Raw genomic sequence first — 57199 nt, 5'->3', positions numbered from 1 at the left:
CGTCGCGCGACGAGGTGTGCTCCAGGTTGCGCATGATCTCGGCGAAGCCGAACACGCCCATGGCCACCGTGACGAAGCCGATGCCGTCCGCCATCTCGGGGATGTCGAACGACATGCGCGACTGGCCGGTCTCGATGTCGGAGCCGATCATCGACAGCATCAGGCCGAGCAGGATCATGGCGAGCGCCTTGACCACCGAGCCCTTGGCGAGCACCACCGCGAAGATCAGGCCGAGCACCATCAGCGAGAAGTACTCGGCCGGGCCGAACAGCAGCGCGACCGAGGTGAGCGGGGCTCCGAGCGCCGCCACCAGCACGGTCGCGACGCAGCCGGCGAAGAACGAGCCGATGGCCGCGATGGCGAGGGCCGGGCCGGCACGGCCCTGCAGGGCCATCTGGTGGCCGTCGAGCGTGGTCACCACCGAGGCCGCCTCGCCCGGGATGTTGACCAGGATCGACGTGGTGGAGCCGCCGTACTGCGAGCCGTAGTAGATGCCGGCGAGCATGATCAGGGCGCCGACCGGCGGCAGGCCGAAGGTTATCGGCAGCAGCATGGCGATGGTGGCGAGCGGGCCCACCCCCGGCAGAACGCCGATGAGGGTTCCGACCAGCGTGCCGAGCATGCAGAAGGCCAGGTTGGCGGGCGAGAACGCCACGCCGAACCCCAGTGCGAGATTTGCGAGCAGATCCGTCATGTCTGGGACTTTCGAGTCGGCGCTCGCGCGCTCAGCGGAAGTTCAGGAAGGTCGAGAACGACAGATTGGGCGACGGCCACAACTGCAACGGCAGGCTGAGCGCGATCGGGAAGACGAGCACGGCGAAGCCGGTGAGCACCGCTGCCCAGATCAAGGTCTCGATCCAGCGCGATTCGGAGCTGCCCGCCGCCACGGTGATGATGCTGACGAACGTCGCGATCACGAGCCCGAACTGACGGATGGTCACGGCGAACACGAGCGTGCCGAGGGTGATGAAGAACGGGCCACGCCATGCGTAGCGCTCGAGGCCCGGCCCCTGGGCGAACATGCCGACGACCATCACGATCAGGCTGAGCACGGCGAGGACGGAGGCGAAGATGCGCGGGCCGGTTCCCGGACCGAAGGCGAAGCCGCGCGTGCCGGGCAGGTCGCTGCCGGCCCACAGCATGAAGAAGGCGACTCCCAGGAGGGCGAGGCCGCCGTAGTAGTCGCGGGGATCGCGGATCGGCCAGCGCAGCACCACGAGGGCGATGGCGAAGGCGACGAGAGCGATGCCGGCGAACAGCAGGACGTCGGCGATCAGAGGCGAACTGGGAGGTGTCCTGAAATAGCCTCCTATGGAGAGAAGGCCGACCAGCAACGGCGCCAGCACGGACATGACCGTGCGTTTGTGATCCGCGGCTCCATCGGAAGACGCCTGTACGCCCTCGGACATCAAATCCTCCATGCTCTCTCAGAAGCGAACTCAGAGCCGAATTTTGAAGTCTCCTACCATAAGGTCGGCTGCGGCAGGAAGCACACGATGGCCTTTTTGTGAATTGCAGACCCACGAATCGCATGACCGGACCGCGTTGCGTCGCGGCCGTTTCGACGGCGCGGCGTGTCACTTCCACCGTGGCGATCAGAGCTTCGCGACCGCCTGCCGTCGGTCGTCCCGAGGCCGGAGCCGGCGCCGCAGTGATTTCTGCATGTCCGCACGGCGCTCCCCGCATTGCACCGCGGCTGTTCCCGCAGCGCAGCAGGCGGCTCCCCGCCGCGCCCGCACGGCAACCGTCGGATACGGGGTTCGCGCGACACGCGAGCCCCCCGGACGGCAGGGTGGTTTCGCACGCCGGAACCCGGCCGGCCGACGCGACGCCGGACCTCGGCGCCGCCCCCGCTCCCGCTCGCGGCCGGCCCCGCTCCCGGCATCGCCGGCGCGCCCGGCCGCAGGGCTCACTTTATATACTAACTGGCCGGAACGGAACGCACGTCCGGCCGTCCGGCGGGGCCGGCCGGTGCCGACGCGCCGAAGTGCCGGCGCCCCCTGTCCGCGCGCCAGGGTGCCGGGCGATTCGTCCGCCGCCCGACCCCCCGGACGCGGCATCCGGGGGGCGTCCGCCCCGCATTCCGCCGGGCTCGGCGGCCCGCCGGTGAAGACCGCGGCCGGGCGGGCTTCCGTCCCGCCTCCATTGTCCCTATATTGGGCGGGCCGGCTTGCCGGCTATGGCGATAAATGGCCGTCGTAATAAACCTTTCGGACCCGGGGGCGGTACCCGGCGCCTCCACCCGAGCCCAGTGCGGCGCGTCAGCGCCGGCCCGCTGGGCTCCGGCGGGGGCGAAACAGGATCGACGAGGGCGTAAAGGACGCGCTTTTGCCCGGCATGGTTCCGCCGTTATCGGGCCACTGCAATAGTTGCCAACGACAACTATGCTCCGGTTGCTCAGGCCGCGTAAGCGGTTTGAAAGACCGATCTTCAAGCCCTGACGGGTAGCACCGGCAGGCGGGGTTCGGAGGCACCTGGCAACAGAAGCCTCCACTTCTCTTTTCGCTCGGGCGGGTCTCTCTTTCGGGCGGGACGATGCCGCGGATCGTCTGGCCGGTGCCGGCCGGCGTCTTCGGCTCGCCCGGCGGGCGCCGGCTTCGGCAGGGTGGTATTCGTCCCACCCGGCGCCTACGATGAGGACGAATCGAAGGGCGCCGAAGATCCGTCATGCCGACCGACTACATCCGCTACGACATCCTCACCCAGAACGCCCTGCGCGGGGTCGTGCGCACCGTGCTGTCGGATGCGGCCGCCAAGGGCCTGCCGGGCGAGCACCACTTCTATGTGAGCTTCGACACACGGGCGCCGGGCGTGAAGCTGTCGCCGCGCCTGCTCGCGCAGTATCCGACCGAGATGACGATCGTCCTCCAGCACCAGTTCTGGGACCTGACCGTCACCGAGGACGGCTTCGAGGTCGGGCTCTCGTTCAACGGAATTCCCGAACGCCTCGTCGTGCCGCTGACCGCCATCAAGGGCTTCTTCGATCCGTCGGTTCAGTTCGGGCTGGAGTTCGCGGTCCAGTCGGATCTGGACGCCGAGGCGCCCGAGGACGAGCCGGCCCAGGCGGCCGGGCCGCCCGGCGCCAAGCCGGCGGGCACGCCCCGCCCCGCCGCTCTTCACAAGCGGACCCCGCCGCCCGCTCCCGAGCCGCTGCCGACCGCCGCCAATCCGACCGCCGAAGCCGGCGATCCGCCGCCCGACAAGCCGGCCGGCGGCGGCGAGGTGGTCCGGCTGGATCGCTTCCGCAAGAAATAGTCCTCGGCCGATCGCGCCGCACGGCCTGCCGCGCCGCGCGGCCGCCGTCACGGTCCGTGCCGGGGCTTTCGCCCGGTCGGACAGGAGAGCGTCATGTCCGCCACGCGCACCGAGACCGACACGTTCGGCCCGATCGAGGTTTCGGCCGACCGCTACTGGGGGGCCCAGACCGAGCGGTCGCGGCGCAACTTCCGGATCGGCGACGAGCGCATGCCGCTGCCCCTCGTCCGGGCGCTCGCCCGGGTGAAGCGGGTCGCCGCCGAGGTCAACGCCGGGCTCGGCCTGCTCGCGCCGGAGCTGGCGCGGGCGATCGCGACGGCCGCCGACGAGATCGTGGCGGGGCACTTCGACGATCACTTCCCGCTGGTGGTCTGGCAGACCGGGTCCGGCACCCAGACCAACATGAACGTCAACGAGGTGATCGCCAACCGGGCGAACGAGCTGCTGGGCTCCGGCCTCGGCGCCAAGGCGCCCGTGCATCCGAACGATCACGTCAACATGAGCCAGTCGTCCAACGACAGCGTGCCGACCGCCATCCACGTCGCCGCGGTCGCCGAGATCGTCGACCGGCTGCTGCCGGCCCTCGCCCATCTGGAGGCGGCGCTCGACGAGAAGGCGGCGGCGTTCGAGTCGATCGTCAAGATCGGACGCACCCACCTGCAGGACGCCGTCCCGCTCACCCTCGGCCAGGAGTTCTCCGGCTACGCCGCCCAGGTCGGATCGGCGGTGGCGCGCATCGAGACGGCGCTGCGCGAGCTCTACCCGCTCGCCCAGGGCGGCACCGCGGTCGGCACCGGGCTGAACGCCCCGGCGGCCTTCCCGGAGCTCTTCGCGGCCCGGATGGCGGCCCTGACCGGCCAGCCCTTCACCAGCGCGGCCAACAAGTTCGAGGCGCTCGCCGCGCACGATGCGGTGGTCTATGTGCACGGCGCCATCACGGCGGCCGCCACCGCGCTGTTCAAGATCGCCAACGACATCCGCCTGCTCGGCAGCGGCCCGCGCTCGGGCCTGGGCGAGCTGCTGCTGCCGGAGAACGAGCCGGGCTCGTCGATCATGCCGGGCAAGGTCAATCCGACCCAGAGCGAGGCCCTGACCATGGTCTGCTGCCAGGTGTTCGGCAACGAGACCACGATCACCACGGCGGCGAGCCAGGGCCATTTCGAGCTCAACGTGTTCAAGCCGGTGATCGCGCAGGCGCTCCTGCAGTCGATCCGCCTGCTCACCGACGCGGCCCGCTCCTTCGCCGACAACTGCGTCGTCGGCATCCGGGCGAACGAGGCGCGGATCGCCGACCTGACCGGACGCTCGCTGATGCTGGTGACGGCGCTGGCGCCGTCGATCGGCTACGAGAAGGCGGCCGCCATCGCCAAGACGGCCCACAAGAACGGCACCACGCTGCGCGAGGAGGCCGTCCGGCTCGGCCATGTCACGGCCGAGGATTTCGACCGGCTCGTCGAGCCGCGCTCCATGACCCGGCCGGACTGAGACCCGGCCGGCCCGAGACCGACGGACCGAAACGACCAGAAACAATTGGTCCGGAATGCCGTATAATCGCCGAACCGTCGCGAGTCTCGCGCGGTCCGCCCCTCCTTTCGGTCGCCGCCGTCCGCCGCCGTCGCGCCGGACCGGACGACCCGATGAGCCCCCGAAGGAGACCGCCATGGCCGAAATCGTCAATCTGCGCAGGGTGCGAAAACGCATCGACCGTGAAAAAGCGGCGGAACGCGCGGGGCAGAACCGTGTTCTTCATGGGATGCCGAAGGCGGAACGGACCTTGCTGGCGGCCGAGAAGAACAAGTCGGACCGCACGCTCGACCAGCATCGCCTCGAGACGGGAGAGGGTGAATGAAGTCCCCAGTCGTGAAACGCTCGATCGTGATCGCCGGCCACAAGACGAGCGTCAGCCTCGAAGACGCCTTCTGGAAAGCCCTGAAGGAGATCGCGAGTGCCCGCCACGTCACGCTCTCCGACCTGGTGTCGACGATCGATTCCGAACGGCGCCACGGCAACCTGTCGTCGGCGATCCGCTTGTTCGTGCTCGATCATTACCGGACCGGCGGAGCCGGCAGCGGCGCCGGCAGCACCGGCCACGAGTCGAGCGAGCGCCCGCCCCAGTCGGCGATGCGCGCGAGCTGAGCGGGTCGCCATCGGAGCCGCGATCGCCGGCTCCTGATCCGCCGGCCCGACCACCGCGGCCCTGGGGCCAGTCCCCGGGGCGATGGGACCTGAGGGCGATCGGTCGTCACCGCCGCCCCGCGGGTTCCCCGGTCCCCGGCGGCCGATCCGACGCCTGTGCGACGCCGGTCCGGCCGCTCACTGCAAATTGAACAGCTGAAGCAGTGATCGCACCGGCGACGGCGCCTCCTGCGGCGGTGGGGTGGTGGCCGGCCTCGCCGGCCGCGGCGCCACTTGGCCGGGCGCCGCCTGCGCCTGCCCCGCCCCGCTCCCCTGCCCGGCCACCGCGGCCGCCGCGGCCGACGCCTGCCCGGCCGGTCGCACCGGCTGCGGCCGGATCTCGATCGGCGGCGGCAGGGCGGGGGCCGGATCGGCACCGCGGGGCGGACCGGCCGAAGCGGCCGGGCCGGCGGGCGTGCTCGCGGTCGGCACCGGATCGGGCTCGGGCCGGACGACCGGCCGGGCCGCCGCTTCGCGGGCCGCCGCCTCGCGGGCGGCCGTCTCCCGGGCCGCAGCCTCGCGGGCCGCGGCCTCCCGGGCCGCCGTCTCGCGCGCCGCCGCCTCGCGGGCGAGGCGCTCGCGCTCGGCCCGCTCCTGCCGCTCCTTGTCCAGACGGGCCCGTTCGGCCGCCGCGACCGCCTCGCGGCGCTTCGCCTCGCGCTCGGCCATCTCGACCCGTTTCGCCTCCTGCTCGACGCTGCGCAGCGTCACCCAGGTGACCAGCGCCGTGGTGTCGACGCTGCGCTTCGGCGCCGCCCACGGCCCGCGCAGCGCGACGCCGAGCTCCGGCCGGCGGCCGCCGGGCGCGTCATCGCGAGCCGGGCCGGTCAGGGTGAAGCGGGCGTCGAGCGCATCGGCGGCGAGGTCGAAGCCCGCCGTCAGCGCCACGTCGGTGCCGTCCGCGGCGGTCTCCATCGGGCCGAGCCGGACCCGCCCGTCGACCACCGACAGGGCGCCGCCGGCCTTGCCGACCGACAACCGCCCGCCCTCCAGGGCCGGGCCGAGCCAGCCGGCGAGCCGCTCCAGCGGCAGGCCGCGCTCCACCGCCTTGATGCCGGCGTCGACCGCCTTGGGATCGAGGCCGGAGAGCCGCACGTCCTCGACCGTCACGGCGCCGGTGCCGTGCAGGGCGCCGACCAGCGCGGCCGGGCTGAGGCCGGTGCCGTCCAGCTCGGCCGAAAGCGACAGCCGGCCGTCGGCCGGCGGCGCCTTGCCGGTCGCCGGCAGCAGCGCCGCGATCTCGGCGCCGGCGAGGGCGAGGCGGGTGCGCAGCGACAGCCCCATCGGCACCTGGCGGATCTCGGCGTCGAGCGACAGCGTGCCGTCGGCGAGCTGCGCCTGCGCGCCCTCGATGGCGAGCGAGAAGCCGTCGAGCCGCAGCACCGTCTTCAGGTCGCGCGCCGAGAGCCCGGGCAGCAGCGTCGCCCGCCCGGCCGCGATCTCCACCCGGCCGAACAGGTCGGCGAAGCCGGGACGGCCGAACGGCTCGGCCGACCAGGCGACCGCCGCGGCAGCGTCGCGCCCGGCCGCGGCCGGACGGCGGGTCGCGCCGGTCAGCGCGGCGAGCACCGGCGGCAGGTCGAGGTCGGTCGTCTCGATGCGGCCGGTGACGGCCCGCGGCTCGGCCAGCCGCACGGCGAGATGGCCCTTCACGGCCGCCCCGGCGAGCCGGCCGGCGAGGTCGTCGAACCGCACGTCCGGCCCGGAGACCGCGACGCGCGAATGCAGCGACAGCGGCAGCGGGCCGCTGCCGGGCGGCGCGAGCAGCCGCGCATCGGTGGCGGTCAGGGTCACGTCGGCGCGGCCGGAGACGCCGTCGGGATCGCGCCGGCCCTGGCCGGCCGCCGTGATCCACAGGCCGCCCGAGGCGGCGTCGAGCTTGCCCTCCAGGGCGCCGTCGAGGCGGCCGCCGCCGGCGAACGACACGGTCGCCGGGCGTCCGTCGAGCGCCACCAGCCGGTCGAGCCCGGTGAGGGCGGCGAGCGCGGCGCTCTCCCGCGCCTCGACGGTGCCGTCGGCGCGGACCTGCGCCTTGAGCGGATCCGCCGGATCGCCGGTCGCGGTCGCCGACAGGGCGAGCCGGATCGTGCCGATGCGGCCGTCGACCGTCAGGTTCGCGGTCGAGCGCGTCGCCCGCGGGGCGGCGGGATCGTGCAGGGCGGGGGCGACGTCGAAGCGGGCGCGCAGTTCGGCGGCGCCGAGCGCGGCGGCGTAGCGCTTCAGGCCCGCCGCCTGCTCGGGCGCGACCTCGCCGATCAGCGCGACCAGGGCGTCGCTGCGCGGCGCCTTCAGCTCGAGCGTCACGGCGCCCTGCGGACTCACGATCGAGGTGTCGATGCGGCCGGAGCCGGCGATCGTCGCGCCGCGGAGATCGCCGACCGCGAGGCGCTCGATGGTCAGGCCGTCCTTGCCGTAGCCGACCCGCGCCTCGACCCGGTCGGCGGCGAGCGGCCCCCAGACGACCTTGCCGGCGGCGAGCGCCACCGTGGCGCCGCCCGGCCATTCGACCCGGGTGCCGCCGAGCAGGCTGCCGATCAGCGCGGCCGTGCTCTCCAGATCGACCTCGCCGGCCCTCAGGTCGGCCTCGACCTGCGACGGCCGGCCGGGCGCCGCCCGGGTGTAGGCGAAGCGCCCCTCGACCGCCTTGCGGTCCAGCTCGAGCGACAGCGCCGCGACCGCGACGCGGTCGCGCTCGAGCGACACGTCGCCCTTCGCCCGAAGGAGGCCGAGCGGCTTCGCTGCGTCGGTGTGGGCGTCGGCGCGCGGGTCGATCCAGGCGAGCAGCGCCCGCGGATCGCTGGAATCGAGGCTCACCGGGCCGGCGAAGGCGAGGTCCGGGCCGGCCGCCTTCAGGCTGCCGCCGAGCCGGACATGGGTGAGGCCGGGAAGACGCAGCTCGACGCCGTCGAGGGTGACGCCCTCGGCCGCGGCGGTGACCGTGCCCTTGAGGTTCTGCAGCGTGGTGCCCCCGGCGACGAGCGAGTCGATCTCCACCGCCGCCTTGACCGGCACGGGCGGCTTCAGGGCGGCGACGAGGTCGTGAACCGCGCTCTGCAGGGCGTCGAGCGGCGCGCGGGCGGCCGCCGGCGCGCCGGCGCCGCGGTCGAGATCGACGTGCCGGCCGGTGACGACGAGATCGGCGCGCGGAAAGCGGCCGAGCACGAGGTCCGCGGCGCCGCCGAGCCGCACGGCCCGGTCCTCCGGCCCGTATTGCAGCTCGGCCTGGCCGAGCTTGACCCGCGCCGGCGTCGCCTCGACCCGGCCGGTCAGCCGCCACGGCTCGTGCGCCACGGCACGGCCCGGGCCGAGCCCGGTGCCGGCCGGCCGCGCCAGCGTCAGGGCGCCCTCGAAGCGCGGGGTCGTGCCGGCGAGCCACAGCGTGCCGTCGGCCTCGATCGCCAGCGGCCGGTCGAGCGGGTCGACGGCGAGCCGCAGCCGCACGCCGCCGTCGCTGCCGGCCCGGCCGGCGCCGAGCCGCACGCCGTACAGATGGCCGCCGGTGACGAAGGCGCCCTCCCCGCGCAGCGGCCCGGCGAGCGAGCGCAGGTCGCCCTTGAAGGTGACGTCGTCGAGGGTGACGTTGCTGCCGCTCGCCGGATCGGCCAGCACGGCGCGGCCGTTCTCGACGACGAGCCGCTCGATCGACAGCATGTCGGGATCGAAGCCCGAGGGCAGCGCCGCGCCGCGGATGCGGCCGGAGGCGTCGAGCGAGAGGTCGAGCTGCGGCGCGTCGAGGGTGAGCTCGGCGACCCGCCACTCGCCGCGCATCAGCGGCCCGAGCGCGAGCTCGACCCGCATGGCGCGGGCGCTCATCCGGGCCCCGCCGGCGGCGAGCGCGACGCCCTTGAGGTCGAGCGAGGGGGTCGGCAGGAGGCGGACGTCGATCGGTCCGGAGATCGCGACCGGCGTGCCGACCGCGCGGGTCGCCTCCGCCTCGAAGGTCTCGCGAAAGCCGTCCCAGTCGACGAAATGCGGCCCGACCAGCGCCGCGAGCAGCGCCAGGATCATGGCTACGGCCAGGCCGAGAAGGGTCGTCTGCACCTGTGCGCTCCGGACGGCTGTCCGGGACGCCTCCGATCCTGCGCACGTGGCACGCGCCGCCGCACTGTGAACGCCACGGAGCTGTGAGCGCCACGGAGTCGAGAGGCCCCCGAACTCGAACTCTCGCGGGAATCGACGGCGATTATATGTCTTTGTGGCGGTTTACCGGCAAGCGAGGACGCCGGAGACGCGCCCGGCCCCGTGTCCGGGTCACGGCGCGTCGCGCCGTGACCCGGACACGGGGCGACAGGAGGAGGCGCTTACCGGAAAGCCCCTGGGCTTCCGGATCTGCGACGCATCGGGCCCGTGGCCCGACGCGCCTCGTCCGAGGCTCGCGACCGAGCCGGCACAGCGGCGTCATCCATCGGGATGCGCGGTTGCCTGCCCGCCGCGAGCCCGGCTCAGCGAAGCGAAGCGGAAATCGCCGGGATGATCTTGCCCGGGTTCATGATGCCGGCCGGATCGAGCGCCTGCTTGATCGCCGCCATGGCGGCGAGCGCCGGGGTGCCGAGCTCGGCCTCCAGATACTTCATCTTGCCCTGCCCGACCCCGTGCTCGCCCGTGCAGGTGCCGCCCATGGCGAGCGCCCGCTCGACCAGGCGCTCCAGCAGCGCCTTGGCGCGCTTCACCTCGTCGTGGTCGTCCATGTCGACCAGCAGGCCGAGATGGAAGTTGCCGTCGCCGACATGGCCGACGATCGGCGCGACCAGGTTGCTGGCGGCGATGTCCTCCTGGGTGGCGACCACGCATTCGGCGAGCCGCGAGATCGGCACGCAGACGTCGCTCGCCACCGATTTCGTGCCGCGGCGGAGCGCCCCGGCCGCCCAGTAGGCGTCGTGCCGGGCCTGCCACAGCCGGGTGCGGTCCTCCGGCCGGGTCGCCCAGTCGAACGGCCCGCCGCCGAACTCCGCGGCGATCTCGCCGAAATGCGCCGACTGCTCGGCGACGCTCGCCTCGCTGCCGTGGAATTCGACGAACAGCAGCGGCACCTCCGGCAGCGACAGGCGCGAATAGGCGTTCACGGCCTTCACCTGGAGCTGGTCGAGCAGCTCGATGCGGGCGACCGGGATGCCGGTCTGGATCGTCGTGATGACGGCGTTGCAGGCCGCCTCGACGGTGGGGAACGGGCAGACGCCGCCGGCGATCGCCTCCGGGATGCCGTGCAGCTTGAGGGTCAGCTCGGTGATGATGCCGAGCGTGCCCTCCGAGCCGACGAACAGTCGGGTGAGGTCGTAGCCGGCCGCCGACTTCTTGGCGCGGGTGCCGGTGGTGAGGAGCTCGCCGGTCGCCAGCACCACCTTCAGGGCCAGCGTCACGTCCTTCATGGTGCCGTAGCGCACCGCATTGGTGCCCGAGCAGCGCGTCGCCGCCATGCCGCCGAGCGCCGCGTCGGCGCCCGGATCGAGCGGGAAGAACAGGCCCTGGTCGCGCAGATACTCGTTGAGCTGCTTGCGGGTGACGCCGGGCTCGACCACCACGTCGAGATCCTCGGCGTGCACGGCCAGCACCTTGTTCATGTCGCGGGTGTCGACGCAGATGCCGCCGACCGGGGCGTTGACCTGGCCCTCGAGCGAGGTCCCGGTGCCGAACGGGATGATCGGCACGCCGGCCTCGGCGCAGATGCGCACGATCTTTTGAACGTCGGCCGTGCACTGCGGAAACACCACGGCGTCCGGCGGCTCGCTGGCGAGCCAGCTCGCGGTGTTGCCGTGCTGCTCGCGCGCCGAGGCGGCGGTGACGACGAAGGAGCCGAATTCCTGCGTCAGTGCGGCGATCACGGACTCGACGGCGGGACGGGACGGTCGTGGCGCGGGCGGCGCTCCGGCCGGGGTGGCGAGCAGGGTCATGGCGATGGGGCGGCCTGTTCCGGTGTGCGACGCAGCGTCGACGGGCGAACCGGAGTCCGCGACTCCGTCATGATTCGCTGCCATACTGGTTGCATGAACATCATGCTCGACCATGCCGATCTGAAGCCGGTGTTTTTCGCGCCGTTCGTCTCGTCCGTGATGCGGGTCGAGCCGGACTGGATCGATTACAACGGCCACCTCAACATGGCCTGGTACAACGTGCTGTTCGATCGCGCCGCCGACGAGGTCCTGGCGCTGATCGGCGCCGGGCTCGACTACGTCGCGCTGAAGCGCCATTCCTATTACACGGCCGAGACCCATGTGCGCTACCTGCGGGAGCTGAAGGCCGGGGACGCGGTGCGCGCAACCTTCCAGCTGCTCGACTTCGACGCCAAGCGGCTCCACTATTTCGAGCAGCTGTTCCACGCCGACGAGGGCTTCATGGCCGCCACCATGGAGGTGATGGCCCTCCACGTGGACATGGACGCCGGGCGCGCCGCCCCCGCCCCGCCGGTGATCGCCTCGCGGCTCGCCGACCTGAAGGCCTCGCACGCCATGCTGCCCCGCCCCGAAGCCGCCGGCCGCCGCGTCGCCATGGCGGAGCGGGTGTAGGCGCAGGCTACAACCCGAAGAGCGTTCCACCGCGTTACGCCCGTCCTCACCTCTCCCCGCCGCGTGGGGAGAGGTCGGACTTTGCGCCGGCAGACGCGAAGTCCGGGTGAGGGGGCGCCTCCGTATCCACGAGGCGCCCCCTCACCCCGACCCTCTCCCCGCACACGTGGAGAGGGTGCGCAAGAGGGAGCGCAGGCGCCCTGCCCCGATCGCTGGAGCGATACGCCGCCCCGCCATCCACACCCTGCGGCGCCCCTCCCCTTGCGCCGGCGCGGGTGCCATCTTTAGGACGAACGATTCGTGAATACGGGCCCGTCTCGCGGGCCCGGGAGCCCGGCCGGCCCGCAAAGACCGGCGCCCTCGACCGGCGGCATGGACCCCCATGGCGCCGGCAGCCTGGAACCGGAATGTCCGACCCCTTCAAGCGACCCTTCGAGCCCGCGCCCCCGGCGCCCGCCCCGGGCGGCATCGCGGCGCGCGCCCGCGGCGCCCAGCGGGCGGCCTATCTCGAAGGCCTCAACCCGGAGCAGCGCGAGGCGGTCGAGACCCTCGACGGCCCGGTGCTGGTGCTGGCCGGCGCCGGTACCGGCAAGACGCGGGTGCTGACCACCCGCATCGCCCACATCCTCAGCCTCGGCCGCGCCCGGGCGAGCGAGATCCTCGCCGTCACCTTCACCAACAAGGCGGCGCGCGAGATGAAGCACCGCATCGGCGCCATGGTGGGCGAGGCCGTGGAGGGCATGCCGTGGCTCGGCACCTTCCACTCGATCGGGGCCAAGATCCTGCGCCGCCACGCCGAGCTGGTGAACCTCAAGCCCGACTTCACCATCCTGGACGTCGACGACCAGATCCGCCTGCTCAAGCAGCTCATCGCCGCCGCCGACATCGACGAGAAGCGCTGGCCCGGCCGGCTGCTCGCCACCCAGATCGACGGCTGGAAGAACCGCGGCCTGACGCCGGACCAGGTCCCGGCCGGCGAGGGCGCCGTGTTCGGCAACGGCCGCGGCCGCGACCTCTACGCCGCCTACCAGGCGCGGCTGAAGACGCTGAACGCCGCCGACTTCGGCGACCTGCTGCTGGAGACGATCCGGCTGTTCCGCGAGCACCCCGCCGTGCTGGCCCAGTACCAGGCACGCTTCAAGTACATCCTGGTCGACGAGTACCAGGACACCAACGTGGCGCAGTATCTCTGGCTGCGCCTCCTCGCCCAGCGCCCGAGCGCGGCCACCTCGACCTCTCCCCGGCGGGGAGAGGTCGACGCGCAAAGCGCGTCGGGTGAGGGGGGGCCGGCCTCGCCCTCGCAAACGCTCTCCCCCCCTCACCCGACATCCGCGCTGCGCGCGAATGTCGACCTCTCCCCACGGGGGAGAGGTGAGGCCGTGCCCGCGGCGATGCCGAATCCGCCCCACGCCCCCCCGAAGAACATCTGCTGCGTCGGCGACGACGACCAGTCGATCTACGGCTGGCGCGGCGCCGAGGTGGACAACATCCTGCGCTTCGACCACGACTTCCCCGGCGCCAAGGTGATCCGGCTGGAGCGCAACTACCGCTCGACCGCCCACATCCTCGGCGCCGCCTCGCACCTGATCGCCCACAACGAGGGGCGGCTCGGCAAGACGCTGCGCTCGGAGGGCGAGGCCGGCGAGAAGGTGGTGGTGTCGTCGTCCTGGGACTCCGAGGAGGAGGCGCGCGCCATCGGCGAGGAGATCGAGCAGCTCCAGCGCCGCGGCCACCGGCTCGACGAGATCGCCATCCTGGTGCGCGCCTCGTTCCAGATGCGCGAGATCGAGGACCGCTTCGTCACGCTCGGCCTGCCCTACCGGGTGATCGGCGGCCCGCGCTTCTACGAGCGCGCCGAGATCCGCGACGCGATGGCGTATCTCCGCCTCGTCAACCAGCCGGCCGACGACCTCGCCTTCGAGCGCATCGTCAACGTGCCGAAGCGCGGGCTCGGCGACGCCGCGCTGCAGAGTCTGCACGACCTCGCCCGCGCCCGCGGCGTGCCGCTGCTCGAGGCGGCGCGCGCCATGAGCACCAGCGAGGCCGTGAAGCCGAAGCCGCGCGCGGCGCTGCGCGACCTCGTCGCCGCCTTCGATCGCTGGCGGGCGCAGCGCGACACCCTGCCCCACACCGAGCTGGCCGAGATCGTGCTGGACGAGTCCGGCTACACCGAGATGTGGCAGAAGGACCGCTCCGCCGACGCCGCCGGGCGCCTGGAGAACCTCAAGGAGCTGGTGCGCTCCATGGAGGACTTCGAGAACCTGCAGGGCTTCCTCGAGCACGTCTCCCTGGTGATGGACACGGACCGCGGCGAGGATCTCGACGCCGTGTCGATCATGACGCTGCACGCGGCGAAGGGGCTGGAGTTCGACACCGTCTTCCTGCCGGGCTGGGAGGAAGGCCTGCTGCCGCACCAGCGCTCGCTCGACGAGAACGGCCGCGCCGGCCTGGAGGAGGAACGGCGGCTGGCGCATGTCGGGATCACCCGCGCGCGAAAAAACGCGAGAATCTCGTTCGTCTCCAACCGGCGCATCCACGGCTCGTGGTCGTCCAGCCTGCCGTCGCGCTTCCTCGACGAGCTGCCCGAGCAGCACGTCGAGGTGCTGGAGGCGAAAGGCGGCTTCGCCGGCTACGGCAACGCCTACGGCTCGCGCTTCGACACCACGGCCGCCTTCGGCTCGAGCTACACGACCCCCGGCTGGCGTCGCGCCCAGAAGAACCGCGGCGGCTTCGAGGAAGACCCGCACGAGTATTCGCAGGTGGAGCCGGAGGAGCCGACCGGCCGGATGCGGGACATCGGTTCGCGCCGACCGCCGGCCGGCGGCGGCAACGGCACCTTCAAGACGTCGACCGCGCGGAGCACGCCGGGCTTCGCCGCGCCGTCCGCCAACGGCACCCCGGCCCGCCGCGCCCCGGTGACCATCGAAGGCGAGCTGGTCGCCCGCTCCACCGGCGCTCCCTCGGCCTTCGCGACCGGGGATCGCGTCTTCCACCAGAAATTCGGCTACGGCCGCGTGCGCGCCGTCGACGGCAACAAGCTCACCATCCAGTTCGACAAGGCCGGCGAGAAGAAGGTGGTGGACAGCTTTCTGAACAAGGCGTGAGGGCGAGGCCGGGCGCCCGTCGCACCGGAACCGAGTTGCGGATTGAGCCCCAATGGGGTACGCTCGCACATGTCCCAAAGGCCTGTCTCGGTGGTCGAGCTCGCCGGGTACCGATCCCGGGCCGACGCGCTGTTGACGACCGCCGAGCAGAACGCGGTCATCGATCTCGTCGCCTACGACCCGACCTGCGGTGACCTCGTCCCAGGCACCGGCGGGCTTCGAAAGCTCCGGATCGGACGCAACGGCACGGGCAAGCGAGGCGGTGCCAGGGTCGTCTACTTCTTTCACGATCCCGGGATGCCGATCTTCCTTCTGGCGATCTACGCCAAGAACGAGAAGGCCGATCTGAGCGCCTCGGATCGCAGAGAGTTCGCGACCCTGACGGTCGAGCTGGTGAGGCGATGGAAAAGAAGATGAAGACTCGTCGATCGAGCCGTCTCGCAGGCGACATCCGGGCGAGCCTGCACGAGGCGCTGGACCACGCGTCCGGCAAGCCGACCGGCGCCGTGGTTCACGACGTCACGCCCCACGACACCGATGCCCGCGACGCCCGACAAATGCTGGGCCTGTCGCAACGCGAGTTCGCCGCGTTGATCGGCACAGGAGTTGGAACAGTCCGGAAATGGGAGCTCGGAACGCGCCAGCCCTCCGGAGCCGCGCGCGCACTCATCACGGTAATCAAGGCCGAGCCGAAGGCGGTGCGGCGAGCGCTCGGCAAAGAAGCGTCGGGGTGATCGGACGGGTTCTCTTCGTCGGTTCAGCGTCTCGGCATCGGTGGCTACGGCCGCGTCCGCGCCGTCGACGGCAACAAGCTCACCATCCAGTTCGACAAGGCCGGCGAGAAGAAGGTGGTGGACAGCTTCCCGAACAAGGCGTGAGATGATCAATAGTCTCGGTTACAATTGAAAATCGAAAGAGTCCACCACGCTTTCTTGAGACACACATTAGAAGGAGCACCACAATGAAAATTGTTGCAGTTATAAACTACAAAGGCGGAGTTGGAAAAACATCTCTTACCGCAAATCTAGGCGCAGAACTCGCTTGGCGAGGTAAGAATGTTCTGCTTATTGATCTCGATGCACAAGCAAGCCTTACATTCTCGTTTATACAGCCGGAAGAGTGGGCCACTCACTTCATCGACAAAGGATCAATAAAAGCATGGTTCGATGCCTACGAAAGAGGGAAGCCAATCGAACTAGCAAAACTTATCCACACGCCGGAACGCATCAATCAGCGCCTGACCGGAAAAGGCAAACTCGATATAATATGCTCGCATCTTGGATTAATTAATGTCGACCTTGATCTTGCGGTTAAACTCGGCGGCGCAAGCCTTGCACAAGCCAAACTAAACTTCATTAATGTTCATCGCCGCCTAGCAGTCGGACTTCAGGAGGATGAATTTGATGGCTACGATGTGATATTAATTGACTGCCCTCCAAATTTTAACATTGTAACGAAGACAGCAATCATCGCAAGCAACTTCATTTTAGTACCCACTCGCCCAGACCAGCTATCAACACTTGGAATCGATTATTTAATGAGAAACGTTGAAAAACTAACAAAAGACTACAATGACTACGCCGAACTCGATCAAGGTGAAAGGGTTGAAAAAATCGACCCAAAAGCAATAGGTGTTGTATTCACGATGATCCAGGAGTACGGTAATCAGCCAATATCCGCCCAGAGAGCGTTTATGGCGCGACTGAAAAGAGCCTCAACCATGCCGGTATTCAAGCATTACATAAAGCGGAATGACACTTTGTTCGCCGACGCCCCCATCTACGGAATCCCGGTTGTATTGGGTGGATACGAAAACCAAAGCCATCAAGGCGTAGTTAGCGGACTTGAGGGCGTTACCGACGACTTCATAGCCGCGGCAGGACTTTAATATGTCTTCTAAAAAGACCAACAATAAGGCAACCCTTCTCATGGGCTTAAAGATCCTTATAGAAACTATAGAGAGGATGTCTGAGAAGGAGCTTGCAGCCCTTTCCTCGGGTGAGGCATCATTAGAATTAGCAATGCACAGTCGCGCAACAGAGACATCAACAAAACCTACAGCACACGACAGGCTTACAGGCATTGACTTCGATCAGATTGAAATCGAGTTAAATGTCGCAGAATCAACAGAGGAAGGATTTCGTATTTTGCGAAATTTTCAACTAACCCGGTTCGAGCTTGAGAGGATCGCAAGAAAACTAGAGATTGCTGTAATGAAGCAAGATACAGTACTCCGCCTTGAGGAAAAGATTATTGAGGCACTCGTCGGCTCCCGCCTAAACTCACGTGCGGTCCGTGGCAGATAACAAAGCAACCAGCCATGACCCACTACGTCGCCATCGTCGAGGAGGCTGGGCCGGACACCGCGGTGGGCGTCTGGTTTCCCGATCTGCCGGGCTGTTTCTCGGGCGGCGACGATCTCGACGACGCCCTGCGCAACGCGCCGGGGGCCGTCGCGCTCTATGCGGAGGCGCTGGCCGAGGACGGCCGCGCCCTGCCGCCGGCCCGCACGCTCACCGAGCTGAAGCGCGATCCCGAGATCGCCCGCGATCTCGTTGCGTTCATGGTCGCGCTCGTCCCCGCGCCGGCACAGACCGAAGCCGCCTGAAGCCCCGGAGCGAGCGCTCCGCCGTCTCGGAAATCCTGGACAAGATTCCCGGATTTCGCTTCGCTCGTTCGGGCTACGGATCCGGGGACTGGACGCCGACCGAGGATCGCCATGGCGCAGCGTCGCGACGAGGTCACGATCGTTCCGAAGGAGCCGGACGCGCCGGCCCGCGGGCGGGCGTCCTACGACCGCGACGTCTACACCTGGGCCCTGGAGCAGGCCCGGCTGATCCGGGCCGGGCGGCTCGACGAGATCGATCGCGACAACGTGGCCGAGGAGATCGAATCCTCGGGGCGCGAGCAGTTCAACAAGCTGGAGACCGCGCTTCGCGTGCTCCTGCTGCACATGCTGAAATGGGATTTTCAGCCCGAGCGCCGGTCGCGGAGCTGGGTGCTTTCGATCAAGGAGCAACGCCTCGAGATCGAGGACGTGCTCTCCGACAATCCCGGCCTGAAGCCGCGCAGTCCGGAAGCGATCGCCCGCGCCTATCGCAAGGCACGCCTGGAGGCCGCCAGGGAAACCGGCCTCGCCCTCGACCGCGTCCCGGAGGCTGCCCCTACGCTCCCGACGACCTCTCCTCCCGCCCGTTCGAGATCGCCGCGCCGCCGGCGCGCTGACGCAGGCGCGTCCGCCGCATCGCCTCTCCCCCGCATTGCACACCGGTGCGCGCACGGCGTCGTGATTTCCCGTGATACGCGAGGCGTGGCGTAATCGTACGTGTTCGACGCGATCAGGGGGCGGCCGTGGGGCGGAGTGCGCTGGTGCTCGTCGGACTGCTCGCGGCGCTCGGCGGGATGGTGCCGGCCGGCAGCGGACGCGCCGCCGAGCCGCCCGTCGTCCTCGACCAGGGCTGGTCGAAGGAGCGGCGCGAGCTGTTCTACTACACCCCGCAGGGCTCACGGATCATCCCGATCGCCTGGTTCAAGGCGCTGGAGGGCGCCGACGGGACGGCGTTCGCGGCCCCCGACAGCCTCGCCCGCTACGGCCTGATCGCGCCCGACGGCCCGCACCCGCTCAATCCCGACGGGCTGCCGATCGGCTTCGCCCTCGATCCGGCGCGGCCGACCGTCGCCACCGAGATCGCGCTCGCCCCCGAGTCGGTCGGCGCCGGCCCGCGCGGCCGCAGCGTCGGGCTCACCTGCGCGGCCTGCCACACCGCCGAGGTGACGGTGAACGGCAGGCCGATCCGCATCGACGGCGCCCCGGCCCGCTTCGACGTCGACCGCTTCTACGCCGACCTCGCCGCCGCCGTCTCGGCGACGCTGTTCGACGAGGCGCGCTTCGGCCGCTTCGCCGGCCGCGTGCTGACGACCCCCGGCGTCACCGGCGCGGCCGAGCTGAAGCTGCAGCTCGCCGGCTTCGAGGCGCGCCTCTCCGGCGACGCCGCGATCCGCCGCCCGAGCCTCGTCTCCGGCTTCGGCCGGGTCGACGCCCTGACCCAGATCGTCAACGCCATCGCGGTCACCGACCAGGCCGAGCCCGCCAACCTGCGCCCGGTGAACGCGCCGACCAGCTATCCGCCGCTGTGGCTCACGTCGGAGCTCGAATTCGTCCAGTGGAACCCGATCGCCTCGAGCCCGATCGGCCGCAACGGCGGCGAGGTGCTGGGCGTCTACGGCACCGCGACGCTCACCGGCGATCCCGCCGGCTGGTACGCGTCGAGCCTGCTGTTGCGCGAGCTGCATCTCATGGAGACCTGGGTGGCGGACCTGAAGCCGCCGCCGTGGGACCAGAACCTCCTCGGCCGCATCGACACGGCGCGTGCCGGGCGCGGCGAAGCGCTGTTCCGGCAGCACTGCGCCGGCTGTCACAACATGCCGCCGTGGCGCCGCACCGACCCGGCCGACAATGTCTTCGGCAAGACCTTCATCGCCATCGGGCGGACGAACTACCGGGCCGTCGGCACCGACCCGCTCTATATCGAGAGCCTGGCCACCCGGCTGGTGCGCACCAACGCCGCCACGGCCCGCCTGCAGGACGGCAAGGCCGTGGTGCCGGCCGCCGCCTATTTCCTCCAGACGGTCGGCGCCATCCTGACCCGGGCCATGGACGATGCCGGCATCCCCCGGGACGAGCGGATCGCCATGAACGGCTTCCGCCTGCGGCGCGGTCCCGGCGGCGCGCCGGAGCCCTACAGCCCGCCCGGCATCACCGACCTCAAGGCGAGCCCCCTCGCCGGCGTGTGGGCGACCGGCCCGTACCTGCACAACGGCTCGGTGGCGACCGTCTACGAGCTCCTCTCGCCCGTCGCCGAGCGCCGCGCCGTGTTCTGGACCGGCGGCCGCGAGCTCGATCGCGAGCGCCTCGGCTTCGTCAGCGACGACGCCCCGGGCCGCTTCCGCTTCGACACCGGCCTGCCTGGCAACCGCAACATCGGCCATGTCTATCCGCCGGGCGGGCTGCCGCCCGAGGACCGCACGGCGATCGTCGAATACCTCAAGACCCAGTGAGGCACCGATGCCGGGCTATCTGGAGCGGTTCGACGCGACGCCGGCGGCCGAGCGCTGGCCGCTGGTGCGGGGCTGGCTGTTCGGCGAGCCGCTGCCGTTCTTCGCCGAGCTGCGCGCCCACCGGCCCGTGCTGCCGACCCCCGAGGCGACGCTGGCCACCCGCTTCGCCGACTGCGCCGAGATCCTGGCGCGGCCGGACCTCTACAGCGTCGCCCTCTACCGCCCCAAGCAGGGCGACTACTGGATGGCCCAGGACGACACCGCCGTGCACTGGCGCGAGAAGGGGATCATGCAGGCGATCCTCGACCGCGAGGACGTGCCGGCGATCCGGGCCTGGGTGGCGACGACGGCGGCGGCGCGGCTCGCCGCCGCGAACGGCCGGATCGACGCCGTGGCAGGCCTCACCCGCGCCGTGCCGATCGCTCTGGTGCAGGAGTGGTTCGGCTTCGACGACGGCGATCCGGACGCGCTGTGCCGCTGGTCCTACTGGAACCAGATGGACGCGTTCTGGAACCAGCCGTTCGACGCCGTGGCGGTGCCGGATCCGGGCGAGATCGTCCGGCAGCGCGAGGCCGCCAATGCGGAGATGCGCGACTATCTGGTCGCGCTGGTGCGCCGCCGCGCCGCCGAACTGCAGGCCGGCGGCACCGGCCGGGACCCGGTGTCGCGGCTGCTGCGGCTCGCCGGCTCGGGTGCCGCGCGGTTCGACCCGGCCCGGGTGGTGCTGAACGTCGGCGGCCTGCTGATCGGCGCCGTGGAGACCACCTCGCACGCCGTCGTCAACGCGCTCGACGTCCTCCTCGCCGACCCGCAGCGGCGCGACGCCGCCCGCGCCGCGGCGGCCGCCGACGATCCCGCCGCGATCGACGGCTTCGTGTTCGAGGCGATGCGCTTCCGCCCCGCCTTCCCCTACTTCTTCCGCACCTGCGAGGCCGACGCGGTGCTGGCCCGCGGCACCGACCACCAGACGGCGGTGCCGAAGGGCACGACCGTGCTGGCCGTCACCCACGCGGCGATGTTCGACGCGACGGCGATCTCCGCGCCGGAGCGGTTCGATCCCGGCCGCGGCAACGGCAACACGTTCCACTTCGGCGCCGGCCTGCACGCCTGCCTGGGCCGGGCGATCGGCGGCGTGATGATCCCGGAGATCGTGCGCCAGGCGCTGCGGCTGCCCGAGCTCGCGGTCGGCCCGGTCGACCGGCGCGGCGGCCCGGTGCCGGAGGCGTGGGCCTGGACTTGGCGCGTCTGACCCGGGCCCGCTTGTCGCCGCATCGCCGCCGCGCCGGCGCGCTAACCATCCGGCGCGACCCGGCGGAACCGGTCCCCGACACCGGCGTTGAGTCGCGCATTGAACCCACCGGGCCGGTCCGGCCCCAGTCCCGAGTGAGCCCCATGGTGTCTTTCCGCGTGCTGGTCCGCCCGGCGATCGTCGTCGCGGCGCTCGTCGTCCCGCTCGCCTCCGCCGAGGCGGCGCTGCTGGTCCGAATCGACAAGTCGACCCAGCGGATGTCCGTCGTGGTCGACGGCACGCCGCGCTACTCCTGGCCGGTGTCGACCGGACGGGCCGGCTACGGCACGCCGAGCGGCACCTATTCGCCGCAGCGCCTGCACCGGACCTATTTCTCGAAGAAGTACTACAACTCGCCGATGCCCTACTCGATCTTCTTCCACGGCGGCTACGCGATCCACGGCTCCTACGAGATCGCGCGGCTCGGCGGCCCGGCCTCGCACGGCTGCGTGCGGCTGCACCCGTCCAACGCCGCGACCCTGTTCTCGCTGGTCAAGCAGCACGGCACCGGCAGCACCCGGATCGTCGTCACCGGCTCCGCCCCGGCGACCGTGGCGCGGGCGCCGCGCACCGTCGTGCAGGACGAGCCGCCGGAGGTCTCCTACGCACCGCGCGGCTATTACGCCCCGGCGCCGCTCTACCCGCCGGTCTACCGGCCCTACGACCCCTACGTCCCGGCGCCCTATCCGTATCAGCGCTGGTGAGCCGGCGCCCCGGAGGGGCTGTGCACAAGTCTGTGGAAAGCCTGTGGATAAGCTGTTGCGGGGACGGTGGAAAACCCGTCTCCGTGACGCTGTCGCCGGGACCACCGTGACGCTCCCGTGACAACGCAGGGGTGCACCGGGCGGCCGTCACGGACCCGTCGCATCCGGCCTGAAACTCGTCGATTTACAGACGATTAACCCTGTTTCTTAAGATTCTGCTGTTGGGAACTCGGTTGAATCCGGCCGCACGGCGCGCCGGCGTTCATGTGACATGCGAGGACAGCCCGGCAAGCGCGCGACCGGTCTCGACGCGACACGGCGATCGCGGCCGACGCCCGGCCGCCGGCCGTCTCCGCTGCGGGCCGGACGCGGCCGTGCCGCCATTCCGACGAGCCCCTTGCGTGCCGCCGGCCGGCGGGCCACACCAGCCGCCATGCGCGAAGGACTGCAACCCGCCCGCCCCTCCACGGTCGCCCGGCTCGTCACCACCGAGCCGCAGGCGCGCCGCATCGCCGACCTCCTCGGCGAGAGCTTCGATCCCGAGGAGACCGCGGTCGCGGCCTTCGAGATGCCGGACGAGCGGAGCTGGGGCGTCGAGGTCTATTTCGAGCGCGAGCCCGACGAGGCCGCGGTGCGGGCCCTGGTGGCGCTCGCCGCCGCCCCCGAAACGGCCGACGGCCTGACCTTCTCCAGCCTGAGCCAGAAGGACTGGGTCGCCGCCTCGCTGGAGGGCCTCGCCCCGGTGCCGGCCGGCCGCTTCGTCGTGCACGGCGCGCACGACCGCGCCCGGGTCGCGGCCAGTCCCAGCCGCATCGCCATCGAGATCGACGCCGCGCTCGCCTTCGGCACCGGCCATCACGGCACGACGCGCGGCTGCCTGCTGGCGCTCGACCGCCTCCTGAAGGCGGACGGCGCCCGGCCGGTCCGGCGGGGCGGCCGCCGCCGCGGTCCGGCCATTCTCGACATCGGCACCGGCACCGGCGTGCTGGCGATCGCGGCGGCCCGGGCGCTGCGCCGGCCCGTGCTGGCGAGCGACATCGATCCGGCGGCCGTGCGGGTGGCGCGGGAGAACGTGCGGCTCAATCGGACGGGTGGGTTCGTCGCGGTGGCGACGGCGGCCGGGCTGACGGCGCCGGCCTTTCGGGAGCGCGGGCGGGCCCGGCTCGTCTTCGCCAACATCCTGCTCGGGCCGCTCAGGCGGCTCGCCCGCCCGATCGCCGGAGCGATCGGGCCGGGCGGGGTCGTGGTCCTCTCGGGGCTGCTCGCCGCGCAGGCGAATGCGGCGCTGGCGGCCTACCGGGCGCAGGGGCTCCGGCTCGTCGGCCGCGTCACCCTCGAGGGATGGGCCACCCTGGTGTTACGCCGAGGGTGACAGGCCGCCGGAGGTGTAGCGCATCGCCCAGGCGCGGGCGACCGCATCGGGCGCCTCGATGGCACTGCCGACCACGAAGGAATGGAAGTCCTCGTTGGCGCGGCCGAAGCTCTTCACCACGGCGAGGTAATAGTCGAGCACCTGCTTGGCGCTGGTGATCTGCGACTCGTACAGGCTGGTGTAGAAATCGAAATACGGCGCGAGCGGCGAAGCCGCCACGGCTTTTGCGGGGTTCTGGTCGTAAGTCGCGATGGACATGGCGCATGATCCTTTTTGTTGCGCGCCCTCCTCGCGTCCTCCTGCCCGTGTCGTTCAGCAGCTTTTCCGCGGTGCAGTGTTTTTTGCTGCAATGCGAACATAAGCGCGGGCCAGACGGCGGGACAGCGTGAAAACCCGGAGTCTGTCCCGCAATTGTCGCAACGGTGAAATGTTCTTTCACTTGCCGACAAAAATGCGCTCCCATGGCGGGCATGTCCCCGGTGGGACAGCGCCCCCGTTGCGTTCGGCCCGCACCCTTGCATGGCTGCCTATTCCGCAGTGCAACACACGCGAGGGCCGGTGCGAGGCCGAATCGAAAACGGCGCCCGGATGGGCGCCGCTAACGGCCGATAACGGATGCGACGGTGCGGACCGGCGGCAGCAGCCGCATCGGCGGCAGTTCCGCATGCGCCGTGGCCGCATCCTTCGAGGTCCGGCTCACCGGGCGCCCTCGGGACGACGGGGTCGAGGTTCCGGGCCGTCGGTCTCAGTCCCGCGGGAAGGACCGGCGGTCGGCCGGGTCGGGGCGGCGAACGCGCTCGGCGACGATCGGGCAGTACTGCGCGATCACCCGCTCGGCCTGGGCCATGCGGGCCCGGTAGAGCGCGGTGAACAGCCGGTCGAGGACCGTCTGCCGCGGAACCTGGGTGCCGTCCGCGAGCGAGCCGACATAGTTCAGATTGAGAATCGACATGGCGATCGTTCCTTTCGGACGTCTCGCCTCCCTGCGGCATGTTCTTTTTTTCGAGGCTAGCGCCCGCGCCGGGGCGCGTGAAGCGGCCGCCGGGCTGCGGTGCAGCGCGGTTTCGGGGCCCTTGCGCCCGCCGCGACACGAACGCTCGCACGGCCGCGGTTGCAGCCGGCCGCCGTTTCACCCGGCAGGCCGGCCTCGCATTTTCCTTCCGGCGCGGCCGCACGAATGCATGGCTGCCATACCGGAATGCCGCATCGCGGCCCGCGACCCTGCCGGGTGCGGCGCCGGTACGCCGCGCGGCATTGCCGCGCCGGCGCCGCACCGATAGCCTCGCGCCATGCCCTCCCGATTCCAGAGTTTCGACGATCCGGCCGATCCGGCCGCGACTCGTCCCCGCCTCGCGGCCCTGCGGGCCGAACTCGCCCGCCACGGGCTCGACGGCGTCGTGGTGCCGCGCGCCGACCGCTACCAGAACGAATACGTGCCGCCCGCCGACGAGCGGCTGGCCTGGCTCACCGGCTTCACCGGCTCGGCCGGCACCGCCGTCGTGCTGGCCGACCGTGCCGTGCTGTTCGTCGACGGCCGCTATACCCTGCAGGCGGCCGAGCAGGTCGATCCCGCGCTGTTCGAGATCGCCCATCTGACCGAGACGCCGCCGTCCGACTGGATCGAGGCCAGCCTGCCGGCCGGCGCGCGGCTCGGCTACGATCCGTGGCTCCACACGGTGCGGGGCGCCGAGAAGCTCGCCGCCGCCTGCGAGGCGGCCGGCGGCACCCTCGTCCCGCTGGCCGGAAACCCGATCGACGCGGTGTGGACCGACCGCCCGGCGCCGCCGCTCGGCCCGGTGGTGATGCACGACACCCGGCACGCCGGCGAGCCGGCGCTCGACAAGCTCGCCCGCCTGCGCGAGGCGCTGCGCGGCGCCCGCCTCCACGCCCTGGTCGTCTCCGACCCGCACGCCGTCGCCTGGCTGTTCAACATCCGCGGCAGCGACGTCGCCCACACGCCGCTGCCGCTGGCCACCGCGGTCGTGCCGGTGGACGGGCGCGCCGCCCTCTATGTCGACCCGCGCAAGGTCGGGCCGGCCGTGCGCGAGGCGCTGGCCGGGCTCGCCGACCTGCCCGACCCCGACGCCTTCGAGACGGATCTCGCGCGGCTCGCCGCGTCGGGCGCCGCGGTCCGCATCGACGACGCGACCGGCGCCGACGCGATCGCCCGCATCGTCCGCGACGCCGGCGGCAAGGTCTCGCGCGGCGCCGATCCCATCGCCCTGATGAAGGCGGTGAAGAACGCCACCGAGATCGACGGCGCCCGCGCCGCGCATCGCCGCGACGGTGTCGCCCTCGTGCGCTTCCTCGCCTGGCTCGACGGCGCCGCCGCCGGCGGCACGCTGACCGAGATCGACGCCGTCGAGGCGCTGGAGCAGTTCCGCGCCGACACCGGCCAGCTCGAGGACGTGTCGTTCCCGAGCATCGCCGGCGCCGGCCCGAACGGCGCCATCGTCCACTACCGGGTGACGCGCAGGACCAACCGGCGGCTGGGCCCGGGCGAGCTGTTCCTGATCGACTCCGGCGCCCAGTATGTCGACGGCACCACCGACGTGACCCGCACGGTGGCGATCGGCCCGCCGACCGACGAGATGCGCGACCGCTTCACCCGCGTGCTCAAGGGCCACGTCGCGGTCGCCCGCGCCGTGTTCCCGGACGGCACCACGGGCGCCCAGCTCGACAGCTTCGCCCGCATGTTCCTGTGGTCGGCCGGGCTCGACTTCGACCACGGCACCGGCCACGGCATCGGCAGCTACCTGTCGGTGCACGAGGGGCCGGCCCGCATCTCCAAGCTCGGCACCACGCCGCTTTCCCGCGGCATGATCCTCTCCGACGAGCCGGGCTACTACAGGACCGGCGCCTACGGCATCCGCATCGAGAACCTGCTGCTGGTGACCGAGGCGCCCGCCGTCGCGGGCGCCGAGAAGCCGCTCAACGCCTTCGAGACGCTGACGCTGGCGCCGATCGACCTGCGGCTCGTCGCCCCGGCGCTGATGAGCGCCGACGAGATCGCCTGGCTCGACGCCTATCACGAGAGAGTTCGGGAGACGCTGTCGCCCGATCTCGATCCCTCGACCCGCGACTGGCTCGCGCACGCGACGCGGCCGGTCGCCGCATTCGCTGGAGTAACCACATGACCACGTTCCTGATCACCGGGGCGAGCCGGGGCATCGGCCTCGGCCTCGTCGAGCGGCTCGCCGCCCGCGGCGACCGCGTGCTCGCCTGCGCCCGCGATCCCGCCGCGCCCGACCTCGCCGCGCTCGCCGGCCGCCATTCGGACCTGATCACGCCGCACCGGCTCGACGTCGGCGATCCGGATTCGGTCGCGACGCTCGCCGCCGCCCTCGACGGGCAGCCGATCGACGTGCTGATCAACAATGCCGGCATCCGCGGCCCCGATCGCCAGAGCGCCCTCGACATGGACTTCGACGGCTTCGCGCAGGCGCTGGCGATCAACACGCTGGCGCCGCTGCGGGTCGCCCAGGCGCTGCTGCCGAACCTGAGGCGCGGCGAGCGGCCGCGGATCGTGACGGTGTCGAGCATCATGGGCCAGCTCACCGGCGGCGGCGCCGGCGACGTCGCCTACCGCACCTCGAAGGCGGCCGTGAACAAGGTGATGCAGGGGCTCGCCGCCGAGCTGCGGCCGGCCGGCGTCACCGTGGTGGTGGTGCATCCCGGCTGGGTGAAGACCGACATGGGCGGCAAGGGCGCCGCCCTCACGGTCGCCCAGTCCACCCGCGGCCTCGTCGCCCTGATCGACGCGCTGACCGTCGAGCAGACCGGCGGCTTCTACAACCACGACGGCCAGCCGCTGGAGTGGTGAGCGCGGCCGGAGCGCTTCGCACGTCTTCCCGGTCATCCCGGGGCGGCGCGTCAGCGCCGAGCCTGGGATCCATACGCCCGGTCTGTCGTGAGCCCCGACACAGGGGGTATGGATTCCGGGCTCGCGCCTTCGGCGCGCCCCGGAATGACGATCCACACAAAATCGGCCGGGCTTTCGCCCGGCCGCAGTGACCGACCGCGCCGGACCGCGGCGCGTCTGGCAGTCACCGCCCGGTCCCCGCCAGGAGAAGCGGTCGGCCGGGCGGCGGTCGCGAGGGTGCGACGTCAGCCTTACCGTCTCCCGCGAGGGGAGAGGGAAAGAGGGCGGAGCGCCGGCCCGGCGGGGCGGAGCGGCTCCGCGCCGAACCTCAGCTCTTCGGGGTCTGGCCGATCTCGAAGTTGGCCAGCAGCTCGAGCGCCTTCACCATGCCGGAGTGGTCCCAGGTGGAGCCGCCATGCGCCGCGCAGGCGTTGAACAGCTCCTGGGCAGTCGCCGTGTTGGGCAGGCTGAGGCCCATCTTCTTGGCCGCCGAGAGGGCGAGGTTGAGGTCCTTCTGGTGCAGCTCGATCCGGAAGCCCGGGTCGAAGGTGCGCTTCACCATGCGGTCGCCGTGCAACTCGAGGATGCGCGAGTTGGCGAAGCCGCCCATCAGGGCCTGGCGCACCTTGGCCGGATCGGCGCCCGCCCGCGCGGCGAACAGGAGCGCCTCGCCGACCGCCTCGATGGTCAGCGCGACGATGATCTGGTTCGCCACCTTGCAGGTCTGGCCGGCCGCGGTGCCGCCGACCAGGGTGATGTTCTTGCCCATCAGCTCGAACAGCGGCTTGACGGTGTCGAAGACGGCCTGCTTGCCGCCGACCATGATGGTGAGCGACGCCTGCCTGGCGCCGACCTCGCCGCCCGACACCGGCGCGTCGAGATACTCGCAGCCGAGCGCCTCGACCCTGGCGGCATACTCCTTGGTCTCGATCGGCGAGATCGAGCTCATGTCGACGACGATCTTGCCCTTCGACAGGCCGGCCGCGATGCCGGCCTCGGAGAACAGCGCCTTGCCCACGTCCGGCGTGTCCGGGACCATGACGAAGACGATGTCGGACTTCTCCGCGACCTCCTTGCCGGACGCGCAGGCGACGGCGCCCTTGTCGGTCAGCTCCGCCTTCGGCGGCCGCAGGTCGTAGAGGAACAGCTGATGGCCGGCGGCGATCAGGTGGGCCGCCATCGGCGTGCCCATGATGCCGAGGCCGACGAAACCGATCTTGCTCATGTGGTTCTCCTTCGGAGGTGTGCCGACGCGGTTTTCGCGGCGCGGCGTCGTTGGTGGAACGTGCGGCGGGCGCGGCCCGCCCCCGGTCGAATTCAGCCCGCCTTGAACTTGTCGCGCAGCGCCTGGGTGGCACCGCGGAACAGGCCGAGGTCGCTGCCGACCGCGACGAAGGTGGCGCCCCATTCGAGATAGCGGCGCGCCTCCGCCTCGACGCCGGTGAGGATGCCGGCCGCCTTGCCGGCCGCGCGGGCGCGGTCGAACACGTGCCGGATCACCGCCTGCACCTCGGGATGGCCCGGGTTCGCGAGGTGACCATAGGCGGCGGCGAGGTCGTTCGGCCCGACGAACAAGCCGTCGACGCCGTCGACGGACGCGATCGCGTCGACGGCCTCGACGCCCTTGCGGGTCTCGATCTGCAGCAGCACCGTGATGTTGTCGTTGATGGCCGGGAAGTAGCCCTTCGGGTTGAGGGTCCCGTAGTTGTTGCTGCGCTGGGCGATCGACACGCCGCGAAAGCCCTGCGGCGGATAGCGGGTGGAGGCGACGGCGCGCTCGGCCTCCTCGACGGTCTCGATGTAGGGGATGAGGAAGTTGTGGAAGCCGATGTCGAGCAGCCGCTTGAGGATCACGGGCTCGTTCCAGGGCGGCCGCACGACCGGCGCCGAGGCGCTGTCCTTGAGCGCCATCAGCTGCGGCACCAGGCTCAGCACGTCGTTGGGCGAGTGCTCGGCGTCGAGCAGAATCCAGTCGAAGCCGGCGAGTCCCAGGATCTCGGTGGTGATCGGGCTCGCCAGCGACGCCCAGCAGCCGATCACGGTCTTGCCGGACCTGATGTCGGCGCGGAACTGATTGGGAAAGGGACAGTAGGGAGTGGTCATCGTGGGTCCGTTGCTCTTGCGGAAGTCGGTGCGGCGGGATCAGCGCACGAGGCAGGGCTTCTTGCGGTCGAACGTCCAGCCCGGGACGAGATACTGCATGGCGACGGCGTCGTCGCGGGCGCCGAGGCCGTGCTCCTGGTAGAGCCGGTGCGCCGCCTCGACGGCGTCCATGTCGAGCGTGACGCCGAGGCCGGGCGCCTCGGGCACCGCGATCCGCCCGCCGACGATCTGCAGCGGGTCGCGGGTGAGGAACTGGCCGTCCTGCCAGATCCAGTGGGTGTCGATGGCGGTGACGCGGCCGGGCGCCGCCGCCGCCACGTGAGTGAACATCGCGAGCGACACGTCGAAGTGGTTGTTGGAGTGCGAGCCCCAGGTGAGCCCGAACTCGCGGCAGATCTGCGCCACCCGCACCGAGCCCTGCAGGGTCCAGAAATGCGGGTCGGCGAGCGGGATGTCGACGGACTGCAGGACGAGCGAATGGGCCATCTCGCGCCAGTCGGTGGCGATCATGTTGGTGGCCGTCGGCAGGCCGGTGGCGCGGCGGAACTCGGCCATCACCTCGCGGCCGGAGAAGCCCTCCTCGGCGCCGCACGGGTCCTCGGCATAGGCGAGCACGTGGCCGAGCCCCTTGCACAGGCGGATCGCCTCGGCGAGCGGCCAGGCGCCGTTCGGATCGAGCGTGATGCGGGCCGCCGGAAAGCGGGCCTTCAGCGCCGTCACGGCCGCGACCTCCTCGTCGCCCGAGAGCACGCCGCCCTTCAGCTTGAAATCGCGAAACCCGTAGCGGGCCTCGGCAGCCTCGGCGAGCCGCACCACCGCCTCCGGGGTCAGCGCGACCTCGTGGCGGAGCGTCTGCCAGTCGTCGCCCTGTCCGGACGGTGCCTCGTAGGGCAGCGGCGTCTTGTTGCGATCGCCGACGTAGAACAGATAGCCGAGCACGTCGACGGCGTCGCGCTGCTGGCCCTCGCCGAGCAGCGCCGCCACCGGCACGCCGAGATGCTGGCCGAGCAGGTCGAGCAGCGCCGACTCGAGCGCCGTCACGGCGTGGATGGTGACGCGCAGGTCGAAGGTCTGGACGCCGCGGCCGCCGGCGTCGCGCGCCGCGAAAGTCTTCCGCACGCTGTTCAGGATGGCGTTGTACGCGCCGATCGGCCTGCCGATCAGGAGCGGCGCCGCGTCCTCCAGCGTCTGCCGGATCTTCTCGCCGCCCGGCACCTCGCCGACGCCGGTATGGCCGGCCGAGTCGGTCAGGATCACCAGGTTGCGGGTGAAGAACGGCCCGTGCGCGCCGCTCAGATTGAGCAGCATGCTGTCGCGCCCGGCGACCGGCACGACCCGCACGGCTGTGACGACCGGGGTGCCCGTGGCCGAGTTCTCCTTCGTGGCGCCCGCGTCCTTGGTGGTCATGGCGTCTCTCTCCTGCGCGATGCCGTCCCTCGGCTCGCGTATCGTTCAATTCCCGTCATTCCGGGGCGCGGACCGTGAGGTCCGCGAACCCGGAATCCAGCGGCACACTTCGATTTCCGGGCTGGATTCCGGGTTCGCCGCTGCGCGGCGCCCCGGAATGACCCGAAGCCGTTCGCTCCGCTCCCTCGCTTATTCGATCGAGATCTTCCCGACCGTGATGACCTCTTTCCAGCGCGCGAGCTCCTGGGTCAGGAACTCGCGGAACTGCTCCGGCGTGTTGGCGACGATCTCGAAGCCGATCTCCTCCATGCGGGGGCGAACGTCGGGCGAATTGAGCGCGGCGACGATCTCGGAATGCAGCTTCGCCCTGACGTCGGCCGGCAGGCCCTTGGGCGCGGCGACCGCCTGCCACGAGAACACGTCGGCGCCGGCGACGCCGGCCTCCGACAGCGTCGGGATGTTGGGCAGCAGCGGCGAGCGCTTGTCTCCCGTCACGGCGAGCACCTTGAGGTTGCCGCCCTTGATCTGGCTGATCACCGCGTTGATGTTCTGGAACGACACGTCGACGTGGCCGGCGACGAGGTCGCTGATCGCCGGGGCGCCGCCGCGATACGGGACGTGCAGCCCGGCCGTGCCGGTCTTCTGCCAGAACAGCGCCGCGGTGAGATGATCGGACGAGCCGGCGCCCGAGCTGGCGAACGAGATCTTGCCGGGCCGCTTCTTCAGCTCGGCGACCAGCTCGGCGACCGTGTTGGCCGGGAACTTGGGATTGGCGACCAGCACGTTCGGGGCCCGCACCGCCACCGTCAGCAGGTCGAAGTCCTTCAGCGGATCGTATTGCAGCCGGGGCTGCAGGAACGGATTGGTGGCGTAGACGCCGATCGACGCCACCATGAAGGTGTAGCCGTCGGGCTGCGCGCGGGCCACCGTGGTGGCTCCGATGGCGCCGGTGGCGCCGGAGCGGTTCTCCACCACGAAGGGCTGGCCGAGCCGCTCGTTGAGCTTCTGGCCGATCTGGCGGGCAACCATGTCGGTCGAGCCGCCGGGCGGGAACGGCACCACCACGGTCACGGCCTTGTCGGGCCATGCCGCGAAGGCCGGGGCGGGAACGAGTGCGAGCGTGGCGGCGCCGCCCGCCAGGGCGAGGATCGTGCGCCGGTTGATCTCGGTGGTCATGTCGCGTTTCTCCCGGGGGTTCTTGTTGCGTGATCGAGAAGCGTCTTGTCGGCGTCCCTCACCAGAGGGTGGCGCCCCGCGCATTGGTCATCAGCGAGTAGATCGAGTGGGTCGACGCCATGAACAGGCGGTCGTGGTTGATGCCGCCGAAGCAGAGATTGGCGCAGCGCTCCGGCAGCGAGATGTGAGCGAGCGCCTTGCCGTCGGAATTGAACACCCGCACGCCGTCGAGCTCGTCGGTCCCCTGCCCCCAGCCGCACCACAGATTGCCGTCGGCGTCGCAGCGCAGGCCGTCCAGGGTGCCGCCGTCGGCCGCCTCGAGCAGCACGCGGCTGTTGGCCAGCTTCGTCCCCTTCTCGACCACGTCGAAGACGCGGACCTTGCGGGGGGTCGTGCGCCCCTCGACGACGTAGAGCTTCGACTCTTCGGGCGAGAAGCACAGGCCGTTGGGGCCGACGATGTCGGTCGCCACCGCGGTCACGCGGCCGTCCGGCGCCACCCGGTAGACCGTGTGGGGCAGTTCGGGCTTCGCCATCCGCTCCGACGGGTTAGGGCCGAAGGCCGGATCCGTGAACCAGATCGCGCCGTCCGAATGCGAGACGATGTCGTTCGGCGAGTTGAACGGCTTGCCCTCGAAGCGGTCGGCGACGGTCGTGATCGAGCCGTCGATCTCGGTGCGGACCACCCGCCGGGTCTGGTGCTCGCAGGTGACCAGGCGGCCGCTGCGGTCGCGGGTGTTGCCGTTGGAGAAGTTCGACGGCTTGCGGTAGGCGGTGACGCGGCCGGTGATCTCGTCCCAGCGCATGATCGCGTCGCCGGTGACGTCGCTCCACAGCAGGCAGCGCCAGTCGCCCATCCACACCGGACCCTCGGCCCAGCGGAAGCCGGTGGCGATGCGCTCGACCGTCGCGGAGAACACCCAGGACTTGCGGAACGAGGGATCGAGAACCTTGACGGCCGGATCCGGGATGCGGGTCGACGGCTCCCAGCCGGCGCCGGCCGGCGTGGCGGAGGCGGCGAGCGCCGCGGCGCCGATGCCGGCCAGGACGGCGCGGCGGGACGTGGTCGTTCGATCGGTGCTGTCGTCTTCACGATGGATCATGGCGATCTCCGGACGGACCGTGGATGTGACGTGTCTCTCGAACAGAGGTGCTTCGGTTGGCGGCGTCGGCGGCCTCAGGTCACCGGCGCGGGGTTGAAGACGGCCAGCGCGTTGTGCAGGCCCCAGTGGTCGGACCACGGCTTCTTGCGGCCCGAGGCGACGTCGAGCAGCAGGTGGAACAGCTCCCACCCGATCTCCTCGATGGTCTTCTCGCCGGTCGCGATGCGGCCGGCGTCGATGTCGATCAGGTCGTGCCAGCGCGCCGACAGGTCCTTGCGGGTCGCCATCTTGATCACCGGCACGGCGGCGAGGCCGTAGGGGGTGCCGCGGCCCGTGGTGAACACCTGCAGCGTGATGCCGGAGGCGAGCTGCATGGTGCCGCACACGAAGTCGGAGGCCGGCGTCGCCGCGAAGATCAGGCCCCGGGTGGTCGCCTTCTCGCCCGGCGCCAGCACGGCCGAGATCGCGCTGGTGCCGGACTTGGCGATCGAGCCGAGCGCCTTCTCGACGATGTTGGCGAGGCCGCCCTTCTTGTTGCCGGGCGTCGGGTTGGCGCTGCGGTCGGTCTCGCCGGCGGCGAGATAGCGGTCGTACCAGTCCATCTCGCGGATCAGGGCGCGGCCGATCTCTTCCGTCTTGCAGCGCGGGGTGAGCAGATGCACGGCGTCGCGCACCTCGGTCACCTCGGAGAACATCACGGTGGCGCCGGCCCGTACCAGGAGGTCCGAGCAGAAGCCGACTGCCGGGTTCGCGGTGACGCCCGAGAAGGCGTCGGAGCCGCCGCACTGCATGCCGACCACCAGCTCGGAGGCCGGCACCGGCTCGCGCCTACGCCGATTCAGCTTGTCGAGATGCCGCTCGGCGGTCGCCAGGATCGCGTCGACCATCGCCTGGAAGCCGGTGAAGCGCTCGTCCTGCATGCGCACGATCGTGTCGTCGGCCTCGCCCGCGTAGGCCTCGGGGACCAGACGCTCCGGCTGCAGCTTCTCGCAGCCGAGCGAGACGACCATGATCTCGCCGCCGAAGTTCGGGTTGAGCGCGATGTTCTGCAGCGCCCGGATCGGCACCACGGCGGCCGGCGCGGCGATGGCGACGCCGCAGCCGTAGAGATGGTTGAGGCCGACCACGTCGTCGACGTTCGGGTAGCGCGGCAGGAGCCGCTCCTTGATCAGCCGCACCACGTAGTCGACCGTGCCGGCGACGCAGTGCACGCTGGTCGAGAGGCCGAGAATGTTGCGGGTGCCGACCGAGCCGTCGGGATTGCGGTAGCCGTCGAACGTGTAGCCCTCGAGCGGCGGCAGGTCGGGCGGCACCCGGGTGGCGAGCGGCAGCTCCTCCAGCACGGGCGGGGCCGGCAGGCGCACCGAGAACTCGTCGATCCAGCAGCCTTTCGGCAGCGGCCGGTCGGCATGGCCGATGACCTCGCCGTAGCGGCGCACGACGCCGCCCTCCGGGATGTCCTCCAGCGCCACCTTGTGTCCCTGCGGCACGTGGTCGACCAGGGTGAGCCCGTCGTCGAACACGGTGCCGGCCGGCAAACCGCCCGAGTTGGCGACGATGGCGACGTTGTCGTCCGTGTGGACCTTGATGCGGAGCGGTCTCGCGAGCGTCGCGGTCGGCATGGCTGTCACCGGGGGCTGTGGAGGGGCCGGAAAGGACGCAAACAGCTCATCGGTCGTCATATGACCTTGGAGTACCGAGACCTCGGAGCGGAAAGTGCTGGACTGAACGACGACCAACAATCCGCATTATTACGCAATTTCACGGGCCGCAGGAAGCCTTCTCTTGCTTTTGTAGTCATCAGACGTATGATGACCATTCGTGGAAGGCGGCCGCGTCGGGTCCGGCCGGCCGAGGAGCGATCGCATGAGCTCGGAGTCTGCCGCGGAGCCTCGGGACCGGCCGCCTTCGGGGGCTTCCGCCCCCGCGGCCGAGCGGACGCGCCGGCCCAATCTGGCCGAGGGGGTGGTGCGCACCCTCTCCGAGCGCATCCGGGCCGGCACCTACCGGCCGGGCGAGAAGCTGCCGACCGAGCCGGCCGTGATGGCCGAGCTCGGGGTGAGCCGCACCGTGGTGCGCGAGGCGATGTCGCGGCTGCAGGCGAGCGGGCTCGTCGTCACCCGGCACGGCGTCGGCACCTTCGTATGCGAGGCGCCGAGCGCGCCGGTGCGGTTCGATCCGGTCGTCTCGGTCGAGGACGTGCTCGCCATGCTGGAGCTGCGCATCAGCCTGGAGACCGAGGCGGCGGCGCTCGCCGCCCGGCGCCGGCGCGACGAGCACCTCGCCGCGATGCGCCGCGCCGTCGACGACTTCGAGGCGGAGATCGCGGCGGGCCACAAGGGCGTCGACGCCGACTTCCGCTTCCACATGCAGGTCGCGCTCGCCACCGGCAACCGCTACTTCGAGGGCATCTTCCGCCAGCTCGGCACGGCGACGATCCCGCGCACCCGGCTCGACACCACGGTGCTGTCGGCCGAGCCGGCCGAGTCCTACCTGCACCGCACCAACCGCGAGCACGAGCAGATCCTCGACGCGATCCGCCGCCGCGACGCCGAGTCGGCCCGCGCCGGCATGCGCATGCACCTCGCCAACAGCCGCGAGCGCCTGCGCAAGGCCAACGCCATCGCCGACGAGACCGAGACGACGCCGGGCGGCGGGTGAATTGATTCGGAGTCATTCCGGGGCGCGGCGAAGCCGCGAACCCGGAATCCAGCCCCGATCTCGGTGCGTGCCGCCGGCTCCGGGCTCGCGCGCTACCGCGCGCGCCCCGGAACGACGGCGATGCCGCCCGCGCCGGCCGGGCCCGCCGCTACGGCGCCGTCTCCCCGACCAGAGCGAACCACTCGTCCTCGGTCAGCACCGTGACGCCGGCATCGCGCGCCTTGGCGAGCTTCGAGCCGGCGCCGGGACCGGCGACCAGGAAGTCGGTCTTCTTCGACACCGAGCCCGCCACCTTGGCGCCGAGCCGCTCGGCCATCGCCTTCGCCTCGTCGCGCGTCATCTTCTCCAGCGCACCGGTGAACACCACGGTCTTGCCGGCGACCGGCGTCGTCGTCTGCGGCTTCTCGGCGTCGACGATTTCCGACAGCTCGGCGACCAGGCGCTCGACCACGCCCTCGTTGTGAGCTTCGCCGAAATACTTCGCGACCGCGTCGACCACGGCGTCGCCGATCTGGTCGATGGCGTCCATCTCGGCGCGCGCGTCGGCGTCGCCGGCCGCGATCCGCCTCGCCGCGGCGAAGAAGGCGTCCCACGACCCGTAGGCGCGGGCGAGCTGGCGCGCCGTCGTCTCGCCGACATGGCGGATGCCGAGCGCGTAGATCAGCCGCTCCAGCGAAATGGTGCGGCGGGCGTCGATAGCGTCGAACAGATTCTTTACCGAGGTCGCGCCGAAGCCTTCCTTGTCCTTCAGCTTCTTGAAGTTCGCGGCGTCGCGGCGGGCCAGCGTGAAGATGTCGGCCGGCTCGCGCACCGGCAGATCGTCGCTCTCGAAGAAGAAGGCGATCTGCTTCTCGCCGAGCCCCTCGATGTCGAAGGCGCGACGCGACACGAAATGCCGCAGATGCTCGATCGTCTGATACGGGCATGCGAACTCGCCGGTGCAGCGGGCGATCGCGCCCTCCTCGCCGGCGGCCGTGGTCTCGCGCACCAGCGCGGTCTTCAGCTCGCATTTGCAGGTCGTCGGGAAGCCGTAGGGCTCCGCCCCGCGCGGCCGTTCCTCGACGACGCGAACCACCTGCGGAATCACGTCGCCGGCGCGCTGGATCTCGACCGTGTCGCCGATGCGCACGCCGAGCCGCGCGATCTCGTCGGCGTTGTGCAGCGTCGCGTTCTGCACCACCACGCCGCCGACCGTGACGGGCTCCAGCTTGGCGACCGGCGTGTGCGCGCCGGTGCGGCCGACCTGGATCTCGATATCGTGCAGCAGCGTCGTCGCCTTCTCGGCCGGGAACTTGTGGGCGATCGCCCAGCGCGGCGAGCGCGACACGAAGCCGAGCCGCTCCTGCCAGTCGAGCCGGTCGACCTTGTAGACGACGCCGTCGATGTCGTAGTCGAGCGTCGCCCGGTTCAGCCCGATCTCGCGATGGAAGGCGATCAGCGCCTCGGCCGAGTCGCAGCGCCGCGTCAGCGGATTGGTCCTGAAGCCGCAGCGCTCGAACCACTGGATCATGCCGGACTGGCTGTCGGCCGGCATGGTGCTCATCTGGCCCCAGGCATAGGCGAAGAAGCCGAGCGGCCGCGACGCCGTGACGGCCGGATCCTTCTGCCGCAGCGAGCCGGCGGCGGAGTTGCGCGGGTTGGCGAAGATCTGGCCGCCCGCCGCCCGCTGCCGCTCGTTGAGCGCCAGGAACGCCGCCTTGGTCATGTAGACCTCGCCGCGCACCTCGCACACCGGCGGCACGCCGCGCGCCTTCAGGGTCTTCGGCACGTCGTCGAGGGTGCGGATGTTGGCCGTCACGTCCTCGCCCTCGAAGCCGTCGCCGCGGGTCGCCGCCGAGACCAGCCGGCCGTTCTCGTAGCGCAGCGACATCGACAGCCCGTCGATCTTCGGCTCGGCGCTGAAGGCGACCGGTTCGTCGTCGGCGAGCCGCAGGAAGCGGCGCACGCGTGCCACGAACTCGGTCACCTCCTCGTCCGCGAAGGCGTTGTCGAGCGACAGCATCGGCACCGCGTGGCGCACCTTGGCGAAGCCGCGCGAGGGCGCCGCGCCGACCTTGCGGGACGGCGAGTCGGCGCGGATCAGCTCCGGGAAGCGCGCCTCGATGGCGGCGTTGCGCGCCCGCAGCGCGTCGTACTCCGCATCCGAGACGCTCGGCGCGTCCTCCTGATAGTAGCGGGCATCGTGCCCCGCGATCTCCTCCGCCAGCCGCGCGAGCTCCGCAGCGGCCTCGTCCGCGGTGAGGGCGTCGACCGGGGTGGTGTCCGGGTGCTTCGAAGTCATACAATGAGAACCGTAGAATTGGTCATTCCGGGGCGCGGGCGACAGCCCGCGAACCCGGAATCCAGCCCGGTAACGGGCGCCGTCCACGTGGCTGGATTCCGGGCTCGCGCCTTCGGCGCGCCCCGGAGTGACCGGTGAACCGAACAGCCGTCACGCGTCCGATGTTCTACGTTTATCTGCTCGCGAGCCGAAAACAAGGAACGCTCTATGTGGGGGTGACGCGCGATCTCGTGCGCCGGACCTGGCAGCACTAATCCCACGACGTTCCCGGTTTCACGACTCGATACGATGTCGACCGTCTCGTCTGGTTCGAATGCTACGACGATCCGGTGACCGCGATCGAGCGCGAGAAGGAAATCAAGAAGTGGCGCCGGGCATGGAAGATCGCGCTGATCGAGAAGGACAACCCGGACTGGAGGGACCTGTACCCGGAGATCACGAGATAAAGCGAACCGGTTAGGTCATTCCGGGGCGCCGCGTAGCGGCGAACCCGGAATCCAGCCGGTGACGGGCGTTGTCCGCGTGGCTGGATTCCGGGTTCGCGCCTTCGGCGCGCCCCGGAATGACGGCGTAATACACCCCCGGCGCCGCCCCCTACCCCGCCGCGGCCTTCAGCAGGCGGTCGGCGGCGGCGCGGGCTTCGGCGGTGATCTCGGCGCCGGAGAGCATGCGGGCGATCTCCTCGCGGCGGGTGCCGTCGTCGAGCACCGCGACGCGGGTGGCGACGCGCTTGCCGCGGTCGAGGGCGCCCTTGCTGATCAGGAGGTGGCGGTCGGCGCGCGCCGCCACCTGCGGGGCGTGGGTGACGGCGATCACCTGCACGGTGCCGCCGAGCCGGGCGAGCCGCACCCCGATGGCGTCGGCGACGGCGCCGCCGACCGCCGTGTCGATCTCGTCGAACACCAGGGTCGGCGCCGAGCCACGGTCGGCGATCACCACCTTCAGCGCCAGCAGGAAGCGCGACAGCTCGCCGCCCGAGGCGATCTTCATCAGCGGCCCCGGCGCGGTGCCCGGATTGGTCTGCACCTGGAACTCGACGCGGTCGAGCCCGTGCGGGCCGGGCCGCTCGGGCTCGCTCAGGATCGCGGTGGCGAAGCGGGCCCGCTCGAGCTTCAGGGGCTTCAGCTCGCCGGCCAGCGCCTTGTCGAGCGCCTCGGCGGCGCGCCGGCGCTGGCTCGACAGTGCCGCGGCGGCGGCGTCGAACCGCCCCGCCGCCTCGGCCGCCTCGCGCTCCAGCCGGGCGAGGCGCTCGGCGCCGGCGTCGATCAGCGCGAGGTCGCTGGCGTAGCGCTCGGCGAGCGCCGCGAGCCCGTCGACCGCGACGTCGTACTTGCGACCGGCGGCGCGCAGCGCGAACAGCCGCTCCTCGATCCGCTCCAGGGTGCGCGGATCGAAGGCGCCGGCGGCGAGCGCCGCCTCCAGATGGCCGCGCGCCTCGTCGAGCGCGGTGAGCGCCGCGTCGATCGCCGCCACGGCCGGGGCGACATAGCCGCCGGCGGTGCCACGCCGCTCCAGCCGCCGCACCGCGGCGGCGAGCGCCGGGCCGGGCGACTGCGGGCCCGACACCACGGCGAGCGCGTCGCGCAGGTCGTCCGCGGCCTTCTCGGCCTGCATCATGGCGCTGCGGCGGTCGGCCAGCGTCGTCTCCTCGCCCGGCTCGGGGGCGAGCGTGCGCAGCTCGTCGACGGCGTGGCGCAGCCAGTCGGCCTCGCGTTGCGCCCGCTCCACCTCGGCGCGGTGCGCCGCCAGCGTCTGCTCGGCGTCGCGCCGCGCCGCCCACAGCCGCGCCACCGATTCGGCGTCGCGCTCGAGCCCGCCATAGGCGTCGAGCAGGCTGCGGTGGCTCGCCGGGTCGACGAGGGCGCGGGCATCGTGCTGGCCGTGGATCTCGACCAGGCGCTCGCCGAGGCTCTCCAGCACCTTCACAGACACCGGCTGGTCGTTGACGAAGGCGCGGGTGCGCCCGTCGGCGAGCTGGACGCGGCGCAGCAGCAGCTGATCCTCGACCGGGATGTCGTTGTCGCGCAGGAGGTCGTTGACCGGATGCGCGGCGTCCGGCTCGAACACGGCGGTGATCTGGCCCTGCTCGGCGCCGCTGCGCACCAGCGCGGCGTCGCCGCGCGCCCCCAGCGCCAGCGCGAAGGCATCGAGCAGGATCGACTTTCCCGCCCCGGTCTCGCCGGTCAGCACGGCGAGGCCCGGCCCGAAATCGAGGTCGAGGCGATCGATGAGGACGATGTCGCGGATCGAGAGGCGGGCCAGCATGTCCAGTCCACAGCTGGGGCGCAGCCCGAGACCGTCATCACGAGGCGCGAGCGAAGCGAGCCTCGAAGGATGAACGGCCACCGGCGCCCGGGCCGTCGCCCTTCGAGGGCCGCGCACCTGCGCTTCGCGCAGCCACGCGGCCACCTCAGGGTGACGGAGAACAGTCCGTCGGTTCGTTGGTACAAGAACGCGAACGGCCGGGACAAGCCCGGCCGTCGAACAAATTCGCGACGTGACCCGCGCGCCGGCCCGCCGGCGGCGCCGGCGCTCAGCCGAGGCCGACCTTCTTGAACGCCCGGCTGATCCACGAGCCCTTGTTCTCGGACGGCTCGAAGCCGCCGCCCCGCACCAGGTTGTAGGCGTCCTTGTACCAGGGACTGTCCGGGAAGTTGTGGCCGAGCACGGCGGCCGCGGTCTGCGCCTCGCCGGCGATGCCGAGCATCATGTAGCACTCGGTGAGCCGCATCAGCGCCTCCTCGACGTGCCGGGTCGTCTGATACTGCGTCACCACCACCTTGAAGCGGTTGATCGCGCCGATGAAGTTCTTCTTCTGCATGTAGTAGCGCGCGACCTCCATCTCCTTGGCGGCGAGATGGTCGCGGCCGACCTCGATCTTCTTGCGGGCCTGCTGGGCGTATTCCGAGGTCGGGTACTTGCGGATGACCTCCTCGAGCGCCTGGATGGCCTTCTCGGTGCGGGTCTGGTCGCGGGTGACGTCGGGAATCTGGTCGTAGTAGGAGGCGCCGATCAGGTACTGGGCGTAGGCGACGTCAGGGCTGCCGGGATGCAAGCTGACGTAGCGCTTGGCGGCGCCGATCGCGTCGTCGTACTGGCGCGTCTCGTAGTACGAGTAGGCGGTCATCAGCAGCGACTTGCGGGCCCACTCCGAATAGGGGTGCTGGCGGTCGACCTCCTCGAACTTCTTCACGGCGTCCTTGGCGGAGCCCTTCTCGTTCAGGAGGTAGACGCCCTCGTTGTAGAGCTTGTCGGCCGGAATGTCCGGGCCGAGATCGTCGTCGTTGCCGCCGAACCAGCTGGAGAGGCTGCTGCAGCCGGCCAGAATCACCAGAACGGGCAGAAGCGCGGCGATGCGCCCGAGCCCGGAGCGTCCGGTCCCGGTGCCTGCACCGGCGGACGAGCCCCGACGCGGAGCCGCGCGCCATGACGACGTTGAAACCACTGAAGCCCCCTCGTGAATGGCGCCGCACGGCCGCCCGTCCAGGCCGCGTTCACCGGTGCCGAGTCTCCGCTGTCGGAGTCTCGCCTGTCGGAGCGGACTCAACCCCGACATTCGGCCGGGAATGTGGCGGCGGGCGTGGCGACGGGCGCGGCCGGGGGCCGGGCCGGGGGGAGTGCGTCCCTCAGGACACGTCGGGCCCATAGGCCGGAGCGGCGACGCCGGTGGTCAGCTCGGCCCGGCCGCGCACGGTCTTGCGGGCGAGCGCCGTCGCGTCGACCACGGTCCAGGCGGAGCGGTCGGCCATCAGGGCCGAGATCACCGCGTGGTTGAGCTTGTGGCCGCCGCAGACCGACCGGTAGACCCCGAGCAGAGGGGCACCCGCCAGCGCCAGGTCGCCGATCGCGTCGAGCGCCTTGTGGCGCACGAACTCGTCGGCCCAGCGCAGGCCGTCGGGGTTGAGGATGCGGGTCTCCGCGACCACAAGGGTGTTCTCGAAGCTGGCGCCCAGCGCGTAGCCGGCGCTCCACAGCTTCGCCACGTCGCTCATGAAGCCGAACGTGCGGGCGCGGGCGATCTCGCGCCGGAAGTGGATCGGGTCGAGGTCGAAGGCCATCGCCTGGCGGCCGATCAGGGCGTGGTCGAAGGCGATCTCGATCTCGAAGCGCATGCCGCGGTCGTAGGGGCGCAGCTCGCCGTAGGAGCGGCCGTTGGCGACCCGCACCGGCTTGAGCACCTTGATGTAGCGGCGCGGCGCCGCCGTCGTCTCCAGGCCGACCCGCTCGATCGCCGTGACGAAGTCCTCGGCGCTGCCGTCCATGATCGGCATCTCGGGGCCGTCGATCTCGATCACGGCGTTGTCGATGCCGAGCCCCGAGAGGGCGGCCAGCACGTGCTCGGCGGTCGAGCACAGCGGGCCCGAGGCGTCGCCGATCACGGTGGCGAAGTCGGTCGCCACCACGGAGCGGACGTCCGCCGTGATCTCGCGGTCGGGCTTGCCGTCGGTGCCGGGGCGGACGAAGCGGAGGCCGGTGCCCGGACCGGCCGGATGCAGCGTCAGGGTGGCGGGAACCCCGGAATGCACGCCGATCCCCGATACGGTCACGTCGGAGCGCAGCGTCGTCTGTCGGCCGGATTTCATGCCAAACGTCCCAATCCCAAAAAACTTCAGCGCGCCGCAGAGACTGCGGCTGTCCGTTCAAGTTTTTCCCCCACGGGACGCTGTTGTCGGACCTCCACCAACCCGTCGCTGTTACGCGCGCTCAGGTTGCCCCGTTGAGGCCCAAGTCTGTCCCCGTGCCGAAGGAACATTAACCGTCTGATCCGGCAGGGCCAACTCACGCTTTCTTACCGATTGTTACCTGAAAAACGGGCGCTTTCGACCGGGTTTCGGCCACGAAATCCGAGGAAAACCATCCTTTTGGGCGCCTCTGCGGCTTGACGGTGGCGCCTGCGCCACACCGCGCTACCCCCGGACCGGAACCGGGCCCTTCGCAGCCGCGAGACTGGCGCGGCGCGACTTGTGCCGCTGCGATCGCGGCAAATCGATGATTCGCGAATCAGGACGGCCGTCGCGGGTGATTCGCGCAGCGCGCGCCGTCGCGGCGCCCCTGCCGGTCCGGGCCCCCATCCTCGGGGCCGGGCGAGGCGCGCCCGCCGATCACGAAATCCGTCGCTCCTGAAAAAGAATGGCCGGGCGCGAGGCCCGGCCATTCGTCGCAGACCGTCCGGAGGCAGATCGGCCGGTCCGCGTGCGGCTCGTCGGACGAAGCGCCGGGGCGGACGACGCTCCGCCCCCCGCCTTAGTTCGCCTGCCGGCGCAGGAACGCCGGGATGTCGAGCTGGTCGTCGTCGTGGGCGGCCGGCTGCGGCGCGGCCGGGCGGCCGTGCAGGTCGAGGCCCTGCGGCGCCTGCGGGGCCGGAGCGGACCGGCGGGCGTAGTCGGAGACCGGGTCCGGACCGCGGCCGACCGGCGGCATCGGCGGCATGCGGGGCGCCATCGGGCGCTCGGCCGGCATCGCCGGGCGGGCGGCCTTCGGCGGCTCCGCCGGCCGCGCCTCCTCGGCGCTGCGGCCGAGGCCGACGGCGGCGAGGCGCTGCAGCAGCGACAGGCGGCGCTTCTCCGGGTGCTCGTCGCCGGCCGGCTCGCCGCGCTGGGCGCGCAGCTCGTTCTGGGCCGGCAGCGGCAGCTCGTCGATCCGCGGCATGCGGGCCGGGCGGCTGGCCGGCCGCTCCGGCTGCGGCGGGATGAACACCTTGGGCGGCGCCTCGTGCGACTCGACCGGGGCCTCCTGGGCCATGGCGTCGGGATAGAACGGCGCCTTGGGCTGCTGGATCGGCCGGATGGTGACGTCCTCGATCTCGCGCGGGATCAGCGCGTCGGCGACCGCCGCGGCGGCGACCGCGTCGATGCTCGTCGGCGCGGCCGGCTCGGCCGGGATCAGCGGCTGGACGGCGGCCCGCTCGGCCGACGACGGGGCGGACTGCTCGATGCGGTCGGCGATGCGCTTGTTGTCGGCGCGCAGGCGGTTGGCGAGGTCGGCGATGCGCGACTCGTGGGCGGCGGCGGCCTGGGTGTCCGGCGTGCGGGCCGTGAAGGCCTCGACGGCCGGCACCGGCGCGATCTGCTGGTTCGCCCCGATCATCGCCGGATCGACCCCGGTCGCCACCACGGACACGCGGATGACGCCCTCCAGGCTCTCGTCGAAGGTGGCGCCGACGATGATGTTGGCGTCGGAGTCGACCTCCTCGCGGATGCGGGTCGCGGCCTCGTCGACCTCGTAGAGGGTGAGGTCCTTGCCGCCCGTGATCGAGATCAAGAGGCCGCGGGCGCCCTTCATCGACACGTCGTCGATCAGCGGGTTGGCGATCGCCGCCTCGGCGGCGCGCAGCGCCCGCTTCTCGCCGGTCGCCTCGCCGGTGCCCATCATCGCCTTGCCCATCTCGCGCATCACCGCGCGGACGTCGGCGAAGTCGAGATTGATCAGGCCTTCCTTGACCATCAGGTCGGTGATGCAGCCGACGCCCGAGTAGAGCACCTGGTCGGCCATCGCGAAGGCGTCCGCGAAGGTCGTCTTCTCGTTGGCGATCCGGAACAGGTTCTGGTTCGGGATGATGATGAGGGTGTCGACGACCTTCTGCAGCTCGGAGATGCCGTTCTCGGCGAGCCGCATGCGGCGCTGGCCCTCGAAGTGGAACGGCTTGGTGACGACGCCGACCGTCAGGATGCCGAGCTCGCGGGCCGCGCGGGCGACCACGGGCGAGGCGCCCGTGCCGGTGCCGCCGCCCATGCCGGCGGTGACGAACACCATGTGGGCGCCGGTGAGGTGATCACGGATCTCGTCGATCACCTCCTCGGCGGCGGCGCGGCCGACATCCGGCTGCGAGCCGGCGCCGAGGCCCTCGGTCGCCTGCACGCCCATCTGGATGATCCGCTCGGCCTCCGACATGGTCAGCGCCTGAGCATCGGTGTTGGCGACGACGAAATCGACGCCCTGCAGCCCCGCCCGGATCATGTTGTTGACGGCATTGCCGCCGGCACCGCCGACCCCGAACACGGTGATCCGCGGCTTCAATTCCCGGATGTCGGGGATCTTCAGATTGATGCTCATGGCTGCCTCTTCGATGCGGGGGCGTGCGCGACGCCGCCGGGGTCCGCCGGTCCGCCACCGACGGGGTTCGGGAATCCTGTTCGGGTCAGAAGCTCTCGCGTAGCCATCGTCCGACCCGTGTGAAATATCCGCTGGCGCCCGAGCGTGTGCGATGCGCGCGACGCGGATCGAAATGCTCCAAATGCGCCACCTGGGGATAGACCAGGAGGCCGGCGGCGACAGCGAAGGCCGCCCCCTTGGCACCCTCCGGCAGGCCGGCGACGCCGAGCGGCCGCCCCACCCGGACCGGCCGCCCGAGAATCCGCGCGGCGAGCTCGGTAAATCCGGTCAGCTCACTCGCCCCACCCGTGACGATGACGCGCCCGCGCGGCTCGGCGGCAAACGCCGAGGCCGCCAGCCGGTCGCGGACCATCTCCAGAATCTCCTCGACACGCGGCTTGATGATGCGTGTCAGGGTCGCCCGGGAGACGAACTGCGGCGGCTCGCGGTCGTCGCCCGGAACCGCCGGGACGGCGATCATGTCGCGGTCGTCCATCGCGCCACCCAGCACATTGCCATAGAGCGTCTTGATTCGCTCGGCGTCCGGCACGGCAGCCGAGAGTCCGCGCGCCAGATCCATCGTGACGTGATGGCCGCCGAGCGCGAAGCCGTCGGCCTGGACGAAACGCCCGCCGGTGAACACCGCCATCGTGGTGGTGCCGGCGCCCATGTCGACCACGGCGGCGCCGAGCTCGGCCTCGTCGTCGGCGAGCGCCGCCAGGGCTGCGACATAAGGACTCGCCACCATGGCCTCGACCGACAGATGGCAGCGCTCGATCGCCAGCATCAGGTTGCGGGCGGCGGCGGCCTCGGCGGTGAGCACGTGCATGTCGACGCCGAAGCGCTGGCCCAGCATGCCGCGCGGATCGCGGATGCCGCGCTCGTGGTCGATGGCGTAGCCGATCGGCACCGAGTGGAGGACGACGCGGCCCGGCCGCACCGACGAGCGGCTGCCGGCGGCGAGCACGCGGGCGATGTCGCCCTCGCGCACCGTGCCGGGCACGTCGACCGAGGCGGCGAACAGCTCGCTCGACGGCCGGCCGGCCGACAGCGACACGACGACGGCCTCGACCTGGCAGCGGCCGGCCCGCTCGGCGAGATCGACGGCGTGGCGGATCGCCACCTCGGCCTCGGCGAGATCGACGATGCCGCCGGCCTTGAGGCCGCGCGACTCGGCGTGGCTGAAGCCGATCACGTCGATGGCGTGGGTGCGGCGGCGCAGCACCTCCTGGGGCGGCTGCGGCGTCAGCCGCGCGATCAGGCAGGCGATCTTCGAGGTGCCGACGTCGAGCGCGGCGACGACCGCGCTGCGCCGCGGCGCCAGCGGCTTCATCTTGGGGGCGAGACCGAACTGGAGATCGCTCATGCGGCGCCTCCCTTCGGCTTCGGCCGCTTGGGCTTCAGGGCGTCCTCGCGGGCCTGGGCGGCCCCGTCGGACAGCTGCACGGTCACCCGGTCGGGCAGTCTCAGGTCGATCATCACGATGTCGCGCGAGAAGAGCTTCTTCTCCTGCTCGAGCGTGGCCAGCTGGTCGAGGGCGCGCGGCACGTCGGTCTCCGGCAGGCGGATGTCGATGCCGTTCTTGAGCTTCAGGTTCCAGCGCCGCTCGCCGACCAGCACGGCGGCGGCGACCTGGTCGCGCAGCGCCGGATGGCGGTCGAGATGGCCGAGGAACTCGCGGGCGCGGGTGTCGGCGCCGGTGCCGACCACGAAGGGCAGCGCCATCACGCCGCGCGACACATAGGCCTCGAGCACGGTGCCGTCGGCCGCGATGACATGGACCTGGCCGTCCTTCTGCCACAGCGCGAAGGCGTTGCGCTCGACGATGTCGATGGCGAGGCGGTCCGGGTAGAGCTTCTGCACGGTGGCGTCGCCGACCCAGGGATTGGCGCGCAGGCGGGCGCGGGCGTCGGCGGCGTCGAGGAAGAGGAGCGAGCTGCGGCCAGTGATGCCGGCGATCGCCAGCACCTCGTCGCGCGACAGATGCCGGTGGCCGGTCAGCGCCACCCCGGCGATGCGGAAGCCGACCGCGTTGGCGGCCATGTCGCGCATGTCGGCGAGCGCCCCGACCACCACCGGCGTGTGGCCGCCCCGGACGATGCCGAAGCCGATGCTGGACAGCAGGATGGCGGCCGTGGCCGCGACCCCGCCATAGCGCGGCCAGTGCTCGGCCACCCGGACGATCCGGTCGATCTGGCGCTGCAAGGTGGCGATGGGGCCGAAGCTGGCGAAGCGGCCGGCCGGCCGGTGGGCGGAGAGGCGGCGACGCTTCGGTGCCGCCCGGGCGGCACGCGGACGCGGCGAACCGCCGGGCTTTCGCCCGGTCAGCGGTCCAAAGACGCGTCCTCCACCATCCATTCGACCAACTCTTCGAACGGGATGCCCGCATGAGCAGCCATCTCGGGCACCAATGACGTCTCGGTCATGCCGGGCTGGGTGTTCACCTCCAGGCAGAACAGCCCGGACGTGCCCTCCTGGCCGTCGTCGAACCGGAAGTCGGCCCGACTGACCCCCCGACAGCCGAGCGCACGGTGCGCTCGGAGAGCCAGTGTTCGGACGTGTTGGTAAACATTCGGTTTAATTTCGGCCGGCAGAACGTGCCGGGAGCCCCCCGGAGCGTACTTGGCCTCGTAGTCGTAGAAGGCGACATTCGGAACGATTTCAATGACATCGAGGACCCGATCGCCCATCACGGCACAGGTTAACTCTTTCCCAACGATGTAGCGTTCGCACAACACCTCCTCCCCGTAGGGCCAATCCGGCCGGGTGAGCTCCTGGGGGGGGTGCTCATGCTGCTCGGTGACGATGAACACCCCGACGCTCGACCCCTCGCAGACCGGCTTGATCACGTAGGGGCGCGGCAGGACGTGCTTCTGGGCCGCCTGGGCGCGCGACACCGTCACGCCTTCCGGCACCGGGACACCGCCGGCGGCGAGCACCAGCTTGGCCGTGTCCTTCTGCATGGCGAGCGCCGAGGCGAGCACGCCCGAGTGGCTGTAGGGGATCTGCAGCACCTCCAGGATGCCCTGGATGGTCCCGTCCTCGCCCGGCCGGCCGTGCAGGAGGTTGAGGGCGACGTCCGGCTTCACCTGGCCCAGCACGGTCGCGACGTCGCGGCCGACGTCGATGCGGGTGACCCGGTAGCCGCGCGACTCCAGCGCCGCGGCGCAGGCCGCCCCCGAGCGCAGGCTCACCTCCCGCTCCGACGACCAGCCTCCCATCAGGACGGCGACGTGCTTGGACATCGAAAAAGTCCCCCTTGCAACCAGCGGTTCTGCCGACTCTCGCCGGGCGTTAACCGGACGGTATGGCGCCCCGGTGCACTCCGGTCCAGCGTGCTCGCACCCTGGTCGAGGAGGGGACGATGATCAACGGCTGGCTGATGCTTCCGGCCTGGGCGCTGTTCGGCGTCCTCGTCGCCTTCTACGCGGCGACCGCCGCCGTGATCGCCTGGCTCGCCATGGCCTCACCGGTAAGCGGCTGGATCAAGAGCTTCACCGGCGTGGTGGCGCCGTTCATCGCCGCCGTCAGCGTGCTGTTCTCGCTGCTCACCGGATTTCTCGCCGGCGACATCGCCGACCGCAACCGACAGGCCTGGCGCGCCGTCGCCGGCGAGGCGAGCGCGATCGTCATGCTCAACACGCTGAGCCTCGCCGCCGCTGCCGACATGAGCGCCATCCGGGGAGAGCTGAAGACGTATGCCGACAGCGTGCTGAAGGACGAATGGGCCGTGATGGCGGAAGGGCGCCGCGCGCCGGCGACCGGAGCGGCGCTGCGCGAGCTGCTGCGCCTCGCGTCCGATCCGGCGATCGCCCGCGACGCCGGCCAGACCGCGGCCACGGCCCTCCTCGGTGCGGTGATCCGCATCCGCGACGCGCGCGCCGAGCGCCTCGCGCTCGCCTCCGACCAGACCAACGACATCAAGTGGCTCACCGTGCTGGCGCTCGGCATCGTCACCCAGATCGCCGTCGCGCTCGTCCATCTCGACAAGCCGCGCGCCAAGCTCGCCGCCATGGCAGTGTTCACGCTCGGCGCCATCATCGCGCTCGGCCTCGTCGCCCTGCAGGAGTACCCGTTCAGCGGCCACATGCGGGTCTCGCCGGTGCCGATCGAGCGGGCCGCGGAGCTGATCTCGCAGACGGGGTGAGCGGGTTTAGTCTCCGTCATTCCGGGGCGGCGCAGCGCCGAACCCGGAATCCAGCCGAGTGCCTGCAGCCAATAGCCGTGGGCGTACGGCTGGATTCTGGGTTCGCGAACCTCCGGTTCGCGCCCCGGAATGACGGCGGCAGCCGTACCTACGCCTCACCCCGCCAGGCCGATCCGCTTGATCTCCCACTCGAGCTCGACGCCCGACGTCTCCTTCACGCGGGCCCGCACCGTCTCGCCGAGCGTCTCGATGTCGGCGGCCGTGGCGTTGCCGCGATTGATCAAAAAATTGCAGTGCAGCTCGGAGACCTGGGCGTCGCCGACCACGAGTCCGCGGCAGCCGGCGGCGTCGACGAGCTGCCACGCTTTCTGGCCGGGCGGGTTCTTGAAGGTCGAGCCGCCGGTGCGGCTCTTGATCGGCTGCGTCGCCTCGCGCGACTCGGTGATCTTCTCCATCGCGGCGGCGATCTCGGCCGGATCGCCGGGCGTGCCCTGGAACAGCGCGCTGGTGAAGATCACGTCGTCGGCGACGCCGCAGTGCCTGTAGGTGAAATGCATGTCGGGGTTCGCGAAGACGCGAACACGGCCCTGCCGGTCGACGCCGCGCGCCTCGACCAGCACGTCCTTGGTCTCGCCCCCGTAGGCACCGCCATTCATGCGCAGCGCCCCGCCGACCGAGCCGGGGATGCCGCGGAAGAAGGCGAGCCCGGCGATGCCGGCGTCCTGCGCGGCGCGCGCGACCTTGACGTCCGGCACGCCGGTGCCGGCGCGGATGCGGTGCCCGTCCTCCACCGTGACCTCGGAGAAGCCGCGGCCGAGCCTGATCACGACGCCCGGCACGCCGCCGTCGCGCACGATCAGGTTGGAGCCGAGCCCGAGCATCGTCACCGGCACATCGGACGGCAGCCGGCTCAGCAGATAGGCGAGGTCATCCTCGTCGGCCGGCACGACCATCACCTGGGCCGGCCCGCCGACCCGGAACCAGGTGAGCGGCTTGAGCGGCTCGTTCGCCGTCAGCCGCCCGCGCAGCGCGGGCAGCTTTTCACGGAGAGAGGGGAGGAGATCGGGAAAGGACATGACGCTTTACGATCGGGTCAGACGCGACTTTTCCAGAACTTCGGATCGCGACTGGCATGGATGCAGGCCACGATGATGATGTCGGTCTCGGAGACCGTGTAGAACAGGCCGTACGGGAACTTTCCTAGCCCGGCCCGCCGCAGGTCCCGGTGGACGACCTGGAACCGGAAGGGATTCTGTTCGAGCCCGGCGATCGTCGTTTCGAAGGCCCGCAGCAAGTCGTCACCGACGCCCGGAGCATGCTCGTCGTACCAGTCCGACGCCGCGGCGAGTTCGAGCCGCGCCTGCGGACGGACGACGACGCGTCGCGTCATTTCCGTCGCGACCAGAGCCACTCGCGCACCTCGTCCCAGGAGCGCGCGGACGATGGATCGCGTCGATGCTCTTCGAGCCGGCGGTCGAGCTCCTGCTTCAGCTCATCGTCGATCGGAGGGAAGTCGTCCTGGGCGATGCTGTCCCACAGCTCGACCGCGAGATCGATCTTCTCCTCCGGGGTCAGCGCGAAGACCTGCCTGCGCAAACTCTCGTTCAAGCCCATCTCGGTCGCTCCGTCGTGGGCGCCCAATCTAGCAGATCCGGCGCCCCGATGTCCTCACCGCCCCAGCCCGTCGAGCCAGTGCGCCAGAACGGCGCGGCCCTTCTCGGCCGTGACGTTCCCGACGCTCGCGGCCTGGGCCCGGAGGGTGCGCGGGTCGATGCCGGCCTTGCCGAGCTCGACCGTGTGGCCGACCAGCCAGGTCTCGATCGTCTCGGGATCCACCTCGACGTGGAACTGCAGGCCGAGGATCGCCGGGCCGACCGAGAAGGCCTGGTTCGGGCACGCCGCCGTCGACGCGAGCCGCGTCGCGCCGGCGGGGAGAGCGAAATTGTCGCCGTGCCAGTGCAGCACCGGGGTCGTCGCGAAGTCGCCGAGGCCGGCGGCGCGGCCCGCCTCGGTCACCTGGAGCGGCGCCCAGCCGATCTCCTTCTGCGGCCCGGGCGCGACCGTGGCGCCGAGCGCCTTGGCCATGAACTGCGCCCCGAGGCAGATGCCGAGCGTCGGCTTGCCCGCGGCGAGGCGCGCAGCGACCGCCGCCGTCTCGCCGATCACGAACGGATAGGCCTCCTCCTCGTAGACGCCGATCGGGCCGCCGAGCAGCACAACCAGGTCGGCCGCCGCCAGCGCGGCCGGGTCGAGCGGCGCCAGCGGCGCCTCGACATAGCGGACCTGATAGCCGCGCTCCGCCAGCAGCGGCGCCAGCAGCCCGAGATCCTCGAAGGCGACGTGACGGACGGCGATGCAGGTCGGCATCCGAACCCCCTCTACGCGGCCGGGTCGAGCGCGGCGAGATCGTTCGGCAGCGCGTGCGCCCACTGGGTGATCGAGCCGGCGCCGAGGCAGACGACGTAGTCGCCCGGCTGGGCGATCTGCCGCACCACCGCGGCGAGCGCCTGCGGCCCTTCGAGCGGCACCGCCTTGCGATGACCGCGCGCCAGGATGCCGGCGACCAGCGAGTCGCGGTCGATGCCGGGGATCGGCGCCTCGCCGGCCGGATAGACGGGCGCCACCACCACGGTGTCGGCGTCGTTGAAGCAGGTGCAGAACTGCTCGAACAGCGACTGCAGCCGGGTGTAGCGGTGCGGCTGCATCACGGCGATCACCCGGCCCTTCGCCGTCTCGCGCGCCGCCTTCAGCACGGCGGCGATCTCGACCGGGTGGTGGCCGTAGTCGTCGATCACGGTGACGCCGTTCCAGGCGCCGGTGCGGGTGAAGCGGCGGCCGACGCCGGAGAAGCCGGCCAGCGCCTTGCGGATGCGGTCGTCGGGGACGCCGAGCTCGCGCGCCACCGCGATCGCCGCGGTGGCGTTGAGGGCGTTGTGGCGGCCCGGCATCGGCAGCTCGATCCCGGCGATCTCGTGCGCCGTGTCGCCGCCGCGGTCGCGGAAGATCACCGCGAAACGGGAGATCCCGTCGGCGTGGTCCTGGTAGACGAGGCGGGCGTCGGCCTGCGGGTTCTCGCCATAGGTGATGACGCGGCGGTCCTCGATGCGGCCCACCATGGTCTGCACCACCGGGTGGTCGATGCACATCACCGCGAAGCCGTAGAACGGCACGTTCTCGGCGAAGGCCTGGAACGCCTCCTGCACGGCCTCGTAGGTCTTGAAGTGGTCGAGGTGCTCGGGGTCGATGTTGGTGACGATGGCGACGTCGGTCGGCAGCTTGAGGAAGGTGCCGTCGGACTCGTCGGCCTCCACCACCATCCAGTCGCCGGCGCCGAGCCGGGCGTTGGTGCCGTAGGCGTTGATGATGCCGCCGTTGATCACGGTCGGGTCGAAGCCGCCGGCGTCGAGCAGCGCGGCGACCAGCGACGTGGTCGTCGTCTTGCCGTGGGTGCCGCCGATGGCGACGCAGCTCTTCAGCCGCATCAGCTCGGCCAGCATCTCGGCGCGCCGCACCACCGGCAGGCGCTTCGCCCGCGCCGCGACCAGCTCCGGATTGTCGCGCCGGATCGCCGAGGAGACGACCAGCACGTCGGCGCCGTCGACGTTCTCGGCGGCGTGGCCGATCGCCACCGCGATGCCCTTGGCCCGCAGGCGCTTGACGTTGGCGTTCTCGGCGACGTCGGAGCCCTGCACCGTGTAGCCGAGATTCGCCAGCACCTCGGCGATGCCGCTCATGCCGATGCCGCCGATCCCGACGAAATGCACCGGCCCGATGTCGTGCGGCAGCTTCATGATGTGTCCTTCCCTCGGCACGGCCGACGCAGGCAGGCGGGGCCAGAACCTCTCCCCGCAGGCGGGGAGAGGGAGCACCGATGCCGTGCCGGGCTGACCCGACCGGCACCGGCCGCGATCGCGGCCGACGGTTTAGCGAATTCGGGGCGGCAAAACTACGGCGTCGCGCGGCCGGCGACGGTCAGGACCAGGCCGGCGAGCCGGTCGGCGGCATCGAGAACGCCGATTCCGCGCGCCGCCGCGGCCATTTTGGGCAGCGTCCCGGGCTCGGTGGCGAGGCGGGCGATCTCGGCGGCCAGCCGCTCCGGCGAGAACGCCGCCTGCTTGATTCGCACCGCGCCGCCGGCCTTCTCCAGCATGCCGGCGTTCGCCATCTGGTCCTGGTCGAGAGCATGCGGCAGCGGCACCAGGATCGACGGCCGGCCGATGGCGGCGAGCTCGGCGACCGTCGAGGCGCCGGCCCGGGCGATCACCAGGCTGGACTGGGCGATGCGGGCCGGCAGGTCGCGGAAGAACGGCTTCACCTCGGCGGCGATGCCGGCCCGCCGGTAGGCCTCCTCGACCGAGTAGAGGTCCTCGTCGCGGGCCTGCTGCACCACCTGGAGGCGCGAGCGCACCACCACCGGGAGGAGTTCCAGGGCGGGTGGCACGATGTCGGCCATGATGCGGGCGCCCTGGCTGCCGCCGAACACCAGCAGGCGGAACGGCCCGTCCGGCCCCGGATAGGGGGTCGCGGCGGCCTCCACCACGGCCGGCCGGATCGGGTTGCCGGTGTGGGTGCTCTTGGCGGCGAGCCGCGGATCGTGGCCGAAGATCGCCGGGAAGCCGGTGGCGATCGCGGTGACGCGCGGCGCCAGCAGCCGGTTGGCGCGGCCGGCGACGCCGTTCTGCTCGTGGATGACGGTCGGGATGCGGCGCAGCGTCGCCGCCAGCACGGGCGGCAGGGTCGGATAGCCGCCGAAGCCGACCACGGCGGCGGGCCGGATCCGGCCGAACAGCTGGAACGCCTGAAAGATTCCCTTGCCCAGCACGGTCAGGGTGTGGAGCATCGCCTTGGGGTCGCGCCCGCGCAGCGTCGCGCTCGGGATCACATGGGTCGCCCGCGCCGGGAAGCTGCCGCCGTAGCGGAAGGCGCGCTCGTCGGTGGCGAGGTCGACGAGGCAGCCGCGCGCCTTCAGGGCGACGGCCAGCGCCTCGGCCGGGAACAGGTGGCCGCCGGTGCCGCCCGCCGCGACGACGATCAGCGGCTCGCCCTCGACCCGGGCCGGCGGGGGTCTGTCGGGCCCGCCGGCGGGCGGCGCTGCGGGGTCGCTCATGCGGGCCGCTCCGCCGTGAGGAGGCCGGCCGGCACGGCCAGCATCTCGGCGCGCGGCTGCTCGCGCGACAGGGCGAGCAGCATGCCGATGCCGTAGGCGAGCGAGATCATCGACGAACCGCCGTAGGAGATGAACGGCAGCGTCATGCCCTTGGCCGGGATCAGCGCGAGGTTGACGGCCATGTTGATGGCCGCCTGGGTGCCGAACAGCAGCGCCAGGCCGGTGACGGCGAAGCGGGCGAACGGGTCCTCGCTGCGCTGGGCCCGGCGCAGCGAGCGCAGCACGATGAAGGCGAACAGCGCCACCACGGCCAGGCACACGACGATGCCGAACTCCTCCGCCGCGACGGCGAAGACGAAGTCGGCATGGCTGTCCGGCAGGATGCGCTTCACGGTCCCCTCGCCCGGTCCGCGGCCGAACCAGCCGCCCCGCATGAACGACTCGACGGCCGCGTCGACCTGGAAGGTATCGCCCGAGGCGGGATCGAGGAAGCGTTTGATGCGCCGCGCCACGTGCGGGATGGTCGAATAGGCGACCACGCCCCCGGCGACGCCGACCCCGGCCAGCACCAGCACCCAGACGAAGCGCATCCCGGTCATGAAGAACAGGGCGCAGAACACCAGCGTCACCAGCAGGGTCTGGCCGAAATCCGGCTGCAGCACCAGGACCGCGACGACCGACAGGAGGAGCCCGATCGCCAGCGAGTTGGCCGGCACGTCGGTCTTGCGCGACGACTCGGCGAACAGCCAGGCCACCAGGATGACGAAGGCCGGCTTGACGAACTCGGACGGCTGGATGTTGACGCCGGCGAGCACGATCCAGCGCCGGGCGCCCTTCACCTCGGCGCCGAAATGCAGCGTCGCGGCGGTGAGGGCGAGGCTGACCAGGAACACCAGCAGCGCGGTGCGCCGGATCGCCCTGGGGGAGAGGAACGACACGGCGAGCATCACCGCGATGGCCGGCAGCAGGTACATGATGTGCCGGTTGACGAAGTAGAACGGATCGAGGCCGAGGCGGTTGGCGACCGGCGGGCTCGCGGCGAGCGAGAAGATGATGCCGGCGAGCATCAGGGCGCCGAGCGCGAACAGGAGCAGCCGGTCGACGGTCCACCACCAGTCGGCGAACCAGGTGCGTTCGGCGCGCGAAACCATGGCGGCGGTCCTCTCCGGGCGTTCTCCGGGGCATTCTCCGGGCGACTATGGTTTGCGGACCGTTAAGGAAAAATTTCGAATTGCGACCCGGGCGCCCCGATATCGCCGCCGGCCGGTCCCCTATAGTCGGGCCCGTCCGGGCCGTCCGGACCGAGAAGAACACTGCAAGAGGACATTGCCATGCCCAGGCGCGCCGGCCTGATCGCCTCGCTCCTCGTCGCCGCCCTCGCTCTCGTCACCCTCCTCCCGCCCGACCCCGCCGCCGCCGCCCCGAAGAAGAGCCACTGGGTGGCGAGCTGGGTCGGCTCGGTCCAGGGCCCCTACCCGGTCGGCAATCCCTCGGCCCAGCCCGACCAGCGCTACGCCTTCCCGTCCGAAGCGGCCGGGGCGCGCGACCAGACCCTGCGGATGGTGGTGCGGCCGGACATCTGGGGCCGCGAGGCGCGGCTGCGCTTCTCCAACGCGTTCGGGACGAAGCCGCTCACCCTCGACGGCGTCCATGCCGGGCTCCAGCTCGGCGGCCCGGCCCTGGTGAAGGGCAGCAACCGGCCGGTGACGTTCGGCCGCAAGGCGAGCGTCACCATCCCGCCCGGGGAGTCGGTGTGGAGCGACCCGGTGCGGCTCGCCTTCGTGAAGCGCCCCGACGACCGGCTGCTCGCCGGCCGCAAGCTCGCGGTGAGCTTCCACGTCGTCGGCGAGAGCGGCCCGATGACGTGGCACGCCAAGGCGCTGCAGACCTCCTACGTGTCGCCGCCCGGCAGCGGCGCCCGCGGCCACGAGGAGGGCGAGGCGGCGTTCCCCTACGGCACCTCGTCCTGGTTCTTCCTCGACGCCGTCGAGATGCGGGCGCCGGCCGGCGCCTTCGCGGTCGTCGCCTTCGGCGACTCGATCACCGACGGCACCGCCTCGACCATGAACGGCGACGACCGCTGGCCCGACGTGCTGTCGCGCCGCCTGAAGGCCGTGCACGGCAACCGCGTCGCCGTGGTGAACGCCGGCATCGGCGGCAACCAGATCGCCGGCCCGGCCGAGTACGGCCCGCACAAGCCGTTCCCGGGCGGTCCCAGCGCCAGGAGCCGCATCGACCGCGACGTGCTGGCGCTCTCCGGCGTGCGCGCCCTGATCTGGCTCGAGGGCACCAACGACTTCAGCCGCAACGGCAATGCCAGCCTCGAGACGGTGCGGAGCGCGATGGACGAGGTGCTGGCGCGGCTGCGCCGCGAGCGGCCCGACATCAAGCTGATCGGCGCCACCGTGGTCTCGGCGCTCGGCAGCAGCAGCCCGGCGCACGGCTTCGTCGAGCAGGACGAGAAGCGCCGCGACCTCAACGACCACATCCGCAGGCCGGGCGTGTTCGACGCCGTGGTCGACTTCGACGCCGCCACCCTCGACCCGACGAGCGGCGGGCTGAAGGAGGAGTTCGTCCCCGACAGCACCACGGGCGGCAAGGGCGACCGGCTGCACCCGAACCGCAGCGGCTATCACGCCATGGGCCACGCCATCGACCTCGGCCTGTTCGGGCCGGCGAAGGGCAGGAGGGCCGCAGCGAAGTAGGCCGCGTGCCCCGGACACGGTGCGTCAGGCCGCAGGCCCGATGCACCGCATCCGGGGCCCTGGCCACGAGCGACCGGCCCGCGGATCGAACCGGCCGGAC

48 protein-coding genes, 1 other RNA gene and 1 pseudogene (1 of these 50 cut by a window edge) are annotated in these 57199 nt (G+C 71.3%); 23 read left to right on the top strand and 27 right to left on the bottom strand.

What is annotated here, in order from left to right; all coding sequences use genetic code 11:
- Positions 1 to 694 carry the 5' portion of a tripartite tricarboxylate transporter permease gene (locus tag J2S22_RS00740; RefSeq protein WP_272776428.1) on the bottom strand. 812 nt of this gene lie to the left of the window's left edge, so the window shows 694 of its 1506 coding nt (coding positions 1-694); it begins with the start codon at positions 692 to 694; its stop codon lies off the left edge, out of view.
- A gap of 31 nt (positions 695 to 725) precedes the next feature.
- Entirely contained in the window at positions 726 to 1352 is a 627-nt protein-coding gene (locus tag J2S22_RS00735; protein WP_272776429.1) for a tripartite tricarboxylate transporter TctB family protein, read from the bottom strand.
- Between the two features lie 773 nt (positions 1353 to 2125).
- Here J2S22_RS00735 and ssrA point away from each other — a divergent pair.
- The 5 genes from ssrA (at position 2126) to J2S22_RS00710 (ending at position 5391) form a co-directional block, all read left to right on the top strand.
- Positions 2126 to 2495, top strand: a transfer-messenger RNA (tmRNA) gene (ssrA, locus tag J2S22_RS00730).
- Between the two features lie 172 nt (positions 2496 to 2667).
- Positions 2668 to 3255 (top strand): SspB family protein, encoded by a 588-nt coding sequence (locus J2S22_RS00725; protein WP_272776430.1) that lies wholly within the window; start codon positions 2668 to 2670, stop codon positions 3253 to 3255.
- 93 nt (positions 3256 to 3348) lie between these two features.
- A complete protein-coding gene (fumC, locus tag J2S22_RS00720) occupies positions 3349 to 4740 on the top strand; it encodes a class II fumarate hydratase (RefSeq protein ID WP_272776431.1) in 1392 nt (463 codons plus the stop codon).
- 175 nt (positions 4741 to 4915) lie between these two features.
- Entirely contained in the window at positions 4916 to 5104 is a 189-nt protein-coding gene (locus tag J2S22_RS00715) for a DUF4169 family protein (RefSeq protein ID WP_272776432.1), read from the top strand.
- Positions 5101 to 5391, top strand: a complete 291-nt coding sequence (locus J2S22_RS00710; protein ID WP_272776433.1) for a ribbon-helix-helix domain-containing protein — start codon at positions 5101 to 5103, stop codon at positions 5389 to 5391. Before J2S22_RS00715 ends, J2S22_RS00710 begins: the two co-directional genes overlap by 4 nt.
- A 177-nt stretch (positions 5392 to 5568) precedes the next feature.
- On the opposite strand, the gene J2S22_RS00705 is transcribed toward J2S22_RS00710, so the two are convergent.
- Positions 5569 to 9471: an AsmA family protein gene (locus J2S22_RS00705; protein WP_272776434.1), complete on the bottom strand. Its 3903-nt coding sequence runs from the start codon at positions 9469 to 9471 to the stop codon at positions 5569 to 5571.
- Between the two features lie 401 nt (positions 9472 to 9872).
- Complete coding sequence (locus J2S22_RS00700; RefSeq protein ID WP_272840689.1) at positions 9873 to 11318, bottom strand: FAD-linked oxidase C-terminal domain-containing protein; 1446 nt, start codon at positions 11316 to 11318, stop codon at positions 9873 to 9875.
- Positions 11319 to 11420: 102 nt separating this feature from the next.
- Here J2S22_RS00700 and J2S22_RS00695 point away from each other — a divergent pair, with 102 nt between their 5' ends.
- The 12 genes from J2S22_RS00695 to J2S22_RS00640 all read left to right on the top strand — a co-directional run bounded on the left by J2S22_RS00695 (position 11421) and on the right by J2S22_RS00640 (position 23456).
- A complete protein-coding gene (locus J2S22_RS00695; protein WP_272840688.1) occupies positions 11421 to 11930 on the top strand; it encodes a thioesterase family protein in 510 nt (169 codons plus the stop codon).
- 407 nt (positions 11931 to 12337) lie between these two features.
- Positions 12338 to 15034: a UvrD-helicase domain-containing protein gene (locus J2S22_RS00690; protein WP_307155779.1), complete on the top strand. Its 2697-nt coding sequence runs from the start codon at positions 12338 to 12340 to the stop codon at positions 15032 to 15034.
- A 90-nt stretch (positions 15035 to 15124) separates the two neighbouring features.
- Positions 15125 to 15451: a type II toxin-antitoxin system RelE/ParE family toxin gene (locus tag J2S22_RS00685; protein WP_272776166.1), complete on the top strand. Its 327-nt coding sequence runs from the start codon at positions 15125 to 15127 to the stop codon at positions 15449 to 15451.
- Positions 15436 to 15768 (top strand): helix-turn-helix domain-containing protein, encoded by a 333-nt coding sequence (locus tag J2S22_RS00680; protein WP_272776167.1) that lies wholly within the window; start codon positions 15436 to 15438, stop codon positions 15766 to 15768. Before J2S22_RS00685 ends, J2S22_RS00680 begins: the two co-directional genes overlap by 16 nt.
- Before the next feature lie 227 nt (positions 15769 to 15995).
- On the top strand, positions 15996 to 16922 hold the full coding sequence (locus J2S22_RS00675) for a ParA family protein (protein WP_272776168.1): 927 nt from the start codon (positions 15996 to 15998) through the stop codon (positions 16920 to 16922).
- 1 nt (position 16923) lies between these two features.
- On the top strand, positions 16924 to 17340 hold the full coding sequence (locus tag J2S22_RS00670; protein ID WP_272776169.1) for a hypothetical protein: 417 nt from the start codon (positions 16924 to 16926) through the stop codon (positions 17338 to 17340).
- Positions 17341 to 17354: 14 nt separating this feature from the next.
- Positions 17355 to 17642, top strand: a complete 288-nt coding sequence (locus tag J2S22_RS00665; protein WP_272776170.1) for a type II toxin-antitoxin system HicB family antitoxin — start codon at positions 17355 to 17357, stop codon at positions 17640 to 17642.
- 111 nt (positions 17643 to 17753) lie between these two features.
- Positions 17754 to 18353 carry a DUF29 domain-containing protein gene (locus J2S22_RS00660; RefSeq protein ID WP_272776171.1) on the top strand — a complete coding sequence of 200 codons (600 nt, stop codon included), beginning with the start codon at positions 17754 to 17756 and terminating at the stop codon, positions 18351 to 18353.
- Between the two features lie 50 nt (positions 18354 to 18403).
- Entirely contained in the window at positions 18404 to 20092 is a 1689-nt protein-coding gene (locus tag J2S22_RS00655; protein ID WP_272776172.1) for a di-heme-cytochrome C peroxidase, read from the top strand.
- A 7-nt stretch (positions 20093 to 20099) separates the two neighbouring features.
- Entirely contained in the window at positions 20100 to 21341 is a 1242-nt protein-coding gene (locus J2S22_RS00650) for a cytochrome P450 (protein ID WP_272776173.1), read from the top strand.
- Positions 21342 to 21484: 143 nt separating this feature from the next.
- Positions 21485 to 22084, top strand: coding sequence for a L,D-transpeptidase (locus J2S22_RS00645; RefSeq protein WP_272776174.1), 600 nt, complete (start codon positions 21485 to 21487; stop codon positions 22082 to 22084).
- Positions 22085 to 22517: 433 nt separating this feature from the next.
- Entirely contained in the window at positions 22518 to 23456 is a 939-nt protein-coding gene (locus J2S22_RS00640) for a 50S ribosomal protein L11 methyltransferase (RefSeq protein WP_272776175.1), read from the top strand.
- Here J2S22_RS00640 and J2S22_RS00635 read toward each other — a convergent pair.
- Positions 23442 to 23714: a hypothetical protein gene (locus J2S22_RS00635; RefSeq protein WP_272776176.1), complete on the bottom strand. Its 273-nt coding sequence runs from the start codon at positions 23712 to 23714 to the stop codon at positions 23442 to 23444. The two genes, J2S22_RS00640 and J2S22_RS00635, sit on opposite strands and share 15 nt — an antisense overlap.
- Before the next feature lie 487 nt (positions 23715 to 24201).
- Positions 24202 to 24408 (bottom strand): hypothetical protein, encoded by a 207-nt coding sequence (locus J2S22_RS00630; protein ID WP_272776177.1) that lies wholly within the window; start codon positions 24406 to 24408, stop codon positions 24202 to 24204.
- A gap of 337 nt (positions 24409 to 24745) precedes the next feature.
- Between J2S22_RS00630 and J2S22_RS00625 the strand changes: the two genes are divergently transcribed.
- Both J2S22_RS00625 and J2S22_RS00620 read left to right on the top strand, forming a co-directional pair.
- Positions 24746 to 26593: an aminopeptidase P family protein gene (locus J2S22_RS00625; protein ID WP_272776178.1), complete on the top strand. Its 1848-nt coding sequence runs from the start codon at positions 24746 to 24748 to the stop codon at positions 26591 to 26593.
- Positions 26590 to 27279 (top strand): SDR family oxidoreductase, encoded by a 690-nt coding sequence (locus tag J2S22_RS00620; RefSeq protein WP_272776179.1) that lies wholly within the window; start codon positions 26590 to 26592, stop codon positions 27277 to 27279. The genes J2S22_RS00625 and J2S22_RS00620 overlap by 4 nt, the downstream gene beginning before the upstream one ends.
- Before the next feature lie 367 nt (positions 27280 to 27646).
- Here the strand turns inward: J2S22_RS00620 and glxR are convergent, their stop codons facing one another.
- The 6 genes from glxR to garD all read right to left on the bottom strand — a co-directional run bounded on the left by glxR (position 27647) and on the right by garD (position 34728).
- Positions 27647 to 28726: a 2-hydroxy-3-oxopropionate reductase gene (gene glxR, locus J2S22_RS00615; RefSeq protein WP_272776180.1), complete on the bottom strand. Its 1080-nt coding sequence runs from the start codon at positions 28724 to 28726 to the stop codon at positions 27647 to 27649.
- A complete protein-coding gene (gene garL / locus J2S22_RS00610) occupies positions 28636 to 29421 on the bottom strand; it encodes a 2-dehydro-3-deoxyglucarate aldolase (RefSeq protein WP_272776181.1) in 786 nt (261 codons plus the stop codon). Before garL ends, glxR begins: the two co-directional genes overlap by 91 nt.
- A 39-nt stretch (positions 29422 to 29460) precedes the next feature.
- Positions 29461 to 30828, bottom strand: coding sequence for a glucarate dehydratase (gudD, locus tag J2S22_RS00605; RefSeq protein ID WP_272776182.1), 1368 nt, complete (start codon positions 30826 to 30828; stop codon positions 29461 to 29463).
- Between the two features lie 189 nt (positions 30829 to 31017).
- Positions 31018 to 32004 carry a Bug family tripartite tricarboxylate transporter substrate binding protein gene (locus tag J2S22_RS00600; protein ID WP_272776183.1) on the bottom strand — a complete coding sequence of 329 codons (987 nt, stop codon included), beginning with the start codon at positions 32002 to 32004 and terminating at the stop codon, positions 31018 to 31020.
- A 58-nt stretch (positions 32005 to 32062) separates the two neighbouring features.
- Complete coding sequence (locus tag J2S22_RS00595; protein WP_272776184.1) at positions 32063 to 33106, bottom strand: SMP-30/gluconolactonase/LRE family protein; 1044 nt, start codon at positions 33104 to 33106, stop codon at positions 32063 to 32065.
- 74 nt (positions 33107 to 33180) lie between these two features.
- On the bottom strand, positions 33181 to 34728 hold the full coding sequence (gene garD / locus J2S22_RS00590; protein ID WP_272776185.1) for a galactarate dehydratase: 1548 nt from the start codon (positions 34726 to 34728) through the stop codon (positions 33181 to 33183).
- A 244-nt stretch (positions 34729 to 34972) separates the two neighbouring features.
- On the opposite strand from garD, the gene J2S22_RS00585 reads away from it, so the two are divergent.
- A complete protein-coding gene (locus tag J2S22_RS00585) occupies positions 34973 to 35767 on the top strand; it encodes a FadR/GntR family transcriptional regulator (protein ID WP_272776186.1) in 795 nt (264 codons plus the stop codon).
- 148 nt (positions 35768 to 35915) lie between these two features.
- On the opposite strand, the gene ligA is transcribed toward J2S22_RS00585, so the two are convergent.
- Positions 35916 to 38048, bottom strand: a complete 2133-nt coding sequence (gene ligA, locus J2S22_RS00580; RefSeq protein WP_272776187.1) for an NAD-dependent DNA ligase LigA — start codon at positions 38046 to 38048, stop codon at positions 35916 to 35918.
- Positions 38049 to 38209: 161 nt separating this feature from the next.
- Here ligA and J2S22_RS00575 point away from each other — a divergent pair.
- A pseudogene (locus J2S22_RS00575) lies at positions 38210 to 38494 on the top strand (GIY-YIG nuclease family protein).
- 148 nt (positions 38495 to 38642) lie between these two features.
- Here the strand turns inward: J2S22_RS00575 and recN are convergent.
- The 7 genes from recN to J2S22_RS00540 form a co-directional block, all read right to left on the bottom strand.
- On the bottom strand, positions 38643 to 40313 hold the full coding sequence (gene recN, locus J2S22_RS00570; RefSeq protein ID WP_272776188.1) for a DNA repair protein RecN: 1671 nt from the start codon (positions 40311 to 40313) through the stop codon (positions 38643 to 38645).
- A gap of 268 nt (positions 40314 to 40581) precedes the next feature.
- Positions 40582 to 41403 (bottom strand): outer membrane protein assembly factor BamD, encoded by an 822-nt coding sequence (locus tag J2S22_RS00565; RefSeq protein WP_272776296.1) that lies wholly within the window; start codon positions 41401 to 41403, stop codon positions 40582 to 40584.
- Between the two features lie 271 nt (positions 41404 to 41674).
- Positions 41675 to 42631, bottom strand: coding sequence for a UDP-3-O-acyl-N-acetylglucosamine deacetylase (gene lpxC / locus J2S22_RS00560; RefSeq protein WP_272776189.1), 957 nt, complete (start codon positions 42629 to 42631; stop codon positions 41675 to 41677).
- A 661-nt stretch (positions 42632 to 43292) separates the two neighbouring features.
- A complete protein-coding gene (ftsZ, locus tag J2S22_RS00555; protein ID WP_272776190.1) occupies positions 43293 to 45101 on the bottom strand; it encodes a cell division protein FtsZ in 1809 nt (602 codons plus the stop codon).
- A gap of 85 nt (positions 45102 to 45186) precedes the next feature.
- Positions 45187 to 46506 (bottom strand): cell division protein FtsA, encoded by a 1320-nt coding sequence (gene ftsA / locus J2S22_RS00550; RefSeq protein ID WP_272776191.1) that lies wholly within the window; start codon positions 46504 to 46506, stop codon positions 45187 to 45189.
- A complete protein-coding gene (locus tag J2S22_RS00545) occupies positions 46503 to 47498 on the bottom strand; it encodes a cell division protein FtsQ/DivIB (protein ID WP_272776192.1) in 996 nt (331 codons plus the stop codon). The genes ftsA and J2S22_RS00545 overlap by 4 nt, the downstream gene beginning before the upstream one ends.
- Complete coding sequence (locus tag J2S22_RS00540) at positions 47465 to 48385, bottom strand: D-alanine--D-alanine ligase (protein WP_272776193.1); 921 nt, start codon at positions 48383 to 48385, stop codon at positions 47465 to 47467. Before J2S22_RS00540 ends, J2S22_RS00545 begins: the two co-directional genes overlap by 34 nt.
- Positions 48386 to 48504: 119 nt before the next feature.
- On the opposite strand from J2S22_RS00540, the gene J2S22_RS00535 reads away from it, so the two are divergent.
- Positions 48505 to 49287, top strand: a complete 783-nt coding sequence (locus J2S22_RS00535; RefSeq protein ID WP_272776194.1) for a bestrophin-like domain — start codon at positions 48505 to 48507, stop codon at positions 49285 to 49287.
- Positions 49288 to 49442: 155 nt separating this feature from the next.
- On the opposite strand, the gene murB is transcribed toward J2S22_RS00535, so the two are convergent.
- The 7 genes from murB to ftsW all read right to left on the bottom strand — a co-directional run bounded on the left by murB (position 49443) and on the right by ftsW (position 55545).
- Entirely contained in the window at positions 49443 to 50363 is a 921-nt protein-coding gene (murB, locus tag J2S22_RS00530; RefSeq protein WP_272776195.1) for a UDP-N-acetylmuramate dehydrogenase, read from the bottom strand.
- Between the two features lie 17 nt (positions 50364 to 50380).
- Positions 50381 to 50698, bottom strand: coding sequence for a type II toxin-antitoxin system RelE/ParE family toxin (locus J2S22_RS00525; RefSeq protein WP_272776196.1), 318 nt, complete (start codon positions 50696 to 50698; stop codon positions 50381 to 50383).
- Positions 50674 to 50895 carry an addiction module protein gene (locus J2S22_RS00520; RefSeq protein WP_272776197.1) on the bottom strand — a complete coding sequence of 74 codons (222 nt, stop codon included), beginning with the start codon at positions 50893 to 50895 and terminating at the stop codon, positions 50674 to 50676. The genes J2S22_RS00525 and J2S22_RS00520 overlap by 25 nt, the downstream gene beginning before the upstream one ends.
- A gap of 60 nt (positions 50896 to 50955) precedes the next feature.
- Positions 50956 to 51654, bottom strand: coding sequence for a glutamine amidotransferase (locus J2S22_RS00515; RefSeq protein ID WP_272776198.1), 699 nt, complete (start codon positions 51652 to 51654; stop codon positions 50956 to 50958).
- Positions 51655 to 51665: 11 nt separating this feature from the next.
- Positions 51666 to 53078, bottom strand: a complete 1413-nt coding sequence (murC, locus tag J2S22_RS00510; protein ID WP_272776199.1) for a UDP-N-acetylmuramate--L-alanine ligase — start codon at positions 53076 to 53078, stop codon at positions 51666 to 51668.
- 155 nt (positions 53079 to 53233) lie between these two features.
- Entirely contained in the window at positions 53234 to 54394 is a 1161-nt protein-coding gene (gene murG / locus J2S22_RS00505) for an undecaprenyldiphospho-muramoylpentapeptide beta-N-acetylglucosaminyltransferase (RefSeq protein ID WP_272776200.1), read from the bottom strand.
- On the bottom strand, positions 54391 to 55545 hold the full coding sequence (ftsW, locus tag J2S22_RS00500) for a putative lipid II flippase FtsW (protein ID WP_272776201.1): 1155 nt from the start codon (positions 55543 to 55545) through the stop codon (positions 54391 to 54393). Before ftsW ends, murG begins: the two co-directional genes overlap by 4 nt.
- A gap of 180 nt (positions 55546 to 55725) precedes the next feature.
- Here ftsW and J2S22_RS00495 point away from each other — a divergent pair, with 180 nt between their 5' ends.
- Complete coding sequence (locus tag J2S22_RS00495) at positions 55726 to 57099, top strand: GDSL-type esterase/lipase family protein (protein ID WP_272776202.1); 1374 nt, start codon at positions 55726 to 55728, stop codon at positions 57097 to 57099.
- Positions 57100 to 57199 lie beyond the last annotated feature (100 nt).

Source organism: Rhodoplanes tepidamans, assembly GCF_030813915.1.
Taxonomy (GTDB): Bacteria; Pseudomonadota; Alphaproteobacteria; order Rhizobiales; family Xanthobacteraceae; genus Rhodoplanes; species Rhodoplanes tepidamans.
The sequence above is the reverse complement of the archived record's forward strand: the minus strand, read 5'-3'. Positions and strand labels throughout refer to the sequence as shown.

Coding starts and splice junctions, on each gene's coding strand:
- ftsW (WP_272776201.1), bottom strand. CDS start 55,545: ATGGTTTCGCGCGCCGAACGCACCTGGTTCGCCGACTGGTGGTGGACC.
- J2S22_RS00595 (WP_272776184.1), bottom strand. CDS start 33,106: ATGATCCATCGTGAAGACGACAGCACCGATCGAACGACCACGTCCCGC.
- glxR (WP_272776180.1), bottom strand. CDS start 28,726: ATGGGGCGCCACCTTCGTCGCGGTCGGCAGCGACCTCGGCCTGTTCCG.
- J2S22_RS00645 (WP_272776174.1), top strand. CDS start 21,485: ATGGTGTCTTTCCGCGTGCTGGTCCGCCCGGCGATCGTCGTCGCGGCG.
- J2S22_RS00625 (WP_272776178.1), top strand. CDS start 24,746: ATGCCCTCCCGATTCCAGAGTTTCGACGATCCGGCCGATCCGGCCGCG.
- J2S22_RS00650 (WP_272776173.1), top strand. CDS start 20,100: ATGCCGGGCTATCTGGAGCGGTTCGACGCGACGCCGGCGGCCGAGCGC.
- recN (WP_272776188.1), bottom strand. CDS start 40,313: ATGCTGGCCCGCCTCTCGATCCGCGACATCGTCCTCATCGATCGCCTC.
- J2S22_RS00680 (WP_272776167.1), top strand. CDS start 15,436: ATGGAAAAGAAGATGAAGACTCGTCGATCGAGCCGTCTCGCAGGCGAC.
- J2S22_RS00700 (WP_272840689.1), bottom strand. CDS start 11,318: ATGACCCTGCTCGCCACCCCGGCCGGAGCGCCGCCCGCGCCACGACCG.
- J2S22_RS00630 (WP_272776177.1), bottom strand. CDS start 24,408: ATGTCGATTCTCAATCTGAACTATGTCGGCTCGCTCGCGGACGGCACC.
- lpxC (WP_272776189.1), bottom strand. CDS start 42,631: ATGAAATCCGGCCGACAGACGACGCTGCGCTCCGACGTGACCGTATCG.
- J2S22_RS00515 (WP_272776198.1), bottom strand. CDS start 51,654: ATGCCGACCTGCATCGCCGTCCGTCACGTCGCCTTCGAGGATCTCGGG.
- J2S22_RS00495 (WP_272776202.1), top strand. CDS start 55,726: ATGCCCAGGCGCGCCGGCCTGATCGCCTCGCTCCTCGTCGCCGCCCTC.
- gudD (WP_272776182.1), bottom strand. CDS start 30,828: ATGACCACCAAGGACGCGGGCGCCACGAAGGAGAACTCGGCCACGGGC.
- ligA (WP_272776187.1), bottom strand. CDS start 38,048: ATGACTTCGAAGCACCCGGACACCACCCCGGTCGACGCCCTCACCGCG.
- fumC (WP_272776431.1), top strand. CDS start 3,349: ATGTCCGCCACGCGCACCGAGACCGACACGTTCGGCCCGATCGAGGTT.
- ftsZ (WP_272776190.1), bottom strand. CDS start 45,101: ATGAGCATCAATCTGAAGATCCCCGACATCCGGGAATTGAAGCCGCGG.
- J2S22_RS00690 (WP_307155779.1), top strand. CDS start 12,338: ATGTCCGACCCCTTCAAGCGACCCTTCGAGCCCGCGCCCCCGGCGCCC.
- J2S22_RS00735 (WP_272776429.1), bottom strand. CDS start 1,352: ATGTCCGTGCTGGCGCCGTTGCTGGTCGGCCTTCTCTCCATAGGAGGC.
- J2S22_RS00640 (WP_272776175.1), top strand. CDS start 22,518: ATGCGCGAAGGACTGCAACCCGCCCGCCCCTCCACGGTCGCCCGGCTC.
- murG (WP_272776200.1), bottom strand. CDS start 54,394: ATGAGCGACCCCGCAGCGCCGCCCGCCGGCGGGCCCGACAGACCCCCG.
- J2S22_RS00725 (WP_272776430.1), top strand. CDS start 2,668: ATGCCGACCGACTACATCCGCTACGACATCCTCACCCAGAACGCCCTG.
- J2S22_RS00540 (WP_272776193.1), bottom strand. CDS start 48,385: ATGTCCAAGCACGTCGCCGTCCTGATGGGAGGCTGGTCGTCGGAGCGG.
- J2S22_RS00660 (WP_272776171.1), top strand. CDS start 17,754: ATGGCGCAGCGTCGCGACGAGGTCACGATCGTTCCGAAGGAGCCGGAC.
- J2S22_RS00715 (WP_272776432.1), top strand. CDS start 4,916: ATGGCCGAAATCGTCAATCTGCGCAGGGTGCGAAAACGCATCGACCGT.
- J2S22_RS00635 (WP_272776176.1), bottom strand. CDS start 23,714: ATGTCCATCGCGACTTACGACCAGAACCCCGCAAAAGCCGTGGCGGCT.
- murB (WP_272776195.1), bottom strand. CDS start 50,363: ATGTCCTTTCCCGATCTCCTCCCCTCTCTCCGTGAAAAGCTGCCCGCG.
- J2S22_RS00670 (WP_272776169.1), top strand. CDS start 16,924: ATGTCTTCTAAAAAGACCAACAATAAGGCAACCCTTCTCATGGGCTTA.
- murC (WP_272776199.1), bottom strand. CDS start 53,078: ATGAAGCTGCCGCACGACATCGGGCCGGTGCATTTCGTCGGGATCGGC.
- J2S22_RS00665 (WP_272776170.1), top strand. CDS start 17,355: ATGACCCACTACGTCGCCATCGTCGAGGAGGCTGGGCCGGACACCGCG.
- J2S22_RS00695 (WP_272840688.1), top strand. CDS start 11,421: ATGCTCGACCATGCCGATCTGAAGCCGGTGTTTTTCGCGCCGTTCGTC.
- J2S22_RS00675 (WP_272776168.1), top strand. CDS start 15,996: ATGAAAATTGTTGCAGTTATAAACTACAAAGGCGGAGTTGGAAAAACA.
- J2S22_RS00585 (WP_272776186.1), top strand. CDS start 34,973: ATGAGCTCGGAGTCTGCCGCGGAGCCTCGGGACCGGCCGCCTTCGGGG.
- J2S22_RS00600 (WP_272776183.1), bottom strand. CDS start 32,004: ATGACCACCGAGATCAACCGGCGCACGATCCTCGCCCTGGCGGGCGGC.
- garL (WP_272776181.1), bottom strand. CDS start 29,421: ATGACCACTCCCTACTGTCCCTTTCCCAATCAGTTCCGCGCCGACATC.
- J2S22_RS00545 (WP_272776192.1), bottom strand. CDS start 47,498: ATGGATGGTGGAGGACGCGTCTTTGGACCGCTGACCGGGCGAAAGCCC.
- ftsA (WP_272776191.1), bottom strand. CDS start 46,506: ATGAGCGATCTCCAGTTCGGTCTCGCCCCCAAGATGAAGCCGCTGGCG.
- garD (WP_272776185.1), bottom strand. CDS start 34,728: ATGCCGACCGCGACGCTCGCGAGACCGCTCCGCATCAAGGTCCACACG.
- J2S22_RS00620 (WP_272776179.1), top strand. CDS start 26,590: ATGACCACGTTCCTGATCACCGGGGCGAGCCGGGGCATCGGCCTCGGC.
- J2S22_RS00535 (WP_272776194.1), top strand. CDS start 48,505: ATGATCAACGGCTGGCTGATGCTTCCGGCCTGGGCGCTGTTCGGCGTC.
- J2S22_RS00710 (WP_272776433.1), top strand. CDS start 5,101: ATGAAGTCCCCAGTCGTGAAACGCTCGATCGTGATCGCCGGCCACAAG.